Origin of the sequence: Neiella marina, from assembly GCF_002165625.1 — a bacterium.
GTDB classification, from domain to species: Bacteria; Pseudomonadota; Gammaproteobacteria; order Enterobacterales; family Neiellaceae; genus Neiella; species Neiella marina.
Genome location: NZ_NGNS01000027.1, coordinates 1 through 57,671, shown reverse-complemented (window position 1 = coordinate 57,671; position 57,671 = coordinate 1). Strand labels below are relative to the sequence as shown.

The window sequence follows — 57,671 nt, the reverse complement described above, 5'->3', positions numbered from 1 at the left end:
TTTGCATTGAGGAACTTCAGCAGCATCGTCATATTGACGTGCTCCTTGTGGATGATATCTAAGATCATGCATTTCTCTCCCGCCAATCATTGGCTTCAACGCGCAGTCAGGCTACGACGATGAGTTGTAGGTCTGGTGGTTATTATATTTAGGGTAGTAACTATGCTGAATGAGCCAGCTCAAGTTTGCATAAAATTACGTCAATCACCGCTAATGTCAATCGATCTGCCAGTTCACTGGAGCGATTTGTTGTTCCATAAGCCACCGATTTGCTTGAGAAAAGCAGCCAGAACCTACAAACGAGGCAAAGTCTTTGCCGGCCCGATTTGCACCCAAAGGACTCGGGTGAGAAGTTTTGATCACTGCATGCTTATTGACATCAATCTGTTCACAGACGCCATGAGCAAAACGGCCCCAGCTCAGGAATACAACATGGTCACAACGATCATTAATGGCTTGCAGTGCGGCATTGGTAAATTGTTCCCACCCCTTTTTCTGATGGCCTCCAGCGGCGCCATCGGGTACCGTCAAGACGCTGTTTAATAACAGTACACCGCGCTTGGCCCAAGCTTCTAAGCAACCGTGGTTGGGCGCAGTGATCCCCAAATCACGATTCAGTTCTTTAAAGATATTCTTTAACGATGGCGGCTGGTCAACTCCCGCAGGCACCGAAAAGGACAAGCCATGGGCCTGACCCGGGCCGTGATAAGGGTCCTGACCGATGATAACGACCTTGACTTGCTCCAGCGGCGTCCATTCAAACGCCTTGAAGATATTGTCGCTGGCGGGATAGATAACCTGCCCTTGCTGCTTCTGTTCACGCAGAAACTGACTCAAGACTTTCATGTAGTCTTGCTCTAGCTGCTCAGCAAAAAATGTTTTCCAATAGCCAGTTACCTGATCAATGGCACTCACGGTGACGTTCCTCTTAAATAAACTGCGGCAAGCTTATCACTAATCAATAGATAAGCGTGAAGCATTGAAAAAGCGATTGCGAAGCGTTCAACCTAGCGGTAGTCTCAACGCCAGATTCACAACTACTACGCGCGAAAATTATGGATAAAACAACCCGCCTTATCCCCGCTCGCAAACGCATCGCTCTGGTCGCTCATGACCACATGAAAGCGGCGTTGCTTGAGTGGGTCAGCAGCAGAAAAGAACAATTAATCAAACACCAATTATTTGGCACCGGCACCACCGGTACTCTGGTAGCGAAAGCCACCGGTATCGATGTGACATGTATGCTTAGTGGCCCAATGGGTGGTGACCAACAACTCGGAGCCCTCATCGCAGAAGGCGAAGTCGACATGATGATTTTCTTCTGGGATCCGCTAGATGCGGTACCTCATGACCCAGATGTCAAAGCTTTACTGCGTTTGGCCGCGGTATGGAACATCCCTGTCGCGTGTAATTCAGCATCAGCAGATTTCCTGATGGAATCGCCACTGTTGGAGCAGGAATACCCGACCACAGTTCCAGATTACAGCAGCTATCTACAATCTCGAACTTAGATCAGTTAAGGTCAACACAAAACCGATAATAAATGAGCATAGCGTTCGCCACCGTAGCGAACCGAAATAATCAGCTTGCCGCAACATGTAATCTGTCTATTTCACGCTATGCTCAACATGTAATTACTTGAAAACAAAGGTTGTGCTGAATGATTGTGAACCCACTGTCGAGCCAGTATCTTGGCTTTTCCATCGCCAGCCCTATTGTGGTTGCCGCTTGTCCGTTATCTGCAAAAATTGAAAATATTGAAGCCATGCAAGAGGCTGGTGCCGGCGCAGTGGTATTGTTTTCATTATTCGAAGAATCTCGCATCAACAATGGTGAGCCCGATTCCCAATATCGTGTTGATCGTGACAGCTACCTTAAGTTAGTCGAACAAGCCAGCGACCTTAATATTCCAATCATTGCCAGTCTCAATGGCACCAACCTCGATCACCTCAGTCAGATGACCATGGCAGTGATGGAGGCCGGCGCCCATGCGGTGGAATACAACCCGTATCACCTGCCGATTAACCTAATGCGCAGTGGCCGTGACATCGAAGATGAGTTGGTCGAAATTGCCACCGAAATGCGAGCCATTTGTCAGCGCCCGATGGCCATGAAGTTGATGCCAACACTGAGCTCACCTGGGTATTTGGCAATGGTGCTTGATTCAACAGGTATTGATGGCTTGGTGATGTTCAATCGCCTCTATCTCCCCCAGGTCGATACCGACAGCATGGAGCTATCACGCCACGTTCATTTATCGCACAAAGAAGACAGTGCTTGGGGCATTCACTGGGCATCCTTGCTGCACGGCAAAATGAATGGTTCCATCATAGGTAACAGTGGCGTTGAGCACGCAGAACAAGTGCTGCAATACCTGTTGTCTGGGGCTAATGCGGTACAAGTAGCCTCTTGTTTGATTCGCAATGGCATCGACTACATTACAACCTTGAATCGCGGTCTGAAAGACTGGATGGAGCATCATGAATGCGATGACATTCCAAGCATCATTGGTTTACTCAGCGAACAGCGACAAGCCGATAGTGCGGCTCAAGACAGGGTGCAGTACATGAAAAGCCTGCACAACTTCCACAGCCCCTACTTCAAGTAGCAACCATTTTCAGGCAATAAAAAAGCTGGCTTTAGCCAGCTTTTTTTATTGCTCTTCAATTCGCTTAACGGCCAAACATTCGGCTTAAGGTGCCGTCTTTAAGAAAGAACTGATGATGCAATGCCGCCAAAATATGCAGCACAATTGCGATGATCAATAGGTTGCCAGCAATCTCATGGACTTGATGAGCAATACCACCAAGGGTCTCTAATTTCTCCGCGGCACCAGGAATCTCAAACAAGCCAAAAAATGGAATGCTGTGTCCACCCGAGTATGACATGGTCAGGCCACTCAGCGGCATCAGAACCATGGCCAAATACAGCAGATGATGACCCCACTGCGCCATAGTTTTCTGCATTTCACTGCCAAGTGGCGCCGGTTTACCGAATTTCTTCACAACAATGAATCTGGCGATAATCAAGCCCGCCAACAGTAATCCCAGCGACTTGTGCCAAAAATACAATTCAAACTTTTCAGGACTGCGCGGCATTTGATCCGCATACAAAATAATGGCAATAGCAGCAATGATGGCAACAGCCATTAAACCGTGCATGGCTTTCACCGCAGGGTGAAACTTATCCGTTTGGGTCATGGTAATGGTCCTAAGTAGTGTATTTTACGCCAATTCGAGCGACCGGCTTATCATCTAAGGGAGTCTACAAAGATAAGTCGCCATATCAACTACATCTCATTGATAATTACAAAATATTACATATCCCTGATCTCGATCGATGACGCGGTGACCAATCATTGATCAATGCGTCAATTGATTGGTGCCAATCACCATTGAGGTTAAACAAGTTATTGGAATATTTAACCAAATAGTCATTTCAAAACCAGCTCAAGTAATCAAACTGTCACACTTTACTGTCATGTTTCGCCCTTTGATAATAGTCAAGAGCATTTCCCATGAGCCAACGTCACCCGCTGTATGACGAACTTACCAGTGTCATTGTCGAGCAAAAAATAACCTCGCTGTTTCAGCCTCTGGTACATCTTCGACGTGGTTCTGTAATTGGCTATGAAGCGCTGAGCCGCGGGCCATCTGATAGTCCTCTTCATTCGCCCGCGGCACTATTCGATGTCGCTCAACAAACCCAACGACTATCAAAACTAGATCTACTTTGTCGTCTATGCGCTATTCGCCGGTTTGTTGAATTCGATACTCAAGCGCTGCTGTTCATCAATGTCAGCCCAGTCACGTTGTTATCAGAAGACCATCCCAGAGGCCGGACTTTAGAACTGCTCGATCAGTATGGCTTACGACCAGAGCAAGTGGTTATCGAATTATCAGAACAGCATCGTGTTGACTGCCCGAAGACCCTTAGACAAGCCGTTGAGCATTATAGAAAATTGGGTTTTCTAATCGCGATTGATGACCTTGGCGCCGGCTTTTCGGGGCTCAAACTATGGTCCGAATTGCGACCCGACATCATTAAAATCGACCGCTATTTTGTCAGCCAAATTCACTCGGACCCACTGAAAAAAGAATTTGTCCGAAGCATTGTTTCTCTCGCTCAAACGACTGGTTCGAAGGTGGTGGCAGAAGGCATCGAAACTGACGAAGAGCTGATCCAGGTACAAGAGCTGGGTATTGATTATGGCCAAGGCTACTTGCTGGGTCATCCGCAGCCAGAAGTAGGATTAGAGCCGGTTGGTGTTTATAAGATTCGCAATGAACGCAGTGCCTCGTTGCAAAACCTCAGCGATACCGCCAACCAGTTACTCTCCCCCGCTCTAGCGGTGTCACATGATGTGCAGGTAGGTCAGGTCGTTGATCGTTTCCTTCGCGACCCAAGCTTACAGTCGATTGCGGTAACAGAAGGTAAAGTGCCAGCAGGGATCGTTCAGCGCGCAACGTTGTTAGAGCTATTCTCCACCCCTTATGGCCGTTCGTTAAACGAACGCCGGCCAATTTCGCAAGTGATGCAATTGAACCCTGTGGTCGTGGAGGCCGATACACCGTTAGAAGTAGTCAGCCGAACCGTAACCGATGAAGAGAGTTTTGACGTCCGTACTCATTTCATTATCACCGCTTCTGGGCAATACAAAGGGTTAGGCTCGGTTCGCAGCTTGTTGCGCCGAATTACCGAATCACGCCTGCAGAGCGCTCGCTATGCCAACCCGTTGACTATGCTGCCAGGCAATGTACCAATTTATCGAGAAGTAGAGCGATTGCTGCACAAACCAAAAGAATTCACGTTTGCTTACCTCGATCTAAACAACTTTAAGCCCTACAACGATGTTTATGGCTATGGCAGAGGCGATATGGTCATCCAACTTGTTGCTGAGCTACTGAAAAGTCACGCCGCAGGCCCTGGTAATTTCGTTGGTCATGTTGGCGGCGATGACTTTGTGGCTATTATGACAACTGATAACTGGCAACAACGTTGCGAACTCATACTGCAAGATTTTGATGCCCGCATCAGCCACTATTACGAGCAAGCCGATGTTGAACAAGGTGGAGTCTATGCCCGCACGCGAAGCGGTAAAGAGCAGTTTTTTCCACTCCTTGGTTTAGCAATTGGCGCCGTACAACCTGATTTGCTGGGCTGCCATTCTCACCATGAAATTGCTGCCTTAGCGGCAGATGCGAAGAAAGAAGCCAAACGCAGCGCCACCAGCTCATTATTCATATCGCGCCGAAGAATCCCCAACCAAGGCTATGCGCCAACACCGCCTTTGCAAGCAGTAGAAAACGGCTAAACAACAATACCGGCGCAGCGATATTAGGCACATATATAGTAGGGCTTTGTTGCCTCAAAATACTAATAGATGTGGCCTATGTATTGCTTTCGCTAAATCAATTGGCCGTTTTTCAAAATGATGCGCATACTGGGATCATGTTGCTCAGGGAGATAAAACTATGCCTCATAAACATCAAGTTCGCGACATCATGCAAAAGCAATATCCACACATTGAAGTGGGATCGCCACTAACCAACACAGTGGACCTATTACGCGAATTCGGTATTACGGGGACCCCCGTGGTCAATGCCAGACATCAGCTCAAAGGCTTTGTTTCTGAGCAGGACTGTATTCGCATGCTAATCAGCGCGTCATACTTTTGCGACACAACGCTAAAAGTAGAAGACGTAATGAGTCACGAGCCGCTATCGGTTACCCCAGAAATGGGATTAGTCGATCTGGCTCAGCAAATGGTCAAGGCCAAGCCGAAAATCTATCCAGTCGTCGAAGATGATCGGGTGATTGGTGTCGTCAGCCGGTCCGATGTTATGGCCGCTTTAGCAACCGCGCTGAAGTCCTGCGTACCAGTGTGATATGAAGTTGTGGTTAGAACTTTAGCATCAGGCTGGCAACGGCCTGGTGTTGATTAAAGTCACTGCCGCCCAGTTGGCTGATCCATTCCAAGCGCGTGACCAGCGCATCGGACATCGGAAATTCCGCACCCAAGCCAAGTAGATAACTAATTTGGCTTTCGCCATCAGCACAAAGGGTCAAGCCGTTACCCCACGGCGTGCATGCATCATCTTCCTGCTGCTGTACTTTACTTTTATCATAGTCATCATACTGAATTCCTAAACGATAAAAGGCAGCAAATTCAGAATAGTATGCAAATCCAAGCAAGCTCGCGGAGACATTGTAGTTGTGATCAATGGCAACGCTCGGGGTGCTGTCTTTGACGCCATCAACATCAGCATATTTGCCCGACGCCAATTCTAACGCCCAAACGGTATCAAAACGATAGCCACCATAGACGTACCAGTTGGCTTGCCATTCTTGGTCGACATGATCGGCATCCATTTGACCATAACCAACACCCGCACCAACATAAAACGGCGACGTTAACGGCGGATTTACCAGCTCCCAGCTGGAAGCAAACGCTGAAGAATGCAGCATAAGCAAACAAACCGCACTTGTTCTTAACATAAATCCACCTACCGTTGACAACAAACACCCTCACTTTACCGCATTTCGACAAAAACGGCGCAATCAAGTTTTTCTAGCACATTTGTGCAAAAAGTGCTTGCTTGCTATTGAATAAATCAAGTACTATTCGCGCCGCGCTGAAGAGCGTGACTTGCAGGAGTGGCGGAATTGGTAGACGCGCTAGCTTCAGGTGTTAGTGACCTAACGGTCGTGGGAGTTCAAGTCTCCCCTTCTGCACCAAATTTTGAAGGCTCGTAACCCATTGGGTTACGAGCCTTTTTCGTTTTGCCGACTATTTATTGACCTGCCTCCATTGATCATTGCTCCGGATTAGCGATACTTGGGCCATATGACCAATATTAGTATCGATGAAATGGAACAATTTCTGGCGCAATTGCCCAAGGTTGAACTGCACCTTCATATCGAGGGTACACTCGAACCAGAAATGATGTTCGCTCTCGCTGAGCGCAACGGCGTGAAGCTGTCTTATCCGGATCCGGAAGCACTCCGTCGTGCCTACCAGTTCGATAATTTGCAATCCTTCCTTGACCTCTACTACCAAGGCACTTCAGTACTGAAGACCAGCCAAGATTTTTATGATCTAGCGATGGCATATTTCAGCCGCTGCGACCAAGAGCATGTGCTGCATTACGAGATCATGTTTGATCCTCAGGCTCATCTCAGCCGCGGCGTGGCAATGAATACCATCATGGAAGGATTAACCGGTGCGATGGAGGATGCGCAACGGAAATACGGCGCTAGCAGTGGCCTGATTCTGTCGCTACTCAGGCACTTACCTGAGCAAGATGGTATCGACGCACTGCTACAAGCAAAGCCATGGCAGCACAAGATCCTTGCTATTGGTCTTGATTCCAGCGAGAAAGGGAATCCCCCTGGACGTTTCCGCAAGGCATTTGATATTGCGGATGATTATGGCTGGCATCGCGTTGCTCATGCTGGTGAGGAAGGTCCTGCAAGTTATATTTGGGAGGCCATCCGCGAACTCCACGTTCGCCGAGTCGACCATGGCGTCCGTTGCAGTGATGACACTAAGCTGATGAGCTATCTCAAACAGTACCAAGTGCCGCTGACCGTATGCCCACTATCCAACGTACGCTTGGGGGTTTACTCCGATCTGCGTCAGCACAACTTGAAGATGTTATTAGAGAAAGGCTTGTGCGTTACTATTAATAGTGATGATCCGGCATACTTTGGCGGCTACATGACGGCGAACATGCTAGCCGTACAGCGCGCATTCAACCTCACCGAATCGCAATGGCTGCAGCTGACCGCCAATGCCATTAACGCTAGCTTTGCTCCTGTCGAACGAAAACAGGCGCTGAAACAGCGCCTGACAGCAGCGGTGGTGAATTATCACCTAGGGCCGACGTCGGCGGCCGCCGGAGTTTAGCGGCTAACCGGCAAATCGCGGTTCAACCAATCCTGCGACATCAACATCAACGGAAAAAATTGAACCGGACAGTGGGTACTGCTCAGCTTCTTCCTCAGAGCCTGCTTTAGTGGTGGTGATATAAAGTGTTCTCAAATCGCTGCCACCAAAAGCAACCATGGTTGGGTTTTGCGCTGGCACAGCAATGGTGTTGATAATCTGGCCCTGCGGGTTAATTTGAACCACCCGGCCGCCACCGTATAGCGCCGACCAATAATTGCCTTCACTATCTACTGCTGCGCCATCTGGCCGGCCCCAGCCTTTTGGAAACTCAGCAAAAATTCGTTCATTGCTGACCGCTCCGGTGGCGACATCGTAATCACAGGCAAACACGGTATGACGGGGCGTATCAGAATAATACAAAGTGGTGCCATCGGGGCTAAACGCGACACCGTTGGAGGTCCAATTATTGCCGACCAGTTGCTTAACTTCAGCTCCGTCTAAACTATAGAAATGGCCGCTATAATCATCTTTTTTCGGGTTTAGAGTTCCGGCAATAAAGCGGCCTGCGGGGTCACATCGACCATCATTGAAGCGCTGCCAAGGTTTATCTGCCTCGGGATCCGCAATGGCTTCTATGCCACCATCCATACTAGCTATTTTGACGAAGCCAGAACGCAAAGCGGCAACGAAACCGCCCGATTGAGCTAACGCAAAACAACCGATTTCTTCATCCAGCTGCAATACGTTGTTTGAGCCCGTTGCTGGATCAAACTGATTCAACCGAAAATTGTCGATATCAACCCAATACAGTGTCTGTGTTAGTTCATCCCAACGCGGGCACTCACCCAGCTTGGCATCGATTTTCAGTGCGGTTTTAACTAACCCCATTGTTCAGTCCCTTTGTTATCCTTGATCTAACTGATAGTTATTAAGCGCCGCCACTATAACACTCTGTCGAAAGTCTGCATCAATCCAATGACTCAGCTTGCTCTCCCGCCTCAACACGGCAGGCCAATTGAGCCATTCGTTTAGTCATGCCATTGAGTAACAATTGATGCCAAGGCGCATAGAAATACCAGTAGGCCAAGCCCCAAAAACCTGCGGGGTGCCAAAGCAGCTCAATCGTCAGCCGGCAACGATTATCTGACAGTGGCGTCACCGTCAATTGCATACCGCCGCCACCTGGCGCCTTCATCCCAAACTTCATCACTAAGCGGCGATTCTGCTGCACCGACAGGATTCGCCACGAATCAACTCGTTCTCCGACGGTCAGCTGACTACTATCAGTGCGACCATGATTACGCCCAGGGCCCCCAATGGCCCAATCCATCCACTCTCTCATGGCCCATAAAACATCAAGGTAAAAGTAACGATGCTTACCGCCCAGCAGATTAATCACTTGCCATACGGATTCAGGGCTGGCATCGACATCAATAGCATGATTGGCATTCTTGGCATAAAAGCCATGCAAAGGGGAAAAATTACGAAAAGTAGGGACGCCGTCTTGCCACTGATCGGGGTAATGCGCAACTTGCTCGTCTTGCAGGACTTGCTCAACAGCACGCTCCAACGATGTCAGCTGCTGCGGGATGAGTTCCCGTAGCGGCTCAGGATTGGCTTGCAACTTTTCACCTAAGCCAGCCACCAGCGCACGAGCTAACGACTTTGGCACCGAAGTAACAATACCCAGCACTGAAGCAGCCAGCCAAATCGGTAACCCCGGAATACCGACGACTTTACAACGTCGCCCCAAACAATGCGCCACTCGCTGCATCATCTCGCGATAACTCATCCACTCGGGGCCTGCAGCGTCGTAACACTTTCCCTCGGACTCAGGCTTTTGCGCCAGCATAGCCAAATAAACAATGAGATCTTGAATAGCAATAGGCGGCACTTGGGTTGCGATTGAGGCTGGGGCAAACACTAGCGGTAAGTGACCAACCATATCACGCATCACTTCAAAGGCCGCAGAACCCGGAGCGATGACAATCCCTGCCCGAACTTCCGTCACTGGCACACTGGCAGAAGCCAGAACCTGACCAGTGGCGACTCGAGCCTGCATGTGTTCTGAAGCGGGCTGAGATGAAACCAGGCTACCCATATAAATAATCCGTTTCACCTCGGCGATTTCTGCCGCTGCGATCAGGTTTTTAGCAGCTCTAACTTCCCGTTCACTGTGATGCTCGCCATCGGACATGCCATGCATCAAATAATAAATGAGCTCGATATCATCGAGCGCGCCAGCAAGCGATTCGGGCTCTAGCAAATTAATGGTAAAGCGTCGGCAGCCCAACTCTGGCCAAGGTATCGGCTTATTCGCATCGCGCGACGAAACGCTGACTTGATGACCCGAACGGATTAGCTCAGGTACTAGTTTACGACCAATGGTGCCGAACGCGCCGACGACAAGTACCTTCATAACTTTATATCCGCCTGTAATTTATTTTCAGCATTATGACCCAAGTCACTAACAAAGATATCCAATTCTTGCTAAAGCAGATTTTCACTGACAATATGCCTAATGCTGTGACGATAATAGGAATTCTTTCACCGTGTCGAACGATAAGCTGCTCCGTAACACAGAGACCAACAACATTGAGTTGCATATGCAATTGTCTCGTTTGCAGCAAGCAAATTTAGATGAAGTCATCGTTACTCTCGGTAAATCTAAGTATGCTTCATGCTTATTCGAACCTGCCCACCTGCATCAGCTGCTGACCAAAGCACAACAGAAACCGAACGATCCTGCCATTGTCATCATAGGCCAATCTTCCGATGCTGAGCTGACCATTGAAATCGAAGGCGGCGGCCTTTCAGCCGTTGCCGAACTTAAACCTGCCGCAGGTGGCAAGGGTTTGAGTCACGAAGATGTCGTCCGAATCATAGCCAAAGCCGGCATTAAACATGGTCTCAACCCAAAAGCCGTTGATATCCTTAGCCAACATTCTAAACCGCAAACCAAAGGCGCGCGTAAAATTCGCTGCACCATCGCCAAAGCAACCATGCCTGTTTACGGCAAAGATGGCCGATTAGAGCAATTAACACCGACCTTGAAAGACCGCGTTCTGCGGCCACAAGCCGCTGGCAGTGGCAAGGTCGACCCAAGAGATTTTGGCGCCATTATTTCTGTCGATGCCGGAGCACCGCTAATGCGAAGAGTGCCTGCCATTCTTGGTAAGGACGGCATATCAGTCACCGGTGCAATCTTGCCGTCACCGCCTGTCAAACAAATTGAATTAAAAGCCGAAGAAGGCTCTGAGCTCAAAGAGGGCGACGAGAATATGTTGGTGGCCAACCGGCTTGGTATTCCGGTATTGACCGACACCGGCATGAAAGTGGTCGATACACTGGAAGTTGAAGCAGTCGATAACCGCTCAGGCCATATCGAATATCGTGGCAGCGTTGTGGTCAAACACAACGTTGCAGAGAGCATGCGCATTACCGTTGGTGGTGACGTATTGGTGATGGGGAATGTTGAAGGCTGCGTGATTGAAGCTGAAGGTGACATCACCATTGAAGGCGGCGCTTACGGCCATATTAGCAGCGATCATCAATACAATTGCCAAATCAAAGCCAAAGGCGATGTGGTCGCCGCCATGGCGCAGAATGTTCTCATCGAAGCGGGCAAGAACATTCATGTCAAAAAACAAGTATTGCATTGCCATCTAGATTGCAATGAGAGTGCCCATATCGGCTTACAAGATCCGCCGGAAGGCACCTTAATTGGCGGCCGCACATTAGTCGGAAAAGGTCTTTTTTGCGGTGAACTCGGTGCGCCAGCAGGCGTACCTACCATTGTCGATTTATCCAATCAGTATCAAGTCTCACTCAATGAGCTTGACTACGCGCGCCAGCAACTGGCAGATGAGCAAGAAGCATTAGCCGAGCTTGCCAAAGAAATGGCACACATCAAAGAACAACAACAAAGCGCTGAAATGCAAGTGCAACTTGAAATGTGTCAGAGCTTCTTCAAAGACCAGAAACAACTGGTCGAAGCCAGAGAATTCGATGTGCAAGTAGCACAAAGCAAACTTGCAAGAACCAATGAATCGGTCGAAGTGATTGTCAGCAAGAATGCCTTTAGCCGACTCGAATTCTCTCTCGGTGATCAGTGGGCGCTATCAACATCACGCGATTACGGTCCTAGCAAGGTATTCTACCAAGGCAATAGTCTGCAGTTAGAGCCATTCAACCGCAGCTAATCTGGCCAACTTAAAAACAGGCACGCTCTTTGCTTTTTACTCGGCATATTGTCAATTGAATGGCGAATGTCCCATGAAAGCTTTGAGTTACGAGTCTTCGATTAGCCGTGGAAGCATCCACCGAGCACTGTTAGTTGCCTTTGTCATTAGTGCAATCTTGTTGTTTATTCCCGAACCTATGTTGGTCAAGCTCAACCTCGCGGGCGTTATGAACAGTTATGGCGCAGGCGTGTCACTGGTCTATTTGGGTGTTCTGAGTTATTTCGCCGTTCAAGCGATCTCATTGATTTGGGAGGCCGTGAGCGAGCGCTGGCATTGGAATCACAGTCAAGCTCTTGCCCGAGCCAAAGCGTTAGCGTTTGATAATGAAGAACGAGCCATTCTGCGGGAGTTCTTTCTACAGCGTAAATCGTCATTGATTTTGCCAACAGAGCAGGAAGCCGTTCAACGCTTAACCAATGCCCATATTTTACAAGCCATTGAAAGTAATGAAATCCTGCAAGAAGGACTACAGCGTTACGCTATCGCGAGCAGTGCCCGTCAATTTATTACCAGCAACAATCTTCGGCTACCTGTCAATGAATTGACTGATGATGACATCCGCTACTTTAAGGCCGCCCGTCCCGAATACATCAAAGAACAATTGAAACGTCAGTGGCGTGAGCAACTAAAGGCGCAAAGACGACAAGCGGCCTAATCTGCTACAATCCGCTCCGGTCTTAGCCGGAGCGTTTTCATGTCCTTTTCTCTTGTCGATGCCAGCCAAGTGCTGGAGCGCAATCTTTCTGTTTTTCAAGATCTCAAATGCCTGTTGGTTAATAATCCTGGCGATCAGTTGGCCTCAGCACTGCAATCAGTGGGCGCCACAAGCTACAGTTTCAGCTACCACTTCGGCTTCCATCAGCAGCACAGCCAACAGCTACCCGCCAACCAATGCCACTATGGCACAGAGGTTCCCGAGCAATGGGGCCAGTTTGATGCCGTTATCCTTTATTGGCCAAAAGAGAAACCGCTCGCGACTTTGTTGCTCGAGCAGCTATTGCAATGCTGTCATGATAGCTCGGTAATTTATTGTGTAGGGGGTAACAAAGAAGGCATCAAGAGCGCAGCATCGGTCGCCAAAAAAATTGGCATGCGCAGTAATAAACTCGATGCGGCAAGACATTGCAGCCTCTACGCCCTACCGGTTGCGTCCTTGCAACACAAACCGACTAGCAAGCCACTAACAAGCTATGAAAAGCGCTTTACCATCGAATGGCGCGATCAAACCATTGAACTGGTGACCTTACCCGGTGTGTTTAGTGCTGAACACCTTGACGCCGGTACCGAGCTATTGATTGCTGATCTGCCCGATGATCTCGGTACCAAAACTGTCGATTTTGGCTGCGGCTGTGGTGTCGTATCCGCCATCCTTGCCAGTCAAAATAGACAGCGCCAAGTTTACTCCGTCGATGTTAATGCCTTTGCGTTGTTGGCAACACAACGGACGCTGGCTGCCAATCAACTAACTGCGACGGTTTATCCGGTCACCGGTGTCGAAGACATCAGCCAGCAACAGCTCAGCGCGATTGTCACCAACCCGCCTTTTCACCAAGGCGTTAAAACCCACTACCACGTCACTGAAAACCTAATTGCCAAAGCACCTAGGCTGCTGTCCGCAACCGGTCAGTTAGTGTTGGTTGCGAATCGCTTTTTGCAGTATCCCGATTTGCTTGAAAAGGCCTTCAAAACCACTAGTCGGCGATCTGAAACCAGCAAGTTTGTCGTATATCAAAGCAGATCCTGTTAAGCTCGGCGATGTTTCTTTGGTGCTAGCAGCTCGTAACCCTCATGTTAACCAGCCCGCTTGCATTGAATGGATGGAAGTGGAATTAAAGCAGAGTTAACGTATTTCGTAGTGAGGCAGCAATGCGCGTACTGTTTCTGGCAAGTGAAGTAGATGGATTAATTAAAACTGGCGGCCTTGCCGATGTAGCTCGAGTGTTACCAATTGAGCTGCAAAACAAAGATGTCGATGTCGCGATAATGATTCCTTGCTATCCGCAAGTGAAAGCAATGCTGCATCCAGGCCAAGAAGCGCCTGTGCAAATGACCATGCAGCTGGGCTCGACCCACTACGTCTACCACGTCCACGAACTGTCGCCGTTTGGCGTACCTGTTTACGCAATTGATTTCCCCGGCTACTTTGATCGCGATAGACCATATGACGACGGTCATCATGCCTATGGTGATAACGGTGAGCGCTTTGCATTTTTCTCACTTGCGGCGATGCAAGCCGCGCAAATGCTTAATTTTCAGCCGGACATCTTGCATTGCAACGATTGGCACACCGCATTGGCTCCCTTCTTTCTCAAGTCGGTGCTCAAAGACAACTTGTTTTTCGCCAACACTCGGTCGGTGTTGACCATTCACAACGGTGCTTACCAAGGCAATTTCGATCTCAACACCATACATTTTGCTCATACCTTTTCTCACTTCACTGAAGAAGGTATGTACGACAGCTACAACATTATTAACTTTCTTAAGTGCGGCGTACTCTATGCTGATGCCATTAATGCGGTCAGCCCATCGTATGCCAAAGAGCTACTGTCGCCACTCGGCGGTCATTACATGTCGCACATTTTCCAGCGCCGAGAAGATGCCCTAACCGGTATTCTTAATGGTTGCGACTATGGCGAATGGAACAGTGAAACCGACCCTTACCTTACGGCACCGTACAGCGCTTCCGATCTTACCGGTAAAGCAGCATGTAAAGCCGATTTACAGCGTCAAATGGGCCTCCCGGAAGAAGCAGAGACGCCATTGTTTGCCATGGTCAGCCGATTTACTGATCAAAAAGGCTTCAGTTTGTTGGTGCCCGCGCTGGAGCGCTTTTTGGAAAGCTCTGAAGCACAAGTGGCAATTGTCGGCAGTGGCGAACAAGGTATTACCGATGCCCTTCAACATCTAGCCGACAAACATCCAGAACGAATGGGACTGTTCGTTGGTTATAGTGACGCTTTGAGCCATCAAGCTCAAGCTGGTGCTGATTTCTTCCTGATGCCGTCAATTTTTGAACCTTGTGGGCTCACTCAAATGTTCAGCCTAGCCTATGGCTCGCTGCCAATTGCAAGGGAAGTCGGCGGTCTGAAAGATACGGTTGTCGGCTATACCTCAGGCAATGAAAGCAATGCGAACGGCATCACTTTTATCGATCCGAATGGTGAGGGCATGTATTGGGCTCTAGAAAAAGCCGAACACCTTTACCGCGACGAACCAGAGCATTTCCGCGCCATCCAACAAAATGCCATGGCGACCCGTTTCTCGTGGCAAGAGGCAACCGACAAGTACTTAGCGATGTACTACAAGCTCCTCGCCTAAGGCCTTTACGTTGCCAGCCACAGGCGGTGACTCAATTGACCCAGTGCTGTGTTCTGGTGCTGGGTCAGCAAACAAGGATGTAAACTCAACTCGCCCTGCTCGACCCAGTAAACCGCATTCTGCTCAAAACATTTAGCTAGCCTGATTCCTTCATTCAGGTCGGCAAACACAAACCAACCAGCTTCTTGATGAGTCAAGTCAGGCGAACAGCCAATGATGCGTCGAAAGCGATGTTGCCGTTGTTCGAGTTCGGCTAACAACAAGTTATCAGCCAGCCGATTGGCTGCAGGCTCACAAAGCCGACCTAGCGGGTTGTGTGCCGTAACAATAAAACCACTAACGTGTTCCGGCAGTGTTTGCAGAACCCAAAACACAGTATCAGAGTAAAGTTGCCACGTTGTTTTCACATCATCATCCAGATTTTTTTAATTTTTTTTCGATCATTCGACATTTTAACTTGTAACGTTACATGTCCACTTTGGCTGCAATAACAACAGTCATCCAACAGCTTGCGAGAGTTTTTTTAACATTTCCCCATGCAAGACAACATAACTCGACTAATCTTGAATAAAATCAACGAGGCATGTGTTAAATCCACTTTAGGATCAGCACCACTCACAACTCTAGTTACGGAACCTTTGCCGATCTCCATGACTCAAAGATGACAGATTTGCCGCATAAGGCTCCACACGAATACAATAAGCTAGGTATCAATATGGAAACTCCAAGCATTCTCATCGTAGAAGACGAAACCGTTACTCGCACAACGTTGCGCCACTTGTTTGAAGCAGAAGGCTACCAAGTGGAAGAAGCGAGCGATGGCGAAGAAATGCACCAAAAACTGCTGGCGAACAAAGATGTCGATCTGGTGATCATGGACATTAACCTGCCAGGCAAAAATGGTTTGTTGCTGGCTCGCGAACTGCGTGAAGAGAAAGACATTGCCCTGATCTTCCTCACCGGCCGCGATAATGAAGTAGACAAGATACTTGGCCTCGAAATCGGTGCCGATGATTACATCACTAAGCCATTTAACCCTCGTGAGCTGACAATTCGTGCCCGCAATCTGCTGACCCGAACAATGTCAGATGACAAACCCGCGTCGGATGATGATGTTTCTGAGTACCGCTTTAATGGCTGGCGTTTAGACGTCAACAGCCGCAGTTTGAATTCCCCCAATGGTGATTCCTACAAACTGCCACGAAGTGAATACCGAGCGTTGGAAATGTTTATTCAGCATCCAGGCAAAATTTTGTCACGCGGCGATTTGCTAATGCGTATGACCGGCCGAGAGCTGCGCCCCAATGACCGTACGGTTGACGTGACCATCCGCCGCATTCGTAAGCACTTTGAGTCGGAGCCATCGTCAGCTGAAATTATTTCAACCATTCATGGTGAAGGCTATCGCTTCACAGGTGAGCTGGAGTGATATCTTCGGCACCAAAGCCGCGATAACAAAAAACCACCGCTTTCGTCGGTGGTTTTTTTGTGGTTGTCATTGTCGCTAGTACGATTCATCCATCGCCAGCAGTTGCTGCCGCAACTCATCAAGATCACTGCTATAAAAGCTCGCCATGCCTTCAACCCAGTCATCAATATTTTGCTTCCATGCCGGATGTTCCAGATCTTGAGCTTGGGCAGCAATTTTTTGTACCCGTCGCAGTCCAACAGAACCCGCAGCCCCTTTCACTTTGTGAGCCACCTCAGCGACCGCTTTATCGTCACCGGCAAGCAATTGATTGCGCATCGACTCAACATAGTCCGGCATCAGCTGAGCAAACATATCCGCGCTCTTTAAAAACAGCTCGGAGCCAAGGGTATCGTGCATCTGGGTAACAAAGTCGATTTCCAGAACCTGCTCTTCTTGATGACCAACGGGCTCTACTACCTTCACTTCCTGTTGCGCAGACTCTTCAATGCAGTCAAACGCCTTGCCCAATGCTAGGGTCAGCAAACCGACGTCAATCGGTTTACTCACTGCATCTTGCATACCACGCTTGATGTATTCTTGTTTGTCGCGAATGACATTGGCGGTTAGTGCAATACGCGGGGTATCACGCAAGCGAGGGTTCGGATCATTCATTAACTCTTCGGCAATATCAAAACCTGTCATATCCGGCAGCTGAATGTCCAAGAACAACACATCATAGTCGCCTTCACGCGCCATTCGCAGCGCATCCGTGCCATTCATGGCAACATCAACCGTACAGCCCAAGTTCTCCAGTACCGAGCGAGCAACCACAACATTGAGTTCAATATCTTCAACCAACAACGCATGCAATGCCGGTAATTCAATGTTTTCAGCTCCCGGCAATTGGTCTTCCGTCAACACAGGCAAACTCAAACTAACGGTAAAACGCGAACCTTTGCCGACTTTACTCGACACTTTAATTTCGCCACCCATGGCTTGAGTTAAGCGTTGGGATACCGACAGGCCAATACCGGTGCCAACGGCCTTAGTCTTGCCTTGATCCGATACTTGATAGTACATGGCAAAAATCTTATCGAGCTCTTCACTGGCAATCCCGACACCGGTATCCAGCACCGAAAAGTCAACGTCGACTTTGCCATGTTTAGCCGGGCGAATATCAATAGCCAACGCCACCTGACCTGTAGTGGTGAACTTGATGGCATTACCAAGCAGGTTCCACAGCACTTGTCGCAATCGCGTGCCATCAATCTCGACAACAGCAGGTAACTCTCCGTTCTGTTGATAGTCGAATGTCAGCTTCTTATCCCGACACATGAGCGTCGCCAACGCCCGAATGTCGGCTATCAACTCAGGCAAGTGTATTGGTACTGGGGCGACTTCTAGCTGCTGACGCTCCAATTTATCGAGGTCAATAATGTCATTAAAGATGTTCCCCAGAGTGACCGCGCTAAGGTAAATGGTGTTGATAAAGTCGTGCTGCTCTTCTGACAGCTCGGAATCGCGCATTATTCGACTCAAACCAACAATACCGTTGAGTGGTGTCCGAAGTTCATGGGAAATAGTCGAGATAAAGGTGGTTTTATCTCTTGCCGCTTGCTCCAACGCATTTGCTGCATGCTTGCGCTCGGTGATATCACGGCCAAAGCCGAACAAACCTTGAAGGTTTCCTCGGGCATCAGCAAATGGCACTTTACGAAATTCGAACAGCGCTTTGTGGCCATCGGGATAAGTCATCCACTGCTCATAGGTGAGTGACTCATGGTCGTCGAGCACCTTGCCATCAGTGATCCGCACTTGCTCGGCGATTTGCTCTTCGTACACATCCTCCGGCTTGAGGCCAATCAAGTCAGCTTCTTTCATGTTGACCAGTTGCTCATAGGCGACATTACAACCGGAATACACGCCCTCAGTGTTACGGTAGTAAATCAAATCCGGCGAGCTATCAATGAGACTGCGAAGCTGCACCGCGTTGTCACGCAATTTGATTTGGGTTTCTCGACGTTCCGCCACCTCACGTTGCAAATAACGAATCGCTTGTTGCTTTTGCGCTTCGGCATTGTGGCGTTCATCGATCTCTCGATTAAGCTCATCGACTTTGCGTTTTAGTTCCGCATTCAAGGCTTGTTGTTTGCGGTGGGCTTGAGCCAACTTGTCTCGAGACACGCCCAGTTGTTTAATCAAGTAGGTGAAAAATAGCGCCAGCCAGGGCGCAATAATAAGACCGAATAACACCGGCCGCAGGTAATCGATCCAGTGTAATTCGCCAACTACTATGCCTCGCAACACCACAGTAACCAGCATGGAAAACAAAATCTCGAATGCTGCGATCAACAGGCCGAAGCGAACGACCCCCAGCCGCATAGTCAATTCCAACACCCGATTGGCAAGTAATGGCATCAGCTGTCCTAGAAACAGAAAAACAAAAAGTATACCCAAGCAAGCATGGTAGAACTTGTCAGGAAACAGGCCGAAACAAGACTAACATGGCAAAACACATGAAGTCGCTCACAGTTCGTGATATAAAGTGTGCCCTTTTTTAATCGATTAAGATTTTTTGCGTTAGAGCGGCAAGCCGCACATAGGTTCAGTGGAGTCTTGAATGCCAAAAGTAATGCCTGACATTGCTCACCAAACAAACGCCAGTCTTGAAGGAACGTTAGATTGGGTCGGAATGAGTCAAATCGAAGTACCTTTGATGGTGCAAGCGGATGGAGAAGCACCGCGTCAGGTTGCCGCGAAAGTTGAAGCCATGGTCAATTTGGTACAGCCAAAAGCCAAGGGCATTCATATGTCTCGCCTTTACTTGTTGCTGGAGCAATTATCTAACGAATCGACATTGACGACAGCAACCCTGCGTCAGCTGCTGACCGACTTTATTGAAAGTCACGACGATTTGAGTGATCAAGGCCGGGTCCACTTTGCGTTCGACTATCACTTACAGCGTGCAAGCCTGATTAGCGGCAAAAAAGGCTGGAAAGCTTATCCGATCACGGTCGAAGGTCGGCTGAGTCAAACCGGTATTGAAATCGAGCTGCAAGTCACAGTGCCATATTCGTCAACCTGTCCATGCTCCGCAGCTCTGGCTCGGCAGCTTATCCAACAGGCGTTTAGCGAACAGTTTGGCAGCCAAGACAATGTTGACGCCGAGACAGTGCACCAATGGCTAGGCACCACGCAAGGTATCGTGGCAACACCTCACAGCCAGCGCAGTTTAGCGCAGGTCAAAGTGAAACTAACTGACGATGCCAGCGAATTACCAATATGCAGCCTCATCGATTGCATTGAAGATGCATTGAAAACCCCGGTGCAGGCCGCAGTAAAACGAGAAGATGAGCAAGAGTTTGCTCGTTTGAATGGCCAAAACCTGATGTTTTGTGAAGATGCGGCTCGCCGCTTGAAACATCATTTGAACCAATTTGCTGCTGCCACCGACTTTTGGCTGCGGGTTGATCACCTCGAAAGCTTGCATGCTCATGACGCTTCGGCGGTAACAGTCAAAGGTGTGGCTAACGGCTACGCCGCCTAAACATTCCCCTATACTCCATAGAGCGCTCAATGGGACCAACGTAAGTTGGCTAAACATTGGGCGTTTTTTGTATCTAATATCCGACTAAATTTTGACAAAAATTGCCACCCCGAATAATTATTCATCATATTGTAGCTAAATCGCATATTTAGTTATTTTTTTCATTGATCTATTCACAACAACAAGTGCTTTTGATCACATTTTTATTGACCCAGCTCAACTTTAAGATTAATTTGTCAGGTTCCCTCAAGGTCTATTTTTGCTCGTGAGCCGTAATAAAACCAACTTGAGCAATAATTGTCCAACAGAACAATAGAAGCTTGCTTAGCCAGCGAGGAGAAGTTAGATGAGTCTGTACGACCCAATGCTAACCAAAGACAACTGTGGCTTTGGTTTGATCGCCCAAATGGAAGGACAACCCAGCCACCGCTTGGTACGGACCGCCATTTCTGCGCTGGATCGTATGCAGCATCGCGGTGCGATTGCAGCAGATGGAAAAACAGGTGATGGTTGTGGCCTGCTAATGGCCAAACCGGAAACTTTCTTTAAAGCCGTTGCTGAAGAAAAAGGCTGGAATCTAAGCCGCCGCTTCGGCATTGGTATGCTGTTCCTCAATACCGATCCAGTCAAAGCGAGTCACTCGCGCACTGTCATTGCTGAAGAGTTGCAACGAGAAACCTTCGAAGTAGCAGGCTGGCGCGAAGTGCCAACCGATGTCGACATTCTCGGTGAAATTGCCCTGTCGACCTTACCTGCCATTGAGCAAGTGTTTATCAATGCCAACCCCGGCTGGCGCAAAGAAGATGTGGAGCGTCGTCTCTACATGGCCCGCCGCCGTATTGAAAAACGTTTAGCCGACGATGACCAGTTTTACGTTTGCAGCATGTCGAATCTGGTAACTGTCTATAAAGGCTTGATGATGCCAGTCGATCTGCCTAACTTTTACTTGGACTTGGCCGATCTGCGTTTACAAAGCTCAATCTGTTTGTTCCACCAGCGTTTCTCCACCAACACCTCGCCACGCTGGCCGTTGGCACAACCATTCCGCTATCTTGCTCACAACGGTGAAATCAACACCATTGAAGGTAACCGCCAATGGGCGCGGGCGCGGAGCTACAAATTCAAGTCGCCGCTCATTTCCGATCTGCAAGATGCTGCGCCATTCGTTAACGAATCCGGTTCGGACTCATCCAGCCTCGATAACATGCTGGAATTGTTCTTATCAGGTGGCATGGACTTATTCCGCGCCATGCGCTTATTAGTGCCACCTGCTTGGCAGGCTCATCCCAATATGGATGATGATCTGAAAGCCTTCTACGACTTTAACTCCATGCACATGGAACCTTGGGATGGCCCTGCAGGTATCGTCATGAGCAATGGTCGTCATGCGGCCTGTAACCTTGACCGCAACGGCTTACGCCCTGCCCGTTACGTGATTACTAAAAATGGCTTTATTACCCTAGCGTCAGAAGTCGGGATCTGGGATTACGAACCTGACGAAGTGGTTGAAAAAGGCCGTGTTGGCCCAGGCGAGTTGCTGGTTATCGATACCCAAACCGGCAAGCTATGGCGCAGCTACGAAATTGATGAAGACCTCAAAAGCCGGATGCCTTATCGCGCTTGGCTCGACAAAAGTGTCAAACGTCTGCAGCCACCTGAATACTTTGACGACGAAGAAATGGATCGTCGTAGCCTCGATGATGGCGATTTGGCGGTTCACCAAAAACTATTCGGATATAGTAACGAGGAAATCGAACAGGTTGTCAGCGTACTTGGCGAAGAAGGCCAAGAGGCAGTGGGCTCCATGGGTGACGACACGCCAATGGCCGTGCTGTCGTCGAAAAGCCGCAGTGTGTTTGACTACTTCCGTCAGAAATTTGCTCAGGTCACCAACCCGCCAATTGACCCATTGCGTGAGAATCACGTGATGTCATTGGCAACCTGTATCGGCTCGGAGCAAAACGTCTTCAACGAAACCTTAGGCCATGCTAACCGTGTGCTGTTCGAATCACCGGTATTGCTGTACAGCGATTTGTTGCAGTTAAAGCAACTGGATCAAGCCGATTACAGCCATGAAATTGTTAACCTCAATTTTGATCCAGCAAAAGAAGACTTAAAACAAGCGATTGAGCGGGTTTGCGACGAAACCGAGCAACATGCGCGCGCCGGAACCGTGATGGTTATTCTGTCAGACCGTTATGTCGAGAAAGGCCAACTGCCAATTCCAGCGGCCATGGCAACAGGTGCAGTGCAACGTCGTTTAGTCGATGAAAGCCTGCGCTGTGACACCAATATTGTGGTCGAAACCGGCACCGCACGCGATCCACATCACTTTGCTGTGCTGCTAGGCTTCGGTGCCACTGCCGTTTATCCGTACTTAGCATACGAAACACTGGCTGAGCGCGCTGAGAAAGGCGTGCTATCCGTGGCTAAACATCAGGCGCTGGTTAACTTCCGTAAAGGTATCAATAAAGGCCTTTACAAAATCATGTCAAAAATGGGCATTAGCACCATTGCTAGCTACCGCTGCTCGCAGCTGTTTGAAGCAGTCGGCATCCATGATGACGTGGTAGAGCTCTGCTTTAAGGGCGTTTCTAGCCGTATTCAGGGTTCGAATTTCGACGACTTCCAACAAGACTTGGTGAACCTCGCTCGCGTCGCTTGGATCCCACGCAAGAAGCTTGGCCAAGGCGGCTTGTTGAAGTACGTCCACGATGGTGAATATCACGCCTATAACCCAGATGTTGTTAGCACCTTACAAAAAGCAGTGACCACGGGAGAACGTCAGCACTACGACGAATTTGCCGCATTGGTCAATGAGCGCCCGGTATCGTCACTGCGTGATTTGTTGAAGCTAAAAGACGGCATAAAACCGATCTCTATTGACGATGTAGAGCCAGCTTCAGAGCTTTACCCTCGCTTTGATACTGCCGCCATGTCGATTGGCGCATTGAGCCCAGAAGCGCACGAAGCGTTGGCCATCGCCATGAACCGTTTAGGGGGCAACTCCAACTCAGGTGAAGGTGGTGAAGATCCGGCACGCTTTAACTCCGAGCGGGTGTCAAACATTAAGCAGGTAGCCTCTGGTCGTTTTGGTGTCACGCCGCATTATTTGGTCAATGCCAAAGTACTGCAGATTAAAGTGGCGCAAGGCGCTAAGCCGGGTGAAGGTGGCCAGCTACCGGGTAAGAAAGTCAGTCAGAGCATCGCTAAGCTGCGCTTCTCTGTACCGGGCGTGACGCTGATTTCACCGCCACCGCACCATGATATTTACTCGATTGAAGATCTGGCTCAGCTGATCTTCGATCTAAAGCAGGTCAACCCAGAAGCACTGGTATCGGTCAAACTGGTATCTGAGCCAGGTGTCGGCACTATTGCCACGGGTGTTGCCAAAGCCTACGCCGACCTGGTCACCGTATCGGGTTATGATGGCGGCACAGGTGCCAGCCCGTTAACCTCAGTGAAATACGCAGGTTCACCATGGGAGCTTGGCTTGGTTGAAACCCAACAAGCTCTGGTTGAGAACGGTCTGCGTGACAAGATCCGCTTGCAAGTAGACGGCGGCTTGAAGACCGGCCTTGATGTGGTGAAAGGTGCCATTCTAGGTGCCGAGAGCTTTGGCTTTGGCACCGGTCCAATGGTCGCCTTAGGTTGTAAATATCTGCGCATTTGTCACCTCAACAACTGTGCTACCGGTGTAGCAACCCAAAACCAAAAACTGCGTGATGAGCACTTCATTGGTCTACCCGAAATGGTAATGAACTACTTTAAGTTTATTGCCGAGGAAGTTCGCGAAATCATGGCTTCATTGGGCGTTGCCAAGCTAACAGATTTAATTGGTCGCACCGACTTACTTGAAGCACTCGATGGCCAAACTGCCAAGCAAAGCAAGCTCGATTTGAGCGACGTGCTTGAAGCACCAGTATCGCCAGAAGGCAAAGAAGTCTACTGGCAGCACGTCAATGCGCCTTACGACAAGGCCGAATTGAACCAACAAATGGTGACCGATGCTTTTGATGCGGTCACCACCAAAACCGGCGGCGAGTTTAGCTATTCTGTGCGCAATACCGACCGTTCGGTAGGTGCCCGCCTCAGCGGCGAAGTGGCCAAGCATTGGGGTAACCAAGGCATGGCAGCTGACCCAATCCGCATTAACCTGACGGGTACTGCCGGACAAAGCTTCGGGGTCTGGAATGCGGGCGGCGTAGAGATGTTCCTAACCGGCGATGCCAATGACTACGTTGGTAAAGGGATGACCGGCGGTAAACTGGTTATCGCGCCACACAAAGGCAGCGAGTTTAGTGGTGCTGAATCGGCCATCGTCGGTAACACCTGCTTATACGGCGCAACCGGCGGTAAGTTATATGCTGCTGGCCGCGGCGGTGAACGTTTTGGCGTTCGTAACTCCGGCGCCATCGCCGTGATTGAGGGTGTTGGCGATAACGGTTGTGAGTACATGACCGGCGGTGTCGTGACCATTCTTGGTAAGACTGGAGTCAACTTTGGCGCAGGCATGACGGGCGGTTTCGCTTACATCTATGATGAAGACGGTCGCTTCGACGAGCGCCTCAACCCTGAATTGGTTGAACTGGTCGACATGAGCGAGCTGACTATCCACCACCAGCATTTGAAAGAAACGCTTGAGCAGCACTTAGAGCTGACTGGCTCCGACCGTGCGGCGGCTATCTTAGCCGACTACGCGACGGAGCTGGCCAAATTTAAGTTGGTAAAACCGAAAGAAGCGGCACTGGAATCACTATTGAATACCAGCGCCCAGCAAACCCCTGAATTACGCGTTGTTGCGCAATAGCGCTAAGTGGATGGAGTTTTGAAATGAGTAATAACTTTCAATTTCTCGACGTCAATCGAGTTGACCCAAACAAGAAAGACATCGACGTCCGCAAAGTGGATTTTGTAGAAATTTACGAACCGTTCACTCAACAGCGAGTCGATGAACAAGCTGACCGTTGCCTTGACTGTGGTAACCCTTATTGTGAGTGGAAATGTCCGGTTCACAACTACATTCCCAACTGGCTCAAGTTAGCCAAAGAAGGGCGTATTGTCGAAGCCGCAGAATTAGCGCACCAGACCAACAGCTTGCCTGAAGTATGTGGTCGCGTTTGTCCACAAGATCGTCTGTGCGAAGGGGCTTGTACTCTAAATGATCAGTTCGGCGCGGTAACCATTGGTAATGTTGAAAAATACATCACCGACAAAGCCTTTGAGCAAGGCTGGCGTCCCGACCTATCTAACGTGGTCAAGACAGATAAAAAAGTTGCCGTTATTGGCGCTGGTCCTGCGGGTCTTGCTTGTGCCGATATTCTTGCCCGCAACGGTGTGCAAGCAGTGGTATTCGACAAGTACCCTGAGATAGGCGGTTTGCTTACCTTTGGTATTCCGTCATTCAAACTCGAAAAGTCAGTCATGACCTTGCGCCGTGAAATCTTCGAAGGCATGGGCATCGAGTTCCGCCTCAACACAGAAGTTGGCAAAGATGTGCCATTCCAGACGCTAATTGATGACTACGATGCAGTGTTCCTTGGCATGGGCACCTACAAGTACATGAAAGGTGGTTTCCCTGGCGAGGATGCCCAAGGCGTATACGATGCGCTGCCATTCCTCGTTGAAAACACCAACAAGGTCATGGGCTACGAGCAAGCGGAAGGCGATTACATCGATATGGCAGGTAAGAAAGTTGTCGTGCTCGGTGGTGGTGATACCGCTATGGATTGTGTCAGAACATCGGTTCGTCAGGGCGCAGAGCAAGTAATCTGTGCGTACCGCCGCGACGAAGAAAACATGCCAGGCTCTCGCCGAGAGGTACAGAATGCCCGTGAAGAGGGTGTTGAGTTCATGTTCAATTTGCAACCATTGGAAATTGTCACCCACGACGACGGTTCTGTTGCCGGTGTCAAAATGATCAAAACTCAACTGGGTCAACCGGATGCCAACGGTCGCCGTCGTCCAGAGCCAATTGAGGGCTCTGAGCACGTTTTAGATGCAGATGCTGTACTGGTGGCGTTTGGCTTTCAGCCAAGCCCTGCGCCATGGTTTGCCGATTTTGGCATTAGCCTCGACAAATGGGATCGGGTGGTCGCCGAGTCATCACAGACTTTCCCGTATCAAACCAGCAATGACAAAGTATTTGCCGGCGGCGATATGGTTCGTGGCTCTGACTTGGTGGTTACAGCAATTGCCGAGGGCCGAGGCGCCGCAGAAGGCATGCTCGATTTCATGGGCGTCTAGTACGACTCTGACTCGCAGACCGATAAGGCCAGCATTCGCTGGCCTTTTTTATGTTCAGGACGAACGGTATGCCGCGGGCGCAAGGATGCGCAGGAGCGGCGATGACTGTTTTTTGTTAGCCAACCAAAGCCAACAATAATCAACATAATTTCAATACCCTACCAATCAGCACATAATTTTCCCAAATGACTAAATTGTCACCAAAGTCGCCATATGTGCATTGATATGCAGTCTTGAGCCTAATTTATTCAGAACACTAAAAATTAGTTTTTTTGATTAATTTTTTTCATACTAAAAAACAGCAAAAACAACAAGTATTTCTAACAAAAAACCTAACCGAAAAATTATCAAGAAACTGTTTTTATTTGTATTTTTGAATTCACCAGATCCAAAACTAATATTTAACATTAGTTTTTATATATTTTAAAGGTTTCGAAAAAACCATATAGTTACCCCATCAAATTAATCCGAAGCGAAAAACATAGAGCTTCACCACATTTGCAACACTGATGGCCAGGCAATTGGGGACTCGCCATACAGTGGAACAACTAACAATATTGAGGAAAAGGCGATGAAAAAATTAACTATCACTACTCTGGTTGGCTTGGTCACTTCTTTCACATTGCTACTTTCTGCGCCAACTAAAGCTGCTATGGATCCTGTTGTTGAAAAAGCACTACAAGATGTGTGCTATAGCAGCTTGAGCAACAAAACTATGAGCTTTAAGCAAATTGTTAAAAGCTACCGCTTAAGCCTGAAAGACGTTGCCGAAAATGTTGTCTGTAACGGTGAAGACATTGGCACTTTCGCGGCGGAGAATGGCGCTCACAACACTGCTAACTTCATTCGTTCGCTGCAACAAGGCCACGTTGAAATTCAAGAGTTGGCTAGCCTGTAAGCAACAAAGTTACAAACAAAATCAACAAAGCCGCGGTTTACCGCGGCTTTTTGCTGTCAAAACCTGTTCAGACCGTCATGCTCCATCAAGGTGCAAAGGCAACTCACCATCACAATGCACCACAAGTGAACATTTGCACCAAACAAATCTGTATTGCCACCACAGCCCACCTTCACCAATTAAGTGCATAGCTTCTCAATAAACTGAAATAAAAGTATTTTTTAGACAACATTAACAACAACCCTAGTTTGGCACCTGTTTTGCTTAAACCATAACAAGTGTGTGCGAATCGTACTGAAAATCACCATTTCAGTACCCGCCGGTTCCAACGACGTAACCAACTTCACTTGCGACTTCTTATCGTCCGACAGGCAGTCGTGAGTCTTCCATTTAAACCTGACATTCATCGCACACAAAACAACAAAATACAGACGTAAGAGGCCAAACTATGAGCAAGCAAAAGATCGTCGTTGTCGGAAACGGCATGGTCGGCCACAAATTCATCGATACCTTAGTAAGCGATCCGCAGGGCGAGCAGTTCGATATTGTGACCTTTTCTGAAGAACCACGCTTAGCCTACGACCGCGTGCAGTTGAGTGCTTATTTCTCTGGTAGTACTGCCGATGACTTAGCGATGACAACCCCGCAATACTATGATGAGCGCGGCGTTCGCTATCTCCTCAATGATAAAGTCACTGGTATTGATAAAGCAGCGAAGACCATCACCACAGAAAAAGGCACGGTTGAATCCTATGACAAGCTGGTACTAGCAACCGGCTCATATCCTTTTGTGCCGCCAATCCCTGGTAACGACCAACCGCACTGTTTGGTCTATCGCACCATTGAAGATCTCGAAGCAATGACCGCATCAGCGAAACAAAGCCGTGTTGGCGTTGTTGTCGGTGGCGGTCTGCTTGGCTTAGAAGCAGCCAATGCGCTGAAAAACCTCGGTCTTGAAGTTCATGTGGTCGAATTTGCACCGCGCCTAATGGCGGTGCAACTCGACGAAGCTGGCGGCTCATTACTGCGAACCAAAATTGAAGAATTGGGTGTGCAAGTGCACACCGGTAAAGCAACGCAAAACATTGTTGACGGCGAAGGTTGCCGTTACCGCATGGAATTTGCAGACGGTACCCACCTAGAAACAGACATGATTCTGTTTTCAGCAGGTATCCGCCCGCAAGATGAATTGGCGCGCCAGTTTGATCTCACCATTGGTGAGCGTGGCGGTATCGTCATTAACAACGAATGCCAGACCTCAGATCCGGACATCTATGCAATAGGTGAGTGTGCTCTCTGGAATAACCGGATCTTTGGTCTGGTCGCTCCTGGTTACAGCATGGCGAAAGTCGCCGTGTCTCATTTAACCGGTGGCGACGAATCATTTGAAGGTGCTGATATGAGCACCAAGCTGAAACTACTGGGCGTTGAGGTAGGCAGTATCGGCGATGCTCACGGCAATACCCCAGGCAGCCTCAGCTATGTCTACAGCAATGGTGCCGAGCAGGTTTACAAACGTTTGATTGTCTCTGCCGACAACAAGAAATTGCTCGGCGCAGTGATGGTGGGCGACACCAGTGAATACGGTACCTTGCTGCCAATTATGCTGACCGGCATGGACCTGCCAGAAAATCCAGAAAGCTTAATTCTACCGGTGACAGATGGTGAAGCCGGCGGCGGCATGGGAGTCGAAGCACTGCCTGATGCGGCTCAGATTTGTTCTTGTCTTGACGTTACCAAAGGTGACTTAATCGAGTCGATTCATGCCGGTAATCAAACCGTTGCTGACTTGAAAGCCTGTACCGGTGCCGGTACTGGTTGTGGTGGCTGTGCCGCCATGGTTGGCCAAGTCCTGAATTGTGAACTGGAAAAAATGGGGGTTGAAGTCAACAACAACATCTGCGGTCACTTTGATTACAGCCGTCAGGAATTGTTCGACATTATCCGCTCGAAGAAATACACCAACTTCCAAGACTTGCTGAAAGATCACGGCCAAGGCCACGGCTGTGAAATCTGTAAGCCTGCCGTTGCCTCCATGCTAGCCACGCAATGGAACGAATACGTTCTGAAAGATGAGCACTTGCCACTGCAAGACACTAATGACGTGTTCTTGGGCAACATGCAAAAAGACGGCACCTACTCAGTTGTTCCACGAATGGCGGGCGGTGAAGTCACCCCAGAAGGCTTAATCGTGATTGGCGAAATTGCTCGCGATTACAATCTATACACCAAACTCACCGGCGGCCAACGTATCGATATGTTTGGCGCTCAACTGCATGAACTACCTGCTATCTGGAAACGCTTAGTCGATGCTGGCTTTGAAACCGGCCACGCCTACGGTAAATCGCTACGTACCGTGAAGTCTTGTGTTGGTAGCACTTGGTGTCGTTACGGCATGCTCGACTCAGTCTCCATGGCGATTCTGCTGGAGATGCGCTACAAGGGCATGCGGACACCACATAAAGTCAAAATGGCAGTATCCGGCTGTACTCGCGAATGTGCCGAAGCACAATCGAAAGATGTCGGCGTGATCGCTACGGATAAGGGCTGGAACCTCTACCTTTGTGGTAACGGCGGTATGCGTCCTCGCCACGCCGATCTGTTCGCCACCGACTTGGATGACGAAACCCTAATCAAATACATCGACCGTTTCTACATGTTCTACAACCACACTGCTGATCGCCTCCAGCGTACCTCTGTGTGGATGGAAAACCTCGAAGGCGGTTTGGAATACCTCAAAGACGTCATCATCAACGACAAGTTGGGGATTTGCGACAGCTTGGAAGAAGACATGTTGCGCGTCATCGACACTTACGAATGTGAGTGGAAGAAAACCATCGAGAGCCCAGAGCGCCTCAAGCGTTTCGCCCATTTCATCAATTCAGAAGATGCGGATAACAACTTGGCTTATGTCGAGGAGCGCGGCCAGCGTCGCCCTGCTACCGAAGCAGAAAAGCGCGGTCTTACGGGTGGTGAGCAAGCTATCCCTAGCATTGAATTAGTCGACTAACAGCAGCGCAAATTAGGAGTATTAACAATGAGTGATTCTTGGATTTCAGTTTGCGACGAATCAGTGCTGGTTCCTGACACCGGCATCTGCGCCAAGGTTGGCGACGACCACGTCGCTATTTTCAAAGTCGCTGGCAGCGGCGACTTATTTGCCATCTCCAACATTTGCCCATTCGGCAAAGCCAGTGTGTTATCACGCGGGCTTATTGGTGAAGTGGATGGCGCACTTTATGTTGCTTCACCACTACTGAAGCAACGGTTCCGCCTCGATAACGGCGTCTGCCTCGATGATGATTCAATCACCATCGCCACTTACCCGGTTCGGGTCAGTGATGGTCAGGTCGAGATCGCGGCATAAGTTATTGCCAAATCACAAGGTGCGCGGCATAAAAAAACACTAAGGCGCACCTCAACACTTTAATTAAAACGAATGGAAGACAATTAGTTACAGGGCCCTGCTATGGACAATACAACTAAATTCAACCTGTTTTCATTGACAGGAAAGATGAAGATCCTTCACATGAGTTGGATCGCCTTTTTTATCACCTTTTTCGTCTGGTTTAACCATGCGCCACTACTCAAAGCCATTGGTGACAGCCTTGGTTTGACTGGCGCTCAGGTGAAAACCCTGTTGATCCTCAACGTTGCCCTGACGATTCCGGCTCGGATCATCATTGGCATGTTGACCGATGCCTTCGGCCCTCGCAAAACCTACTCAGCGCTACTAGTGCTCTGCTCAATACCTTGTTTCATGTTTGCTTTCGCCGAAAGCTTTGAGATGGCGGCGCTATCGCGCTTGCTGCTCGGCTTCATCGGTGCAGGCTTCGTGATTGGTATTCGTATGGTCTCTGAGTGGTTTCCTCACAACGAACTAGGCACAGCAGAAGGTGTTTACGGTGGTTGGGGTAACTTCGGCTCTGCTGCGGGTTCAATGTTGTTGCCACTTATCGCCCTTTGGTATGGCGGTGATGAGGGCTGGCGCTATGCGGTTGCCACTACAGGTGTGTTGAGCATCATCTGGGGCTTCGTCTACTACAACACTGTGTCAGATACGCCCAAAGGCTCAACCTACTTCCGCCCGAAGAAAATTGGTGGCATGGAAGTAACCAGCAAAGGCGACTTCTGGTTCATGATTGTGATGAAGCTGCCGATGTATTTTGCTCTTGCCTTATTGACGTGGAAGCTGTCTCCGAACGGCGTATCACTGGTGAGTATGGAAGCCGCCTACGCGATCTACATTGCCCTCACGGCGCTATTCTTCTACGACTCATACAAAGCCTACAGCGTTAATAGAGAAATCTTTGTTAAGCCTGTGGAGCCAATGCACCAATACAAGTTCAAGCAAGTCGCAGTATTGAATGTACTGTACTTTGCAACCTTCGGCTCAGAACTAGCAGTGGTTTCAATGTTGCCACTGTTCTTTGCTGACACCTTTGGCTTGGATCCAGTAATCGCAGGTTTAGTTGCATCGGCGTATGCCTTCATGAACCTGATGTCTCGCCCTGGTGGCGGCCTGATTTCCGATAAGTTCGGACGTAAGAAAACCTTGTTGATTCTAACCGCTGGTTTGGCAGTGGGTTACTTTGCCATGAGCTTAATTGACGCCACGTGGCCAATCTGGGTTGCTGTAGCGTGTGCCATGGCTTGTTCTTTCTTCGTACAAGCCGGTGAAGGCGCAGTGTTTGCGGTAGTGCCGTTGATTAAACGTCGCCTCACAGGCCAAATTGCCGGTATGACAGGTGCTTACGGTAACGTTGGTGCCGTAACTTACCTGACTATTTTCAGCATGGTTGACGCATCCACCTTCTTCTTGGTGATTGCTGCGACCGCAGTACTTGGTTTCATCTGCTTGCTGTTGATGGAAGAGCCTGAAGGCCACATGGCAGAAGTGCGCGAAGACGGCACTGTCGAACTAATTCAAGTGAACTAAAACAAAAAGTGCTGGAGAGCACTTAATATCTTGAATACCCTACATTAATAATAACTTTAAAATTTGCGGGCTGCGGCCCGCTTTTGTTCGATACGCTGATGAAACAAATGAAACTGACCCTTGGTGGCTACTCGTGCGCGGGGAACAAAGCCATCAACCAAGATGCATTCGCCGCCAAAGTCCCACCTGCGCACTTAGTCAATCGCAAAGGCGTGGTGGCAGCAATTGCCGATGGCGTCAGCGTGAGTGAGCAATCGCAAGTGGCAGCACAAACCGCTGTAACCCAGTTTATTCAAGACTACTATGCCACTAAATCAGCATGGAGCGTCGCCAAATCAGCTGCCTCTGTTATCTCTCCGCTCAATCATTGGTTTTTCAGTCATAACCAACGCAACGAGCGCTCTCAGGCATATGTTTGCACCTTTACCGCATTCGTTGGCAAGGGCCGCCAAGCTTGGTTTTTCCATGTTGGAGACAGCCGGTTATTGAGACTACGAGAGGGTAAGATTCGTTGTCTGACTCGTGATCATCTAGCGCCTTTTGGCGGCTCAGAATCCCTCTCTCGGGCACTGGGTATCGATTCCCACTTGGAGTTGGATACCAAGCAGTTTGAGATGCAAGAGGGCGATGTCTATCTACTGGCAACCGATGGGTTATATCATCACATTTCCAATCAATACCTCTCTGATCAACTATCCAATGCCCGTCACTGCGATTTGGAGCAACTGAGCGAAACCTTGTGTCAACATGCGCTACAGTCAGGCTCCGATGACAATATTTCAGCCCTATTAGTCCGCGTTGATGACCTACCCGAAGCAGGCCTAAGTGAAGCCAAAAAACTGGCCATGGAGCTTGCGATTCCGCCAGTAATGGAGCCGGGGCAAAAAATCGATGGCCTGACCATACGCCACGTTTTGTTTAGCGGCACCCGAAGTCATGTGTATGTGGTCGAAGATGGCTCCGGTGAACAGTTTGCGTTGAAAGCACCATCGGCTCACTTTGATGACGATTTAAGTTATCTCGAGGGTTTTATCAAAGAAGAGTGGATCGGCAAATCGCTGAGTCATTCAAACATTATGCGGATGCATGCCCGGCCGGAAGGCAGCAAGTTTGCCTATCATCTGTGTGAATATTTACCGGGGCAAAACTTACGACAATGGATGGTCGATAACCCGCGACCATCACTCAACCAAGTGCGCGACATCATTCGCGAAACCGTCAAAGCACTGCGAGCGTTGCAGCGTAACGATATGATTCATCGTGACATCAAGCCAGAAAACATCATTATCGACATTCACGGCCACGTGAAACTCATCGATTTTGGTACGGTGCAAGCTGCCGGCCTAGAAGAACACTTTGGCCATGAGAAGAATGCCACACCACAAGGATCGGCAGATTACATTGCGCCAGAGTATTTGCTTAATCAAACAGCGACTTTCAAAGCCGATTTGTTTTCCATAGCAGTCGTTATGTATGAAATGCTGGCGGGCCAATTACCTTACAAAACCGGCGCTAGCCGCTATCAAATCCCTGATGACATTAGCGTTTGGCGCTATCGCCCTATGCGGACCGTGCGCTCCGATTTACCCAACTGGATCGACCTAGCGCTGGAGCGCGCTTGTTCTCCGGTAGCCGACAACCGCCCCGACTCTTTTTCTGAGTTCTTGGAAGATTTGAATAAGCCTAATCCCCAATTGCTTGACCGCCATGAAGCCGCGCCACTGATCGAGCGTGATCCAGTGTTTTTCTGGAAGTCTTTGAGTGGCATTCTGGCGTTGGCTTGTTTGGCGCTGCTGGCAAAAGATTTTGTTTGACATGCAGTTAGGTTCGCTTTCAGTCAGCCTAACGGTCAAAGGTATCGACCAAGATTCAGGTCCGGGCAGTATTATGATCCACGACCCGGATGGTAATCCGATTCTGATCGATCAGCACCGATAAACGAGTCGTAGCCCTGAATCTCACTGTTACTCTAAACCGATAACTTTAGCCTTGGTTTAGCATCGGCCTTGAGCTCATAGCTTGGTACACACAGTAGCAAGCGCGACGATTCAACACCTTTTTCAACCACTACTTTTTTAAATGCAGCTGCGCGTTGTTCGGCTAACTCTAGTAGTTGTTTGCGTTGTGCCTCGGAAAGTTCGCTAGCGTCAGTCAGGCCAAGCTCGCTGCCGGCGGCAACGCCGCAGATTTTAACCTGTAGCGACTGTTTTTCCGTCATTAGCGCATGGAACTGATCGATAAAGCTGGCTTGCGGCTCGGCGGGCTGAATTTGCTGTGGCGCATAGGGTAAGTCTTCAAAGCTCACCTCCAATGCCATTGAGCCTGCGACCATGCCCACCTTAATCACATGGGCGTATGGCGCAAAGGCAAACAGTAAGAAGTTCTCGGCCTGACTCATAATGGCTCGCTGTACCACCAAGCCAAACACATACTGCATGCCAAAATCGGGAGCGGCGATATCGCCAGTCACCGGAATCGTCAGCTCAATATTGCCATCGTCATCTTGCAGCATCCCCAACGCCATATCCAACGACACCGCCGATCCAATCGAGCTTGACTCGTCTTGATTGGCATCGCCTGAGCCTGAATCAAATTGAGCCCCCCGCAACATCGCGACCAGTTCAGTGTCGAGCATGTTTTGTTCAATGGCGCCCGCTGCCGCGACATCTAATTGCCCCGCCAACATATCAAAGCCCAAAGCCGAACGAACATATGGCGAGATCTGATACAACGGAAACTCGGTCGCTTTGGAGTCGAACACTAGATCCAGTTTGTCAGCAAATGGCGCAACCTGAGCACTCAGTTGGTAGTTAAAGTAGCCTTCATCCTTGAGTTTCAGTTGCACGTCAGTTTTTTGCTGCGGTTGAGCATTATTCACCTCAGTGACATCCAATTGTTCAATGATGATGGTTTTAGCCAAAGCTGGCTTCACACTAGCATCGTTGAATTGAATCTGCGCCGGAGCCGCCAGCATAAGCTTGCCCAGTTCAAAGGCAAAGGCTTGGCCTACTTCGGCTACAACGGGCTCCGATTCAGCAGAGCCGCTTTGCGGAGCTCCGTCGTCAGGCGTTGTCGCTTCGGCTTGCTGCGGAAGCACTAACGAAATCAGCTCGCCTTGCTCATCTCGAGAGGCTTGAACCAAGATCTCACCAACTAACACCTGCTGGATAGCTACTGCCGATTCGGTAAGCTGGGTACCTGATACGGTCAGTGATTCGAGCTGCAACAAAGGGGCAAGTTGGTTTTGCGGATCAATGTGCCGAGTCGACGCTTGAAACTTCGTTAATGCCAATTCAGGTATCTCAACAAAGACTTTTTCACCAACCAGAGCCAATTTATTTTGCTGCAGTTCTAGTTCACTCAGCGCCAGGAGCTCGCCCGAACCATCGGGCAAGTCGGCTTTAATGCCGCTTAAATTAAGATCGAAGCTGGTATCCACTTGCAGCTCTGTTGCGGCATCAATCGACAAGGTGGTCGACAGGTCATTGAGCTGCAACTGCAACCCTTCTAATCCAGCCTTGATATTGCTGTCCGAGTACCCCGCTTGTCGCAGCGCCAACGCGCTGCTGTCGCTGGTAATCTCAAAAATGTCGCCTTTGCGGGTGACATCCAAGTTTAAATCAACATCAAGTAGGCCAGACAACTGCCCCACACTTGCGGGCAACAAATACTGATAAGGTGCCGGATCGAAATCAGCTAACTGAATGGTGAAGGTACCTGTTGATTGCAACGGCTCGTAAACCACCGCTGCGCCAAACTCAAATTTGGCTTGGTTGAGTGTTAGCAGTACATCAAGTTCGCTTTGCAGCACTTCTTCTTCATAGCGACTGCGGACTATTTGCAGCTGTTCAATATGAACATCATGGGCTTGATCACGATGCTGCAGGTTCACTTTGATGTCATTCAGTATCACTTCAGGAGCGGCCACCGCCAGCGCAAAGCGGCGCCCTTGTGGGCCAGGCTCGGGCGCAGTGGGCGGCGTTTGGCTATCCACCGATTCATTATCTTGAGCCTGCTTAGCTGAAGCGCCTAGTTCAACACCAGCAATGGAAAAGGTACCGTCTTTGAGCAATACATCAGTGGTTAAGCCGGTCAACGTCAAGCGCTTGACCCGTGCTTCGCTAAATACCAAGCGGTGTAAGCTGTAGCATGCCTCCAATTCATCGAGTTCAAAGGCTAACTGTTGATCTTTACGCCAAATCAAATCGTCAATGGTGACACAAGAACTGAGCAGGTTAAGTCGCACTTCACTATTGCTGTCCAATTCAATCTTGTGCGGCTTTAACAAGTCAGACAGCACCAGACGTGTCACGGCAGGAGACACCAACCAAGTTAAACTCCATATGGCAAGGTAGCAGCCTGCGATAATCAGGCCGACCTTCTTGAGTCGGTTCATTGAAACTCCTTGCTGAGATGAATGATTGCTTTGAGCTGTTGCTGTTAATGTTGCCGAAAAATCATGACGATGATGCGATAACTTCGGAAAAATTTCACTTCCGTTTCACCTGCCTGATACTAAAGTGGCGACTCTTGGTTGATGAGGGCCTTACATTGAAGATACTGCTGATTGAAGATAACACCACTATTGCCAGCCAAATTATTGAGTTCTTATCGAGCCATCAATGTCAGGTTGATTACGCGGCCAATGGAAAACTCGGTATCGAGCTGGCGTTAAATCAGATCTTTGATGTGATACTGCTCGATCTCAACTTACCCGACATCGATGGCTTGCAGGTCTGCCAAGCAATCAAATCACAAGCCTCCGTCAACCCGCCGATTTTGATGTTAACCGCACGCGATAGCTTTGATGATAAGTCGGCCGGATTTCATCAGGGCGCCGATGACTACCTCACCAAACCGGTCGACTTGCGCGAACTGGTACTGCGTTGTCAGGCATTGGCCCGCCGCAACACCTTGCATCAATCGCAAGTCATTGAGCTTGGCCCTTTGGAGTTGGATATCACCAGCCAAACCGCACGACGCGACGGACAATCACTCACCCTCACCAGTGTTGGCTTTCAACTACTGACCTTGCTGGCGCAAAGCCACCCACAGCCGGTCGCACGTTCATTGATCATGCACAAAATATGGGGCGACTCGCCACCAGATAGCGACGCCCTAAAGTCACATATCTATTCGCTCAGGCAAGCGCTCGACAAACCATTTGCCTACCCAATGCTAAAAACCGTGATGAACCTAGGCTACCGACTGGAGTTGCCACAATGACCCTCATTCGTAGTATCAAACATCAGGCCGTTGCGCTATTTGTCAGTTTTGCCGTTGGCTTAACCTTACTCTATTTGGGTTTAGCTGTGGTTGCCTCGTTTGTCGTTGAAGACAACATTATCTATCGTTTGCTGCAGTTTGAAGCTAACCATGTCGAGCAGCAATACGCCATAACCGGCGAGCTGCCCACCCCTCGAATGGATTTCATTCAGCTCTATCAAAACCAATCGGAATTACCCCAATTTGTCATTAGCGCGTTATCTCAAGGCATTGATGACAATGAGATATTCGCTCCCGGCGAAGAGCATTTCCATATCCAAGAGCTGCACCTAAACAACGGCGACACCGGCTACCTGTTGGCCGAAGTATCATCACTGCTAACCGTGACCAAAACCCTCGGTATCTTCGAAACCTTTGCTTGGGGTTTGGCACTAACGCTGATCATTGCCGTACTGCTGGCCTATAAAATGGCGGGCCTGACCGTCAAACCAGTGATGGCGATGATTGCCGCCATGAAAGCGGGTAAGCCGCTGCCACAATCCAAATACGAGCTGGGCTACTTGTCACGCACAGTGACACAAGCCTTAAGCGACCTAAAACAGTCTTTGCAACGGGAAAAAGACTTCAGTACCGATGTCAGCCATGAACTCCGCACGCCACTCACGGTATTGCACAATACAGTTGCATTAGCCCAGCAGCGCGGCTTTGAGCCCGACGATCTCACTCGGTTAAAGCAAGCAGGGCAAGAGATGCAACACACCATTGATGTGTTGTTGGCTTTGGCTCGGCGCGAAACACTGGCAAGCGAGCGCTGTTTACTGAAGCCAATGGTAGAGCAGACCGCAATGAATTGTGTCATTGCCGCTGGGGTGGAATTTGATTTGCAAATCAATATGGCCGATGACTTTGCAGTTGAGGCCAACCCAAGTTTGCTGCAACTGTTACTGACGAACCTCATTAATAACGCCATTACCCATGGCAGCGACAAACGACTGTGGCTCAAGGGACACGATCAGCATTTACAGTTTCATAATCTCACCAGCGAGCAACTCACTGATGACATTATGAAATCGGGAGTCAAAAGCCAACAAAGTAAAGGCATCGGACAAGGCTTGTACTTGGTGACTCGGATCATTGATGCCCTTGGCTGGCAACACCAGCTACAACGCTCTAACAGCTATTTTTCTATCAATATTTCACTCTGAATTCACCTGCCGCTTCATATGCTTTCTGCAACAAATACAAAGGTTGGAGACAGCAAATGATTAAGAAAATTGTCATCGCATTACTCGGGTTGGTCGTCGCACTCTACTGTGCTTGGTCCTGGTTGAAAGGGCTGGTACCTGACAAGTCTTACTTCGAATCACTGAAGCAAACCCAAGCCAGCGATCTGAGCTACCTCAGCGACAACGTACCCGAGTACCGAGGCAAGATTCTGGCAGTGGTCACAAGCATCGAGCAGATGGGTGATAGTGGTAAAAGCACTGGCTATGAGCTGACCGAACTCGCGCGCGCCTACTGGGTGTTCACCGCCAATGGCTTTGAGGTAGATATTGCAAGCCCACAAGGTGGCGAGCCACCGATGGTGATTGATGGCGAGGACATGGGCGCATTTGACTACGCTTTTCTTAACGATAAGGCCGTGCTGGCTCGCGTCGCCCAGTCGATTCCATTAGCCGAGGTGAAACCCCTTGATTACGAGGCGGTGTATTTTGTTGGCGGCAAAGGCACCATGTTCGACTTTCCCGACAACAGCAGTATCCAGTACATCGCCAAAACCATGTACCAGAATGAGCGTGTGGTGAGTGCCGTTTGTCATGGCCCTGCGGCGTTGGTTAACGTCAAACTCGATAATGGCGAATGGTTACTGGCCAACAAAAAAGTGAGTGCATTTACCAACGAAGAAGAACTGTTTTTGATTCCCGATGCTCAGCAGATCTTCTCGTTTTTACTACAAGACAAAATCGAATTACGCGGTGCCAAGTTTCAGCCAGGAACCCGTTACTTGGAGCAAGTAAGCCAAGATGGCAAGCTCATCACTGGGCAAAATCCGTGGTCCGTCTGGACCCTAGCTGAAGCCGTGATTCGGGAATTAGGCTATGAGCCTAAATCAAGACAGCGGACTCCCGAGGAGTATTCCGTTGAGCTGCTCATGACCTATGACAAGCTCGGCTTTGGCGCCGCTCAGCGCGATGTTGAAGCTCAACCTCAGGCTTATCAGCGCATTCTGATCATCATGCATGGCCTAGTCGCACTAATGAATTGGGATATCATCAAAGGCATCGAGCTACTTCGACTAGCTCACCAGTTAAAAACCTTAGTTGCTTGATCATTCAATAAGTGACTCTGCCTTGAGCCAAACAATGTTATTGTCCGTTTGACAACAACATTGTTACCAGCCTCACATTTGAGCACAAATGAGGTATCAAATCGAAGCCAATAAGACCACAATGCAAACGCTTTCATTATCAACTAAAGGACACTCAGATATGTCAGTTATCCGTTCCTTAACCCTTGCATGGCTTGCTTGTTTCGGTTTACTCAGCGGATGCTCAGATTCAACCAAGGAATCAACGGCCGCGCAGCCAGACCAACCACAGTACATTGCCAATAACTTCAGTCTCGATCGTGGCGTGAATGCTAGTCATTGGATCTCACAATCCGACAAACGTGGCGAGGAGCGCCAGCAGTATATGCAAGAGCACGACTTCAAGCGCATTGCCGCCATGGGTTTTGACCACGTGCGACTGCCGGTAGACGAAGAGCACTTGTGGGACGAGGAAGGCAATCGTGATGAACAAGCATTTGAGTTGCTGCACAACGGCGTGCAATGGGGTTTGAAACACAACCTCAACGTAATTGTTGATTTGCATGTGCTGCGAGCACACCACTTTAACCGCCCAGATTCACAAAAGATCTGGACCGACAAAGCCGCTCAACAGCAGTTTATTAAATCATGGCAAGCGCTGTCGGCGGAGCTCAAGCAATACCCTATCGATCGGGTTGCCTACGAGCCACTCAACGAAGCGGTTGCCAACAACAATGACGATTGGAACAAGCTGATTAATTGGGTGGTTGCCGAGATCCGCAAGCTAGAGCCAAACCGCACCATCATTATGGGCTCCAACCGCTGGCAACAAGTCGAAACCTTTGCCGCGTTGCAGATCCCTCAGAACGACCCCAACATCATTCTAAGCTTCCACTACTACACGCCGTTTAACTTCACCCATTATGAATCGCCATGGACCTTCACCAAGGACTATCACGGCCCAGTGCACTACCCAGGACAAACCATTGCTGATGACGACTTGGCAAACATACCAGCCAAACTTGCCGAACAATTACGTGGCGCCAATGGTGAATTTGATCGCGACATCATGTTCAAACACATCGCCCAAGCAGTAGAGGTAGCCAACAAAGCCGGATTGAAGCTTTATTGTGGTGAGTTCGGCGCTTTTCCAACCACTGAGTTAGCACTTCGCCAACAGTGGTATCGCGATATGATTAGCATCTTCGATGAACACGATATTGCCTGGGCCCACTGGAACTATAAAAACGACTTCCCGCTGGTTGATGAAACATTAGAACCTATGCCAGAGCTAATGGATATTCTGATCCCAGCAAAGTAATTTCAGCAAATGCATTCTGGTGAAACCAGAAGACAACAACGCCCAGCAGTAGCTGGGCGTTTTGTTTGGTGAGTTGGGTTAACTCGTTTTTGGACATAAACGTGTTAGTGGTTGGAAGTTACCGCTCTAAATCAGGGGAAACCAAAAGCTGTTTCGAGCGCAGCGAGGCTTTTGGTTTTCTCTCTGGATTTGATTGTTAGGCTGTATTCACGTGCTCTATGCTTGCCTTTATTTCCTGCACGGATTCCCATTTTCCAGGTAGGCTTGTCCCAAAGATGAGTATGGGATCAAGTATATTGTCATATGATTCCAAGAATTGGTCACCATCATTGTGCTCTTTTAATTGTTTTAATACCTTTAGTGCTAACTCACTATTTGGAAAGGACTGACTATAGAGCTCTAGGTTTCCCTTGGAAAGATTTGAGTTAATATCGGATAGCAGTTTTATAATAGAATCCCATAGATTCTTATTATCTGACAAATCAAAGTTGGCGACAATAAACTCTAGCTTATCTGCTACTAATTTTTCACAGTGAAAAAAGAAATCAATTGAATGTCGGTAGCCTGAGTTATAGTTGAGAGAGATATCAAACATACCAATCAAGTGCTTTTCTTTGAAGTCTGATTTAAACTGCTCACCTCGCACTCTATTTACCGCGGGAGTTGTGACTTCGTAAAATGATTTCTGATAATCAGAAAAAACCCAATCGAGAGTTCTTATATATTGATAAAGCTTAACTTTGTTTTTTAAAGAGAGTTGGCGATTAACTTCTTTGATTCTAATTTCCTCTTGACGCTCTCAATAACTTCCCCAAACTGAATTTATGAATAATCCAATAGCAACCAAGCCCAAAATGTACTGCAAGGAGACAAGTAATCGAATCGGATCTGAACCTGGCACTATATCATCATAACCAAGAGTTGTTATAGTGATAAAGCTAAAGTAAATTGCTTCGACGACACTAAGCTTTGATTCAAATGAACCAACTGGGGCACAATAATATAAAATAGCAAACGTAATAATAATTAGCGTTATAGAAACAATGAAAATAATTACAGACTTTCTCATAAGGACTCTTAGTTTCTCATGCAACCTAACGCCAGTAACAGCGGGCCGGGCGCAGCCCGGTCCGGCGAGTGTAACGAGCATCCTGATTACCCTTGTTAGACCACATTAGCCATCCATTGTCAGCTCTAAATTTCTGAAGGTCACACGCCTATCGTTTCCAAAATAATGGAAGTTTATATCAAGTTTTTTGACCAACTCAGCGGATGCTTTATCTGACATATTGAAATAGAGGCTCAACTTGGTTGAAGATTTTTTGGTTAAATGAATTTTGTCCCACCTTCCTACATTTTTGCCATCAAAGATGACTTTTTCTCTATTTCCTTGATTATTGTTTTGGTCATAGAGGCTTACACGATCAAACCTTCCAACATTCATGTCATCACTGGTCACATTGCTTACTTCAAGATTACATTTAATCAAACGTCCAGACTTAGAGCAGGTAACAACCTCGAATGTTATCCCTGCTTCATTTTGTACAAGGCTATAGTTTACGTTTAACTCTTTACCAAGAAAGTAAGATGTAAATGACGATGTAGGGGCATAGAACTCTCTTAAACTCAACGAAAGAACAAAGATCAACAAACAAGTTAACGTATAGAAAAAATATTTTTTGAATACAGTGCAGGCCTTATCAGATGTTGCCAGCACACTGACCATATATAAGATCAAAAATGCCGACAGTGTTGCTAATACTGCGAAGGCAATCTGATAGACAAAAAGACCATCCAGCTCCCAAGCTTTGATTTGAGATATGACATCAATGTTTTTCAGAGTTGGGAAAAGTACCGCGACAACTGTGATGATAAATGACTGCACAACACTTAATTCAGCAACAAGGTTAAAGAGCCCTCCTGCCTTTTTCTTTCCTACACTCACATCATTCATAATTACCTCCGTTGTCATAATTCATGTGGCCTAACTCCTTGTTAGGGGACAAAATGTAGTGGGGATTTAGGGTTAAACTTGCGAAGCACCAAAACTAGATCTCCGCGTAGTTTTGGCGCCCTACGTGAACATTTTGTTAACTGCCTACGATCTTTGAGGTCAAATATAAACTTGTAGAGACAATAGCAACACCTAATGTCACATAGGACATATGAATAAGCCAATACCGTATATTTTTGAATTGCTCATTTTTATCCCAGCTTTGTTTATCCTTTGGTTTACCAAGCTCTTTGGCTAAAGAAAAGAAGCGCTGAGCATCAATTCGCAACTCATAAAGACACAAAAATACTGTTAAAACAAAGGAAGCAAGCGCAATTGAAAGTAGCCACTTTTCTGAACAAGAAAGAGGGGCTTTGTCGGTTTTTGTTAGCGCCAAAAAGAAGATGCCCGTAGCACCTGATGAAACAGACAAAATATATGCTCGCAACCTATTTCCGGCATCTTTGGCTAATTCGTGATATTTGGTAATCTCGTCCATGAGCTTCCTTGTAGGCACTCAACTCTTAGTAGGTATACATGTATCCCTATATGGATATTTGGAGGGTTTTCAGACAAGGTATACCTATCACGCTTTTCGCGTTCCTCGCCGGATAGGTATAATTGATTGAATCCCTTCGTTTTGTTCCAGTGTACGCCACAGCCTTTCAAGATCAACGACAACTGACTGTTGATTGATTTAGATCTTGATTTTCAAGAGTACTATGCAGTTGCACTGTGCTTTTTTAGAGCAAAATGCAACTTGAGCAAAGTCACATTATTGATGGGACTCGTGGTTTGAAGTTGTCTCATTTTCTTATCTAGCGGTGAGAGAAACACGTTTTGGGGCAATTCCATTTTAACCAATTCCCCCCTTCATCATCAGCTATCTTCTCATTGCTGTTTTAAAAACCGGTAACGTCCAGCCCAGACAAAGCCGCTTAGTTGCCCTGCTTCATTTGTTGTTAACTTGATTCTACTGCCGCTTTCAATATTGGTCAGTTCATCGGAGTTTGTTGGCACAAAATAGAATCGCTCGTTGTTGGTCCGATCATGAACTTGGTATGTGTCTGCGGCTTTAGAAATACTCATAACTAAGTTGGCGTCTTGCTCAAACACATAATCGCCAGCGATAGCGACTTCGAACTTGTTGTTGAGAGATGAGGGTTCGATAACCATCGCTTCTGCTAAATCCCAACCATAGTGTGCTGATATTGCCAGTTTAAGCTCTTCGATAACTGGTCCTGCGCCATCGGAGTTAGCCATGATGACCAGCCCATCTCCTGTCGCTGAATAGGCGATGAACTCGTTGGTGAATCCGGCGTTCTTACCGCTGTGCTTAAAAACTTGTCCGCTGTTGGTTTCGCTTAGGTTGGGTCCTAGGCCCCAGCCGCCGATTTGCGGTGTTAGCATTTGTTTGACTGAGGGTGCTTGCAGTATGGTTTGTTGCCGTTTCGCCACTGCATTCTGCACGGCTATTATGTACTTTGCTAAGTCTGTGGGTGTGGTCCAAAGTCCAGCGGCAGCCTGCTCTGGATAGCCGTGCCAGTCGCCTTCTAATTGTTTACCTTGGGCATCGAATGCGGCACTCACTTGAGGCCATTGTTGTTTCGGTAAGGGCTGTGCGAAGGTACTTTGCTTCATCCCTAGCGGCCCAAGGATTTGTTGCGCCATGTAGGAGTCGAAACTTTGTTTCGCAACGTCTTCAATCAACAGCTCCATTACCGTGTATGCACCTCCCGAATAGCGCATTTCCTTGCCGGGAGCAGTTCCTAAAGTTACCGGCGCGGTATTACCTTGGCCATTCAGTATTTCGATATCAGACGGATATACCGAACCTCGTTGATAACCAGGAAAACCATCCACCGTTAATCCAGACGTATGGCTCAATATATGCCTTAACGTGACTTTCTGATCCGTACTGAAAGATTCGTAGTTCAACTGCCAAGCGCTAAGGTAGTTATTGATATCCGTGTCTAAATCCACCAGCCCTTGGTCCGCCAGTTTTAATGCCGCCAGCGCCGCAATTGGCTTGCTAATGGAGGCCGCTTGAAATTTGGTGTGACGAGAAACTTTGGCGCTGCTCTTAGCGTTGGCAAGACCAAACCCTTCTGCCCATTCTATTCGGTAGTTTTTGATAACAGCTACGCTCATGCCCTGAACGTGTTGTTCCGCCATTCGTTGACGCAACGTCTTTGGCGCATATGTTTTAGAAGAGAGCCTTACTTTCGGCAGCAGGTTAGTTGTAATTGCTTCAATGTCACTTGCGCAAGCGGTTTTCAGCGGCGAAAAAGCCGAAGCGATGAGCACGACAATAAGCAATTGAAAGCTTGTTTTCATTGGCATCCATGCACTTGAATAGAACGGTCATCGACCATAAAACCAGAGCGCCGGTTGGGTCAACAAAGATTGAAACCAACGGCGCTTTGCGTCAACAATCAGATGGCTGTAGAGCTAGGCCGATTGATACAACCCGCTACTTTGCTCAGTGAAGTTCGGTGCCTGCTGTTGTTCGGGGGTGAGCAAGCCATTTGCCGAATTGCTTTGGTCTAGCTTGAACTGATGCACTAACGCCTTGAGGTTGGTTGCAGTAGTGCTCAATTCTTCACTGGTGGCTGCTACGGTGCTGACCTCGGCGGTGTTTCGCTCGGCAGATACCTTAACCGCTTCAATGTTTTGACTTAACTCTTCAACCACAGAGCTTTGCTGCTCAGCGGCACTGGCCACTTGCAGATTCATGTCGTTCAAACTGGTAATCAAGTCGTTGACCTCAACCATGAGCTCTGACGCTTGCTCTGATGCAGCAATGGTTTTCTCACCAAGTTCCTGACTTTGCCCCATGCTTGATACAGCTTGCGAAGAGCCATGCTTGAATTTCTCAATCATGGTTTCAATTTCAGCGGTCGACTCTTGGGTTCGCTGCGCCAAGTGTCTGACTTCATCAGCCACTACGGCAAAGCCACGGCCCTGCTCACCAGCACGCGCGGCTTCAATGGCGGCGTTCAATGCCAGTAAGTTGGTTTGCTCGGCAATACTCTTGATCACATCCAACACCGAGGTAATGGTGCCGGTGTTTTGGTCCAGCTCCGTCAGCGCCTCACCGGTATTGCTGAGACTGATAATCAACTGTCTGGTGTACTCATTGGCTTGCTCGTTAATACGCTGTGACTCGTTCGACTGAGTTGCGGCTTGCTCGGCCGATTGGTGAGTCATTGAGGAGTTTTCGGCAATGGATGTCGCTGTGGCCGTCATTTCATTAATGGCTACGGCCACCTGCTCGGTTTGCTCAGTTTGCTGCTGGACATTCTCCTGTACCGAGACATTGGAGTGCGCTAAGGCCGTTGAAGCGCCACTCACTTCGTCGGTTGAGTTGCTGACTTGGCGCAACAGCTCAGCCACTTGCTGGCGCATCTGCTCCATATGGCGCAATAGGGTGCCAATCTCACCGGCGTAATTTGCTTTCACTGGGGTGGCAAAATCACCTTCAGATAAGTTGGTCAACGCTGTTTCCGCGCGGCCTAAACCACCAGCAACAAAGCGAACCAAAAAGCCGGCCACCACGATGGCAATTACAATTTGAATCGCCGCCAAAGCGGCAACAATCACTTCTAGATGGCTGGCTTCTTCTTCAATGGAATTAACCGCAGCGGCAGTGAAGCGTTCAATTTCATGTAGCAATGACTCTACTTCATCGGTCAATTGCGCCGCTTCACGCTCGACTCCCAGCGCTTCAAGTTCAGCCTTGTGAAACTGCTTTTGGGCAAGTAATTGGAACACGGCTTCAGCATGTTGGGCCCACGAATCGTGGTGATGATGAATGGCTCTAAGTTGTTGCAGCGCTGACTTGAACTCGTCTTTTTCGGTTTGCTCAGTGGCTGAGATAGCCGCTTGCTCAAACAATAACTCACCCTGCTCTAATTCGGTACGCAAGGTATTGTTGAGGCCAGCGAAGGCATCTCGAGCGCGTTTAAATCCTTGCTCTGCATTGTCTTCCTTGCCGATTTCTAAGGCATAGCGAAAGCCTTGCTCAAACAACACTTCTTGTTCGAGTTGATGCTCGGTGATCAGCGTCAGAATTGAGATGCCAGGGATATCACGTTGAGCAATGCCCTTAACGTGGTCTTCAATAACCGCGAGGTTGGTGAAAGCAATGATGGCAACAATGGCTTGGATGCCACAAATAATGGCGACGTAGACGATCAACCGCTGCTTAATCGACAAGTTCATACTCCAACTCTCCCTGTAAAAAAATCAAATCCATTAAAATCAAAAAGATAAAAACCATTTACAACAAGCGGTAATGTTACCGATACAACTAATCCTGCCGTAACATTAACAAAAGGTTGCAAAGGTTAATTGATGGAAAACAATCTTTACAGCATCACATTCGATCAAAACCGGTAAAACGTGATGCGCCCGCACGCTACTTGTAGTGATTGCTCAAATAGTAGTCCCATTGCTGTTCAAAGGCCTGTAATTGACGATGGCGTTTAGTTGCACAATGTGCTTGCCAGTCGCTTTCGGTCAGAAAGGGGCCACTGCGACACATGCGGCAATAATTGCTCTTAAGGTATGACGGCATATCAAGCAATGCTTGAAGTTGAGAGTGTGCTCGCGAGCTCCAATAAAAACTTCTGGCATCGGTACTTTTAACTTGCCCGGAGCGATCAACATTGCGCATCTGATAGCCGGGAAATCGGGTTAAATCAAAGTCACAAGCACCGATAAATTGCCCAGGTAAGCGCCGTTCAAGGGCGTATTCCAATCCCCAGTCGCGATAGGGCTTCACGTCTTTGGAGGTGATGCAAGCGAGTTGCAGTCCTTCGGGGTCGAGGAAAAACTCAAAACAATGTTTGAGATAAAGATGCAAAAGCCGACGATTGAGGGTGTTGATACTCATGGTTTGCTGTAACTGTTGATATTGCTCAGCCGAACCAATTGCGGGCAACAGCGGAAACTGAAAGATCACCAAGTCAAAACTTTGCTGCGGAATATCGCCCCAGCGATCAGCAGCGGTCAGATCAACATCATTGATGACGCGGCATGGCTTGCCTTGTTGCTGTTGTTGCTTGAAATATTGCCAGTGTTGCAGGCCGTATTTGGCTTTGATGTCTGTGACGCTGTCGTAAGTGGTGGCGCATAAGAACTTGGGTTGATGATGCAACCACAGCGAGCGAGAAAACGATAAGTCGCCATCGCCAATGGTTAAAATGCGCCAATCGGGTTGTATAATCACAGCCAGCACTACTTACTTGTTGTTGAATCAGCAATAAATGGTATCACGACTTGAGCCCTATCACTGTTGGCTCAGGCTATCCTGCCAACATAACTAGCGAACCCTCATGGCACTGAAAGCAACCATTTTGAAAGCCAATTTGTCCATTGCCGACATGGATCGTCATCATTATCAGGACTATCAACTGACCATTGCTCAACACCCATCGGAGACCGACAGACGGGTCATGCTGAGGTTACTGGCGTTTGCTGTTCTAGCCGACGACAACCTGCAGTTTTGCAAAGGGCTGAGTACCGATGACGAACCCGACCTTTGGCAACTGCACGACAACGGCACCATAGAGCAATGGGTTGAGCTTGGTACACCCGACCCCAAACGACTCAAAAAAGCTTGCCACAAAGCCCAGCAAGTTCATCTATTTTGCTATGGCGATAACGCGGTAACAGTTTGGTACTCCCAACATCAGCAAGCAGTTGAATCGTTGAAAAATTTGACCATACTGCAAATTCATGATGATGAGCTCGACGCACTCACTCAGTTAGTGAAGCGCTCGATGAATTTATCACTGACCCAACAAGAGGGTCAGTGGATGATCACCGATCAGGAATCGACCACCACCGTCGAGTTGCTTGTTCGGCAACACAGTCACTAACTGTCACCAAACAGGTAATGTCATGCATTCCAACGACTTAAAGCAAGTAGAGATCAGTGACTTAAAAATCGGCATGTTTGTCGTCAAAGTGGTAACGGCCAATGCTGCATTGCGAGTCAAAACTGAAGGTATTGTTCGGACACAAACCACCCTTCAGAACTTGAAAAAATCCGGAGCCTTGAAAGTGTGGATTGATCCGGAGCGCAGTGAACTCGAAGATGATGAAGCGCCGCCAGCTGCTGTCGTTGAAGAACCGCAACTGCCAAAACAAAGCTTTGAAGAAAAGGTCAAGGCGGCGATGCAGTTGTACGATGACGCCAAGAACATTCAGCGACAAATGATTGAAAGCATTAAAAAAGGTAAATCAGTCAATCTGCAAGAAGTAGAGTCGCTATCGAGCAGCATCATTGATTCAGTGTTTAACGATCAAAACGCCCTGATGATGATGTGCCAGATGAAAAACAAGCGTGAATACCTTTATCAGCACTCATTGAACAGCGCCATTATGATGAGTGTGTTCGCTCGCTATTTGGAATTTGACCAAGATGTCATCGAGAAACTAGCAGTCGGCGCTCTGCTGCATGATGTCGGCAAAACCCATATCGACGAGGCCGTGCTCGATAAAACGGGGCAATACAGCCACGATGAGTTCGAGCAAATGAAACATCATGTTGGTTACAGCGTTGAAATCGCCAGCTCTATGCCGGGTATTGCATCAGAATCATTGGATGTGATTCGTTTGCATCATGAACGACTCGACGGTTCCGGTTATCCGGAGGCTCTGCAAGGCGATGAAATCAATATCTATGGTCGCATGATTGCGCTAATCGATAGCTACAATGCGATGACTTCAGATCGACCTCACAAGGACGCCGTTTCGCCATTAACGGCATTTAAGATCATGACCAATGGCACCCCGAATGCCTACGACAACGATTTGATGAAACAGTTGATCCGTTGCGTTGGTGTGTTCCCGGTAGGCAGCTTAGTGAAGCTCAAGAGCAATAAACTAGCCATGGTCATTGAGAACAACTTTGACCAACCATTAAAGCCCAAGGTCACAGCGTTCTACAGCATTACCGGTGGTTATCACACCGAAATCAAACACATTGATCTGGCCAGTAATCACAGTAACGACGACATTGAATGCAGCGTCCGGCCCGATGAATTTAAGCTCGATCTAATGAAGTTCATGCGCACATCTTTGACCTAAGGTACACTGCAGCGACTTTAACGCGGTAAACGAATCACGATGAAAATTGGCATTATTGGCGCAATGGAGCAGGAAGTCGCCATCCTGCGTGAGCAACTGGAACAATGTGACACTCTCCACCACGCCGGTGGTACCTTTTATAACGGCACCTTAGCCGGTCACTCTGTGGTGCTGTTGCAATGTGGTATTGGTAAGGTCGCGGCAGCTATCGGCACCACGGTATTACTCGAAGAATTCCAACCCGATATTATTATCAACACAGGTTCTGCTGGCGGTTTCGATCAAAACCTGAATGTTGGTGACGTGGTGGTGTCGTCAGAAGTTCGTTATCACGATGCTGACGTTACCGCATTTGGTTATGAGATGGGCCAACTACCGTCTTTGCCACCCGCATTCAGCGCCGATCCAAAACTGATGGCGCTGGCCACAGATACCTTCGCAGAAATGGCTGATGTACAGGCCAAGACCGGTTTGATTTGTACTGGCGATGTTTTCATGGCTGATCCTCAACGGGTAGCCAAATGTCGTGCAGACTTCCCCGATATGATCGCTTGTGAAATGGAAGCCGCCGCTATTGCCCATGTTTGCCACAAGTTTGAGGTGCCTTTTGTGGTGATCCGAGCACTATCCGATATTGCCGGTAAAGAATCGTCCCATTCGTTTGACGAATTCTTAGAGCAAGCGGCACTGCACTCATCAAAGTTCATTTTGCAAATGTTGCCTAAGCTTTAACCCAAGCGCTCTGGCTTCCGCCCGATGGACTACGTCAGCACCTTATTGATTCACACTTACGATTGGTTGTGGGTCATGACTCTGGCATTAGTTGCTGAGCGACTAATGCCGATTCCTCAGGCTTATCATCCCAATCAACTGATTAAAGGGTTAAGCCATGCCCTCCAGCAAAAAGTACTGAAGCCGAACCGCACGGCTTCTCAACAGGCAGTCGCAGGCTTGTTAGCAACTTTGATTATGGTGCTATTTGCCATCCCAGTGCCACTGTTTGCCTTGGCGGCCTCACCCTTTCCTTGGCTGGTAGAGTTTGTCCTCCTGACGCTGTGCTTGCAGTGGCGACCAATGGCACGGCAATTAAATCGATTTGCCAATACCCCTGCAACGCAAAAGCAACTGCGCCGAACCTTATTGAACAGTTGGTTAGCACGCGATTGCGACACACTCTCTGAGCTCGGCAGCAATAAAGCGGCGATTGAAGCAATTTATCTGCGCAGCTTTCATGATCAATTTGCTCCCTTGTTTTGGTATGCCGTCGGCGGCATCTGGTGGGTATTGGGTTATTACTTAATGCTGCAGTTGTCTCGCCAATGGCATCCTCTATTACGACAGCAAGTGCACTTTGGCAAGCAGTTGAAAACCATTCGCGCGGTGTTCGATGTGATCCCGCAACTGACTTGGGCAACTTGGTTGGCGCTCAGTACAACTCACCGTAAAGCCGGGCTAAAACTCTCGCTGGCAAGGCAATTCCGCAGCAAGGCAAGAGGGTTCACATTGGCTGCGGCGCAACACCGTTTGGGTTGTGATATCGGCGGGCCGGCACTTTATGATGGCCGCAAATATCAGCGGCCGCGGTTTGACAATCAACGACCACCAACCGCGGTTGACATCAAGTTGGCGCTGCAGCAAGTCAACTGGCACCTAACGCTACTGCTAAGCTTGATCTGGACCGGCATCGTTAGCCACACCTTTTGGATAGTATTTGCCGGCTAAAACAACTTGGACCCAATCGCCATGATGCAGCTTTCATTGACCACGCCCGCTTTACTATTTCCAGCGATCTCGCTGTTGTTGTTGGCGTACACCAATCGCTTCTTGACCCTAGCGACTGTGGTTCGAGCTTTTTCTGAGGCCGACCTAACCAATGAACGAACGGTCAGGCAAGTGGTTAATTTTCGCCGTCGCATTAGCTTGATCAAACAAATGCAGGCGTTTGGCGTGGGCAGTTTTTTGTTTTGCGTGATTTGCATGTTCTTGGTTCACATGGGTTATCAACATTCGGGGTCAATACTGTTTGCCATTAGTTTGTTGATGCTAGCCTATTCGCTGGCGCTATCAGTCTGGGAAATTCGAATATCAGCCGAAGCCATCAATATTCACTTAGAAGTAATTGAGCAAAAATGCGATGAGCAAAAACGCAAAGCTGGCAAAAGCCGTTGGCGGCCCCGCAAATGATGTACTTACTTGATTTAATTGGTGTTGCTGTTTTTGCCATCTCTGGCGCGATGGCCGCTCGGCAATTACAGATGGATCCCTTTGGCGCCCTGATTTTAGCGGGAGTCACAGCCATTGGCGGTGGTACTTTGCGCGACTTACTGCTGGGCATTACGCCATTTTGGATTGACGATACTACCTACCTCTATGTCATTGCTGCGACAGCCATTCTAACCATGATTTGGCCGCTAAAACGTGGTTGGCCTTATCGTATTTTGAATGTTGCCGATGCCTTTGGCTTGGCGCTGTTTACCATCATGGGTATGTCACGAGCACTAAACGCCGAAGTATCGCTTACCGTTGCCGTGGTGATGGGAGTCATGACCGGCGTCGCAGGCGGCATGATCCGTGACCTGCTATCGGGCCAGGTGCCGCTGATTTTACGCCGTGAGGTATATGCCACCGCATCGTTGGCCGGCGCCCTGACATACGCTGTATTGCAACACTTGCCGGTCGAATGGCACTTCTCAGTTGCCATCGCCATGCTCGTTACCTTGATCGTTCGGCTATCAGCAATTCGCTGGAAGTTAACGCTGCCAACGCTCACTCACAATAATTAACCGTCAGTTGCTGGCGGTATTAAACCCCGCCACTCTGGCAATCAATTCATCGCCACTTTTCTTCAGTTCAACCGAGATTTGCTTAGTTTCGGCAACGGCCGTCAGGGTTTGATTCGAGTAATCAACCGCATCGCTGACCCGCTCACTGATTTCCTGAGCAACACAGCTTTGCTGCTGTGCAGCCGTGGAGATTTGTTCATTCATCGAACGAACCTGCTGAATTTCGTCAAATAATTGCTGTAACGACGTCATTGATTCATCAAACAACGACATCGATCGCCCACCCGTCTCAACACTGGCGTTCATATGTTCAATCGCTGACTCCGCACTATCGTGTATGGCACCAATCACTTCCCGAATTTCTTCGGTTGCTTGCTGACTTTTTGTGGCTAAGTTTCTCACCTCATCAGCGACAACCGCAAAGCCGCGGCCTAACTCACCCGCTCGTGCCGCTTCGATCGCGGCGTTCAGCGCCAGCAAATTAGTCTGCTCTGAGATGCCGCTGATGGTATCGAGAATGCCCGATACTTCTTCTGCCGTTTTGGCCAAATCAATCACCACACGATTAGACTCTGACAGCGATGCCACCAAATGCTCAATAGATTGCCGAGCTTCTGAGGTTTTATTTTGACTGAAGCTGCCGCGTTGCTCGGCCTCCCCGGTCAACGCAAAGGTCTTCTCGGTTAAGCCGGCGATTTCTTCGGACGACTGCGCCATCTCGGCAATTGCAGAGGCAATCTGATCGGTTTTGCTGTGGTGCTGAGCAGTACAATCTGAAGCGCGATTACTGGCGTTGTCGATTTGATCGGTGGTTGCCGAGGTATTTGCCGAGATCTCAACCACCCGCTCGATGATATCTGACAACTCAGTCATCATCTGATCAACCGAAGCACCAATGGTGCCCAATTCATCACCTGCGGTTTCTTTGGTTCGGCCACTGAGGTCTTTGTTCAATGCCGCGTCTGCCAGTACATGACGGATCCCTTTCACCCGACGTGCAGTGGAATTCATGGTCACACTGGTGATTGCAACGACAATGATCACTAACGCCACGCTCAAGCAGGCATATAACCAAAAAGACTGTCGACTCGATTGCGCCTGTGTCGCGGCATGACTAAGGAGAAATTGACTGAGCTGATCGGCCTCAGACTTAATCAACTTGATGCGGTCAGTCGCGAGACCAAACCAGACACTGGGTTCTGGTCCCTGAATGGCATTAAGATTGGTTTGAGCAAGAAACTGCTGCTCTAATTGCCCGACCTGCTGCCAAGCGCTCTGTTGCAAGATTTGTTGATATTGCTGATACCAAGGTGTTGGCATTCGCATATCAATGAGCTTTTGTAGCTCATTGATTTCATTAATATAGAACTGAATATCTGCAAACTTCAACGGCGAGACTTTTTTACTGGCATAAGCACCATTCATCGCCCCGCGCGCTTGCCCTGCTCGCTCCTTAAGCCAAAGCAACAGACGCAGCCCTTCGACCTCATTGCCCAAACTGGGGTCGGACAGTTGCAACATAGCCGTTTGCAAGCCATTGAGCGCTTGCCGGTTTAAGTTGGAATAGTATGCAAACGCCCCAGCGCTGGGGTCGAGACTATCGACCAATTGCCGTACCCGCCCCTTCTGCCGCAACAAGCGCTGGACCCCAACAATGGCTTTCTCAATTGCAGGCGACTGCTTGACCAACAGCGATTGCTGAGCATAATCGACCAGCACTTTCTCGGCCTTGTCAGCTTTGCCGCGCTGGCTCGCCAATTCGCCACGTAGCTTGGTTCCCTTTGAGCCTAAGAAGCCAGCGGTTAGTCCCCTTTCGACCGCATGCTGATGGGCAACACCATCCATCGCAGCGACCAACGCCACCATGCTCTGGCGAGCTTGTGCTTGTTGCACTTGTTGATGTGCAGTAAACACCGCCCGAACCAGCATCACGATTAAGATCAGCAGCGGAATAAAGACAAGAACAGCAATTAAATGAGTGAGCTTCAAGCGAAGCTGAAAATGATTACCTAACACTTGTAACTCCTTCTACATGATCAGGTCAGCACTAAGTTTAGATAACAATGAAAAAAACAATGCAAAATGTGGGGCTATGTCTCGATTTGAAAGGCTAAAAGCGCGATTGGGATCGCCGACTTGCAAGGCCTAACGACGGTTGTTACGGTGCACAGCAGACAGTTCAGGCAAACAACGCAATGGCAACATCAAGCAGCCGTTAGCGCTTCAAAAAGGCATCAATAATGAAAAAAGCCGTCCTCGCTTCAGCGTTAAGCTGGGCATTACTCGCGGGTTGTTCACAACCGGCACAAACCGACCAAACGATTCATCAAGTAAACTCAGTAACAAACTCATCCTCAGTAAGTGACCAGACAACATTGACAGCAGCGCAATACAGCGAGCAGTTCATTGCTGAATTATGGCAACTGTACCCCGAATATGCGCTTTACGTTGGCTACTATGATTACGATGATCAACTCCCCATTGCCAACCCACAACGCCGCGCTCAAGAACTAGCTTGGTTGCAACAGCAACAAGCAACCATTAGCCAACTGCTTGAGACCGATTTAACCGACCACCAACGCACTGATTTGTCGTTGATGGCGAACTTCGTTAAACGTGGCATTTGGCAAATCGAATCGTTCAAGAGCTGGCAGTGGGACCCGAGCGAGTACAATGTCGCAGGTGGTTTCGCCCAAATCGTTAATGGTAATTACAAGCCAGAAATAGAGCGCCTTCGCACGATACTCAAGCGCCTTGAGCACGTCCCAGCCTACTATCAGGCAGCTCAAGCCAATGTTTCGAAACCGGCCATTCCCCAAACCCGTTTAGCTATTCAGCAGAACCAGGGCGTGGCTTCCGTTTTGGGCGATGAACTATTAGCAAAGGCTATCGCCAGTGACATGACTGAGGCTGAGAAAATTCAATTTGAGCAGCGTCTGTCCGACGCTCAACTTGCGGTCGCCACTTACATTGATTTTCTAACGGAGCTGTTGCCAGAGGTTGAAGGCGCCGATCCTGTATATCGCCTCGGCGACACCGTATACGAGCAAAAATTTGCTTTCGATATTCAATCCCAGCTGACCGCGAAACAACTCTATGAGCGCGCCTTAGCCGACCAGAAAATGATTCACGGCAAAATGGCTGAACTCACCACAGAGCTTTGGTCGACGTATTTCGCTGACCAAGCAATGCCCGCAGAGCCAATGGCAGCGATTGGTCAAATGCTTGAGCGCTTGTCACAAGTACATGCCAAACCAGCAGAGTTTAAAGCCGCCGTTGAGCAGCAAATCCCCGAACTAATCGCCTTTATCAAAGCGAACGATTTGATGACATTGGATGACGATAAGCCTTTGGTGATTCGCCATACCCCAGAGTACATGCGCGGCTACGCGGTGGCGTCAATCCAAGCACCCGGGCCCTACGATGCCAAAGCCAATACCTATTACAACGTCATGCCGCTAGACGGAATGCCAGCTGAACAAGCCGAGAGTTTCTTGCGCGAATACAATCAGTACTTGATGCAAGTGCTAAACATTCACGAGGCTATTCCCGGCCACTACACGCAGCTGGTCTATGCCAACAAGTCACCAAGCTTGATCAAGTCGATTATTCGTAACGGTGCGATGATTGAGGGCTGGGCGGTATTTGCCGAACGGATGATGCTCGAAGCAGGCTATGGCGACTTCGAACCAGAGCTATGGTTGATGTATTACAAGTGGAACTTGCGCGTGGTCACCAACACTATCCTTGATTACAGCATTCAGGTATTGGGGATGGAGCAAGAGCAGGCGATGGATTTGATGGTTAATCAGGCATTCCAGCAACAGGCAGAGGCGGCAGGCAAATGGCGCCGAGCGACCCTGAGTCAGGTGCAATTGACCAGCTATTACGCCGGTTTCAGTGACATTCTGGTACTACGCGATAAAGCCAAGCAAGCGTGGGGCGAGGACTATTCAATTAAGCGCTTTAACGAAACTTTCCTGAGCTACGGCAACGCGCCAGTACCGGTGATTGCTGAGCTAATGCTGAAGTAGTCATCGTGCCGATGCCGAATTAACTCTGACAAGCCCACTTTGAGTGGGCTTTTGGGTCCTTTCCTGTCGGCAATCCCCGAAAGGAGTGTTTACGTCTTCCTCTTTTGGTTTTTCGGACTCGGCATCGTACCTCCAGAAAGGAGCGTTCCATGGACGGACTTGAGCGTCACTGCGTTTTGCTAGTTGCGGCCTTGGCCAATATTGCCACAAAGTCTGAGTTGGAATAAAACACGCCTTTCTGGATACCAAACAGCGCGGGAGAAAGGAGTGATAGCACCGAATTTTGCCGACAAAAAAGCCCGCTCGAAGCGCAATGCTGATCAGTTAAGGATCGGTTGACCGATCTTCTGAACATAGGACAATCCGGTTTCCCCTTATGGAGCCGGATTTTTTTATGTCTATTACTGCCGTCCT

At 48.8% G+C, this 57,671-nt stretch carries 47 protein-coding genes and 1 tRNA gene (1 of these 48 running past the window's edge); 31 read left to right on the top strand and 17 right to left on the bottom strand.

Annotated elements, in window-relative coordinates:
* Positions 1 to 68: the 5' end (the start) of a hemerythrin domain-containing protein gene (locus CBE68_RS16770; RefSeq protein ID WP_087507251.1), read on the bottom strand. The gene continues 514 nt to the left of window position 1, outside the view; the window shows 68 of its 582 coding nt (coding positions 1-68); it begins with the start codon at positions 66 to 68; its stop codon lies off the left edge, out of view.
* 148 nt (positions 69 to 216) lie between these two features.
* Entirely contained in the window at positions 217 to 915 is a 699-nt protein-coding gene (ung, locus tag CBE68_RS16765; protein WP_229744793.1) for a uracil-DNA glycosylase, read from the bottom strand.
* Between the two features lie 140 nt (positions 916 to 1,055).
* Here ung and CBE68_RS16760 point away from each other — a divergent pair, with 140 nt between their 5' ends.
* Positions 1,056 to 1,511, top strand: coding sequence for a methylglyoxal synthase (locus tag CBE68_RS16760; protein WP_087507250.1), 456 nt, complete (start codon positions 1,056 to 1,058; stop codon positions 1,509 to 1,511).
* Positions 1,512 to 1,660: 149 nt separating this feature from the next.
* Positions 1,661 to 2,608 (top strand): beta/alpha barrel domain-containing protein, encoded by a 948-nt coding sequence (locus CBE68_RS16755; RefSeq protein WP_087507249.1) that lies wholly within the window; start codon positions 1,661 to 1,663, stop codon positions 2,606 to 2,608.
* A gap of 64 nt (positions 2,609 to 2,672) precedes the next feature.
* Here CBE68_RS16755 and CBE68_RS16750 read toward each other — a convergent pair whose 3' ends face one another.
* Complete coding sequence (locus tag CBE68_RS16750; protein ID WP_087507248.1) at positions 2,673 to 3,200, bottom strand: cytochrome b; 528 nt, start codon at positions 3,198 to 3,200, stop codon at positions 2,673 to 2,675.
* Positions 3,201 to 3,517: 317 nt separating this feature from the next.
* On the opposite strand from CBE68_RS16750, the gene CBE68_RS16745 reads away from it, so the two are divergent.
* Positions 3,518 to 5,314, top strand: coding sequence for a GGDEF domain-containing protein (locus CBE68_RS16745; protein ID WP_087507247.1), 1,797 nt, complete (start codon positions 3,518 to 3,520; stop codon positions 5,312 to 5,314).
* Between the two features lie 160 nt (positions 5,315 to 5,474).
* Positions 5,475 to 5,888, top strand: a complete 414-nt coding sequence (locus CBE68_RS16740) for a CBS domain-containing protein (protein WP_229744792.1) — start codon at positions 5,475 to 5,477, stop codon at positions 5,886 to 5,888.
* A 13-nt stretch (positions 5,889 to 5,901) separates the two neighbouring features.
* Here the strand turns inward: CBE68_RS16740 and CBE68_RS16735 are convergent, their stop codons facing one another.
* Positions 5,902 to 6,498, bottom strand: a complete 597-nt coding sequence (locus CBE68_RS16735) for an outer membrane beta-barrel protein (RefSeq protein WP_087507246.1) — start codon at positions 6,496 to 6,498, stop codon at positions 5,902 to 5,904.
* Between the two features lie 153 nt (positions 6,499 to 6,651).
* Here CBE68_RS16735 and CBE68_RS16730 point away from each other — a divergent pair.
* Both CBE68_RS16730 and CBE68_RS16725 read left to right on the top strand, forming a co-directional pair.
* Positions 6,652 to 6,738: transfer RNA gene (locus CBE68_RS16730), tRNA-Leu, on the top strand.
* 109 nt (positions 6,739 to 6,847) lie between these two features.
* The gene (locus CBE68_RS16725; RefSeq protein ID WP_229744791.1) at positions 6,848 to 7,909 is read left to right on the top strand and encodes an adenosine deaminase; all 1,062 of its coding nucleotides are present in this window, start codon (positions 6,848 to 6,850) and stop codon (positions 7,907 to 7,909) included.
* 3 nt (positions 7,910 to 7,912) lie between these two features.
* Here the strand turns inward: CBE68_RS16725 and CBE68_RS16720 are convergent, their stop codons facing one another.
* Both CBE68_RS16720 and CBE68_RS16715 read right to left on the bottom strand, forming a co-directional pair.
* Positions 7,913 to 8,779 carry an SMP-30/gluconolactonase/LRE family protein gene (locus tag CBE68_RS16720; RefSeq protein ID WP_087507245.1) on the bottom strand — a complete coding sequence of 289 codons (867 nt, stop codon included), beginning with the start codon at positions 8,777 to 8,779 and terminating at the stop codon, positions 7,913 to 7,915.
* A gap of 79 nt (positions 8,780 to 8,858) precedes the next feature.
* Positions 8,859 to 10,310, bottom strand: a complete 1,452-nt coding sequence (locus CBE68_RS16715; protein WP_087507244.1) for a DUF2867 domain-containing protein — start codon at positions 10,308 to 10,310, stop codon at positions 8,859 to 8,861.
* 133 nt (positions 10,311 to 10,443) lie between these two features.
* On the opposite strand from CBE68_RS16715, the gene CBE68_RS16710 reads away from it, so the two are divergent.
* The 4 genes from CBE68_RS16710 to glgA all read left to right on the top strand — a co-directional run bounded on the left by CBE68_RS16710 (position 10,444) and on the right by glgA (position 15,453).
* On the top strand, positions 10,444 to 12,093 hold the full coding sequence (locus CBE68_RS16710) for a DUF342 domain-containing protein (RefSeq protein ID WP_087507243.1): 1,650 nt from the start codon (positions 10,444 to 10,446) through the stop codon (positions 12,091 to 12,093).
* Positions 12,094 to 12,166: 73 nt separating this feature from the next.
* Positions 12,167 to 12,790: a super-infection exclusion protein B gene (locus CBE68_RS16705; RefSeq protein WP_087507242.1), complete on the top strand. Its 624-nt coding sequence runs from the start codon at positions 12,167 to 12,169 to the stop codon at positions 12,788 to 12,790.
* Positions 12,791 to 12,829: 39 nt separating this feature from the next.
* Positions 12,830 to 13,882: a methyltransferase gene (locus CBE68_RS16700; RefSeq protein WP_087507241.1), complete on the top strand. Its 1,053-nt coding sequence runs from the start codon at positions 12,830 to 12,832 to the stop codon at positions 13,880 to 13,882.
* A 119-nt stretch (positions 13,883 to 14,001) separates the two neighbouring features.
* Positions 14,002 to 15,453: a glycogen synthase GlgA gene (glgA, locus tag CBE68_RS16695; protein ID WP_229744790.1), complete on the top strand. Its 1,452-nt coding sequence runs from the start codon at positions 14,002 to 14,004 to the stop codon at positions 15,451 to 15,453.
* 5 nt (positions 15,454 to 15,458) lie between these two features.
* Here glgA and CBE68_RS16690 read toward each other — a convergent pair whose 3' ends face one another.
* Entirely contained in the window at positions 15,459 to 15,860 is a 402-nt protein-coding gene (locus CBE68_RS16690; RefSeq protein ID WP_158100648.1) for a DUF3293 domain-containing protein, read from the bottom strand.
* Positions 15,861 to 16,168: 308 nt separating this feature from the next.
* Here CBE68_RS16690 and arcA point away from each other — a divergent pair, with 308 nt between their 5' ends.
* Entirely contained in the window at positions 16,169 to 16,882 is a 714-nt protein-coding gene (gene arcA / locus CBE68_RS16685; protein ID WP_087507255.1) for a two-component system response regulator ArcA, read from the top strand.
* 75 nt (positions 16,883 to 16,957) lie between these two features.
* On the opposite strand, the gene arcB is transcribed toward arcA, so the two are convergent.
* The gene (gene arcB / locus CBE68_RS16680) at positions 16,958 to 19,282 is read right to left on the bottom strand and encodes an aerobic respiration two-component sensor histidine kinase ArcB (protein ID WP_087507239.1); all 2,325 of its coding nucleotides are present in this window, start codon (positions 19,280 to 19,282) and stop codon (positions 16,958 to 16,960) included.
* A gap of 202 nt (positions 19,283 to 19,484) precedes the next feature.
* Between arcB and folE2 the strand changes: the two genes are divergently transcribed.
* The 9 genes from folE2 (at position 19,485) to CBE68_RS19030 (ending at position 34,432) form a co-directional block, all read left to right on the top strand.
* Positions 19,485 to 20,411, top strand: a complete 927-nt coding sequence (gene folE2 / locus CBE68_RS16675) for a GTP cyclohydrolase FolE2 (RefSeq protein ID WP_087507238.1) — start codon at positions 19,485 to 19,487, stop codon at positions 20,409 to 20,411.
* Between the two features lie 346 nt (positions 20,412 to 20,757).
* The gene (gene gltB, locus CBE68_RS16670; protein WP_087507237.1) at positions 20,758 to 25,221 is read left to right on the top strand and encodes a glutamate synthase large subunit; all 4,464 of its coding nucleotides are present in this window, start codon (positions 20,758 to 20,760) and stop codon (positions 25,219 to 25,221) included.
* Between the two features lie 23 nt (positions 25,222 to 25,244).
* On the top strand, positions 25,245 to 26,657 hold the full coding sequence (locus CBE68_RS16665) for an FAD-dependent oxidoreductase (protein WP_087507236.1): 1,413 nt from the start codon (positions 25,245 to 25,247) through the stop codon (positions 26,655 to 26,657).
* Positions 26,658 to 27,228: 571 nt separating this feature from the next.
* Complete coding sequence (locus CBE68_RS16660; protein ID WP_087507235.1) at positions 27,229 to 27,555, top strand: DUF3718 domain-containing protein; 327 nt, start codon at positions 27,229 to 27,231, stop codon at positions 27,553 to 27,555.
* A gap of 448 nt (positions 27,556 to 28,003) precedes the next feature.
* Positions 28,004 to 30,565: a nitrite reductase large subunit NirB gene (nirB, locus tag CBE68_RS16650; RefSeq protein WP_087507233.1), complete on the top strand. Its 2,562-nt coding sequence runs from the start codon at positions 28,004 to 28,006 to the stop codon at positions 30,563 to 30,565.
* Positions 30,566 to 30,592: 27 nt separating this feature from the next.
* Positions 30,593 to 30,922 (top strand): nitrite reductase small subunit NirD, encoded by a 330-nt coding sequence (nirD, locus tag CBE68_RS16645; protein ID WP_087507232.1) that lies wholly within the window; start codon positions 30,593 to 30,595, stop codon positions 30,920 to 30,922.
* Between the two features lie 102 nt (positions 30,923 to 31,024).
* Positions 31,025 to 32,494, top strand: coding sequence for a NarK family nitrate/nitrite MFS transporter (locus CBE68_RS16640; RefSeq protein WP_087507231.1), 1,470 nt, complete (start codon positions 31,025 to 31,027; stop codon positions 32,492 to 32,494).
* Between the two features lie 107 nt (positions 32,495 to 32,601).
* Positions 32,602 to 34,308, top strand: coding sequence for a bifunctional protein-serine/threonine kinase/phosphatase (locus tag CBE68_RS16635; protein ID WP_229744789.1), 1,707 nt, complete (start codon positions 32,602 to 32,604; stop codon positions 34,306 to 34,308).
* A 1-nt stretch (position 34,309) separates the two neighbouring features.
* Positions 34,310 to 34,432, top strand: a complete 123-nt coding sequence (locus tag CBE68_RS19030) for a hypothetical protein (RefSeq protein WP_268234491.1) — start codon at positions 34,310 to 34,312, stop codon at positions 34,430 to 34,432.
* Positions 34,433 to 34,463: 31 nt separating this feature from the next.
* On the opposite strand, the gene CBE68_RS16630 is transcribed toward CBE68_RS19030, so the two are convergent.
* Positions 34,464 to 36,890, bottom strand: a complete 2,427-nt coding sequence (locus CBE68_RS16630; protein WP_087507230.1) for a DUF748 domain-containing protein — start codon at positions 36,888 to 36,890, stop codon at positions 34,464 to 34,466.
* 155 nt (positions 36,891 to 37,045) lie between these two features.
* On the opposite strand from CBE68_RS16630, the gene CBE68_RS16625 reads away from it, so the two are divergent.
* The 4 genes from CBE68_RS16625 (at position 37,046) to CBE68_RS16610 (ending at position 41,349) form a co-directional block, all read left to right on the top strand.
* Positions 37,046 to 37,720: a response regulator transcription factor gene (locus tag CBE68_RS16625; RefSeq protein WP_229744788.1), complete on the top strand. Its 675-nt coding sequence runs from the start codon at positions 37,046 to 37,048 to the stop codon at positions 37,718 to 37,720.
* Positions 37,717 to 38,925 carry a sensor histidine kinase gene (locus CBE68_RS16620; RefSeq protein ID WP_087507229.1) on the top strand — a complete coding sequence of 403 codons (1,209 nt, stop codon included), beginning with the start codon at positions 37,717 to 37,719 and terminating at the stop codon, positions 38,923 to 38,925. The genes CBE68_RS16625 and CBE68_RS16620 overlap by 4 nt, the downstream gene beginning before the upstream one ends.
* A gap of 56 nt (positions 38,926 to 38,981) precedes the next feature.
* Positions 38,982 to 40,049 carry a type 1 glutamine amidotransferase domain-containing protein gene (locus CBE68_RS16615; RefSeq protein WP_087507228.1) on the top strand — a complete coding sequence of 356 codons (1,068 nt, stop codon included), beginning with the start codon at positions 38,982 to 38,984 and terminating at the stop codon, positions 40,047 to 40,049.
* Between the two features lie 160 nt (positions 40,050 to 40,209).
* The gene (locus CBE68_RS16610) at positions 40,210 to 41,349 is read left to right on the top strand and encodes a glycoside hydrolase family 5 protein (RefSeq protein ID WP_158100647.1); all 1,140 of its coding nucleotides are present in this window, start codon (positions 40,210 to 40,212) and stop codon (positions 41,347 to 41,349) included.
* 196 nt (positions 41,350 to 41,545) lie between these two features.
* Here the strand turns inward: CBE68_RS16610 and CBE68_RS16605 are convergent, their stop codons facing one another.
* The 7 genes from CBE68_RS16605 to CBE68_RS16575 all read right to left on the bottom strand — a co-directional run bounded on the left by CBE68_RS16605 (position 41,546) and on the right by CBE68_RS16575 (position 48,575).
* Positions 41,546 to 41,995, bottom strand: a complete 450-nt coding sequence (locus CBE68_RS16605; RefSeq protein ID WP_087507226.1) for a hypothetical protein — start codon at positions 41,993 to 41,995, stop codon at positions 41,546 to 41,548.
* A 153-nt stretch (positions 41,996 to 42,148) separates the two neighbouring features.
* The gene (locus CBE68_RS16600) at positions 42,149 to 42,418 is read right to left on the bottom strand and encodes a potassium channel family protein (protein WP_158100646.1); all 270 of its coding nucleotides are present in this window, start codon (positions 42,416 to 42,418) and stop codon (positions 42,149 to 42,151) included.
* A gap of 105 nt (positions 42,419 to 42,523) precedes the next feature.
* Positions 42,524 to 43,303, bottom strand: coding sequence for a hypothetical protein (locus tag CBE68_RS16595; protein WP_143824605.1), 780 nt, complete (start codon positions 43,301 to 43,303; stop codon positions 42,524 to 42,526).
* Positions 43,304 to 43,439: 136 nt separating this feature from the next.
* On the bottom strand, positions 43,440 to 43,841 hold the full coding sequence (locus CBE68_RS16590; RefSeq protein WP_087507223.1) for a hypothetical protein: 402 nt from the start codon (positions 43,839 to 43,841) through the stop codon (positions 43,440 to 43,442).
* A 392-nt stretch (positions 43,842 to 44,233) separates the two neighbouring features.
* A complete protein-coding gene (locus CBE68_RS16585) occupies positions 44,234 to 45,679 on the bottom strand; it encodes a serine hydrolase domain-containing protein (RefSeq protein WP_158100645.1) in 1,446 nt (481 codons plus the stop codon).
* Between the two features lie 114 nt (positions 45,680 to 45,793).
* Entirely contained in the window at positions 45,794 to 47,566 is a 1,773-nt protein-coding gene (locus tag CBE68_RS16580; RefSeq protein ID WP_087507221.1) for a HAMP domain-containing methyl-accepting chemotaxis protein, read from the bottom strand.
* A gap of 196 nt (positions 47,567 to 47,762) precedes the next feature.
* Positions 47,763 to 48,575 (bottom strand): Rossmann-like fold-containing protein, encoded by an 813-nt coding sequence (locus CBE68_RS16575; RefSeq protein WP_158100644.1) that lies wholly within the window; start codon positions 48,573 to 48,575, stop codon positions 47,763 to 47,765.
* Positions 48,576 to 48,681: 106 nt separating this feature from the next.
* On the opposite strand from CBE68_RS16575, the gene CBE68_RS16570 reads away from it, so the two are divergent.
* Genes CBE68_RS16570 through CBE68_RS16545 form a run of 6 tightly spaced genes read left to right on the top strand, consistent with a single transcriptional unit; the run spans position 48,682 to position 53,223 of the window.
* A complete protein-coding gene (locus tag CBE68_RS16570; RefSeq protein WP_087507219.1) occupies positions 48,682 to 49,227 on the top strand; it encodes a YaeQ family protein in 546 nt (181 codons plus the stop codon).
* A gap of 22 nt (positions 49,228 to 49,249) precedes the next feature.
* On the top strand, positions 49,250 to 50,440 hold the full coding sequence (locus CBE68_RS16565) for an HD-GYP domain-containing protein (RefSeq protein WP_087507218.1): 1,191 nt from the start codon (positions 49,250 to 49,252) through the stop codon (positions 50,438 to 50,440).
* A gap of 39 nt (positions 50,441 to 50,479) precedes the next feature.
* Positions 50,480 to 51,172 (top strand): 5'-methylthioadenosine/S-adenosylhomocysteine nucleosidase, encoded by a 693-nt coding sequence (gene mtnN, locus CBE68_RS16560; protein WP_087507217.1) that lies wholly within the window; start codon positions 50,480 to 50,482, stop codon positions 51,170 to 51,172.
* A 24-nt stretch (positions 51,173 to 51,196) separates the two neighbouring features.
* Positions 51,197 to 52,162: a cobalamin biosynthesis protein CobD/CbiB gene (locus CBE68_RS16555; protein ID WP_087507216.1), complete on the top strand. Its 966-nt coding sequence runs from the start codon at positions 51,197 to 51,199 to the stop codon at positions 52,160 to 52,162.
* 24 nt (positions 52,163 to 52,186) lie between these two features.
* Positions 52,187 to 52,624, top strand: a complete 438-nt coding sequence (locus CBE68_RS16550; protein ID WP_087507252.1) for a DUF2721 domain-containing protein — start codon at positions 52,187 to 52,189, stop codon at positions 52,622 to 52,624.
* Positions 52,621 to 53,223: a trimeric intracellular cation channel family protein gene (locus tag CBE68_RS16545; RefSeq protein ID WP_087507215.1), complete on the top strand. Its 603-nt coding sequence runs from the start codon at positions 52,621 to 52,623 to the stop codon at positions 53,221 to 53,223. The genes CBE68_RS16550 and CBE68_RS16545 overlap by 4 nt, the downstream gene beginning before the upstream one ends.
* A gap of 3 nt (positions 53,224 to 53,226) precedes the next feature.
* Here CBE68_RS16545 and CBE68_RS16540 read toward each other — a convergent pair whose 3' ends face one another.
* On the bottom strand, positions 53,227 to 55,239 hold the full coding sequence (locus tag CBE68_RS16540) for a methyl-accepting chemotaxis protein (protein WP_087507214.1): 2,013 nt from the start codon (positions 55,237 to 55,239) through the stop codon (positions 53,227 to 53,229).
* A gap of 224 nt (positions 55,240 to 55,463) precedes the next feature.
* Between CBE68_RS16540 and CBE68_RS16535 the strand changes: the two genes are divergently transcribed.
* On the top strand, positions 55,464 to 57,257 hold the full coding sequence (locus tag CBE68_RS16535; RefSeq protein WP_087507213.1) for a DUF885 domain-containing protein: 1,794 nt from the start codon (positions 55,464 to 55,466) through the stop codon (positions 57,255 to 57,257).
* Positions 57,258 to 57,671: the final 414 nt, after the last annotated feature.

Bases quoted from the DNA above. Each gene is read 5' to 3' on its own strand.
- CBE68_RS16760 (WP_087507250.1), top strand. From the start codon at position 1,056: ATGGATAAAACAACCCGCCTTATCCCCGCTCGCAAACGCATCGCTCTG.
- CBE68_RS16755 (WP_087507249.1), top strand. From the start codon at position 1,661: ATGATTGTGAACCCACTGTCGAGCCAGTATCTTGGCTTTTCCATCGCC.
- CBE68_RS16750 (WP_087507248.1), bottom strand. From the start codon at position 3,200: ATGACCCAAACGGATAAGTTTCACCCTGCGGTGAAAGCCATGCACGGT.
- CBE68_RS16745 (WP_087507247.1), top strand. From the start codon at position 3,518: ATGAGCCAACGTCACCCGCTGTATGACGAACTTACCAGTGTCATTGTC.
- CBE68_RS16740 (WP_229744792.1), top strand. From the start codon at position 5,475: ATGCCTCATAAACATCAAGTTCGCGACATCATGCAAAAGCAATATCCA.
- CBE68_RS16735 (WP_087507246.1), bottom strand. From the start codon at position 6,498: ATGTTAAGAACAAGTGCGGTTTGTTTGCTTATGCTGCATTCTTCAGCG.
- CBE68_RS16725 (WP_229744791.1), top strand. From the start codon at position 6,848: ATGACCAATATTAGTATCGATGAAATGGAACAATTTCTGGCGCAATTG.
- CBE68_RS16720 (WP_087507245.1), bottom strand. From the start codon at position 8,779: ATGGGGTTAGTTAAAACCGCACTGAAAATCGATGCCAAGCTGGGTGAG.
- CBE68_RS16715 (WP_087507244.1), bottom strand. From the start codon at position 10,310: ATGAAGGTACTTGTCGTCGGCGCGTTCGGCACCATTGGTCGTAAACTA.
- CBE68_RS16705 (WP_087507242.1), top strand. From the start codon at position 12,167: ATGAAAGCTTTGAGTTACGAGTCTTCGATTAGCCGTGGAAGCATCCAC.
- CBE68_RS16700 (WP_087507241.1), top strand. From the start codon at position 12,830: ATGTCCTTTTCTCTTGTCGATGCCAGCCAAGTGCTGGAGCGCAATCTT.
- glgA (WP_229744790.1), top strand. From the start codon at position 14,002: ATGCGCGTACTGTTTCTGGCAAGTGAAGTAGATGGATTAATTAAAACT.
- arcA (WP_087507255.1), top strand. From the start codon at position 16,169: ATGGAAACTCCAAGCATTCTCATCGTAGAAGACGAAACCGTTACTCGC.
- arcB (WP_087507239.1), bottom strand. From the start codon at position 19,282: ATGCCATTACTTGCCAATCGGGTGTTGGAATTGACTATGCGGCTGGGG.
- folE2 (WP_087507238.1), top strand. From the start codon at position 19,485: ATGCCAAAAGTAATGCCTGACATTGCTCACCAAACAAACGCCAGTCTT.
- gltB (WP_087507237.1), top strand. From the start codon at position 20,758: ATGAGTCTGTACGACCCAATGCTAACCAAAGACAACTGTGGCTTTGGT.
- CBE68_RS16665 (WP_087507236.1), top strand. From the start codon at position 25,245: ATGAGTAATAACTTTCAATTTCTCGACGTCAATCGAGTTGACCCAAAC.
- CBE68_RS16660 (WP_087507235.1), top strand. From the start codon at position 27,229: ATGAAAAAATTAACTATCACTACTCTGGTTGGCTTGGTCACTTCTTTC.
- nirB (WP_087507233.1), top strand. From the start codon at position 28,004: ATGAGCAAGCAAAAGATCGTCGTTGTCGGAAACGGCATGGTCGGCCAC.
- nirD (WP_087507232.1), top strand. From the start codon at position 30,593: ATGAGTGATTCTTGGATTTCAGTTTGCGACGAATCAGTGCTGGTTCCT.
- CBE68_RS16640 (WP_087507231.1), top strand. From the start codon at position 31,025: ATGGACAATACAACTAAATTCAACCTGTTTTCATTGACAGGAAAGATG.
- CBE68_RS16635 (WP_229744789.1), top strand. From the start codon at position 32,602: ATGAAACTGACCCTTGGTGGCTACTCGTGCGCGGGGAACAAAGCCATC.
- CBE68_RS19030 (WP_268234491.1), top strand. From the start codon at position 34,310: ATGCAGTTAGGTTCGCTTTCAGTCAGCCTAACGGTCAAAGGTATCGAC.
- CBE68_RS16630 (WP_087507230.1), bottom strand. From the start codon at position 36,890: ATGAACCGACTCAAGAAGGTCGGCCTGATTATCGCAGGCTGCTACCTT.
- CBE68_RS16620 (WP_087507229.1), top strand. From the start codon at position 37,717: ATGACCCTCATTCGTAGTATCAAACATCAGGCCGTTGCGCTATTTGTC.
- CBE68_RS16615 (WP_087507228.1), top strand. From the start codon at position 38,982: ATGATTAAGAAAATTGTCATCGCATTACTCGGGTTGGTCGTCGCACTC.
- CBE68_RS16610 (WP_158100647.1), top strand. From the start codon at position 40,210: ATGTCAGTTATCCGTTCCTTAACCCTTGCATGGCTTGCTTGTTTCGGT.
- CBE68_RS16600 (WP_158100646.1), bottom strand. From the start codon at position 42,418: ATGAGAAAGTCTGTAATTATTTTCATTGTTTCTATAACGCTAATTATT.
- CBE68_RS16595 (WP_143824605.1), bottom strand. From the start codon at position 43,303: ATGAATGATGTGAGTGTAGGAAAGAAAAAGGCAGGAGGGCTCTTTAAC.
- CBE68_RS16590 (WP_087507223.1), bottom strand. From the start codon at position 43,841: ATGGACGAGATTACCAAATATCACGAATTAGCCAAAGATGCCGGAAAT.
- CBE68_RS16585 (WP_158100645.1), bottom strand. From the start codon at position 45,679: ATGAAAACAAGCTTTCAATTGCTTATTGTCGTGCTCATCGCTTCGGCT.
- CBE68_RS16580 (WP_087507221.1), bottom strand. From the start codon at position 47,566: ATGAACTTGTCGATTAAGCAGCGGTTGATCGTCTACGTCGCCATTATT.
- CBE68_RS16570 (WP_087507219.1), top strand. From the start codon at position 48,682: ATGGCACTGAAAGCAACCATTTTGAAAGCCAATTTGTCCATTGCCGAC.
- CBE68_RS16565 (WP_087507218.1), top strand. From the start codon at position 49,250: ATGCATTCCAACGACTTAAAGCAAGTAGAGATCAGTGACTTAAAAATC.
- mtnN (WP_087507217.1), top strand. From the start codon at position 50,480: ATGAAAATTGGCATTATTGGCGCAATGGAGCAGGAAGTCGCCATCCTG.
- CBE68_RS16555 (WP_087507216.1), top strand. From the start codon at position 51,197: ATGGACTACGTCAGCACCTTATTGATTCACACTTACGATTGGTTGTGG.
- CBE68_RS16550 (WP_087507252.1), top strand. From the start codon at position 52,187: ATGCAGCTTTCATTGACCACGCCCGCTTTACTATTTCCAGCGATCTCG.
- CBE68_RS16545 (WP_087507215.1), top strand. From the start codon at position 52,621: ATGATGTACTTACTTGATTTAATTGGTGTTGCTGTTTTTGCCATCTCT.
- CBE68_RS16535 (WP_087507213.1), top strand. From the start codon at position 55,464: ATGAAAAAAGCCGTCCTCGCTTCAGCGTTAAGCTGGGCATTACTCGCG.